The sequence below is a fragment of the Rubrivivax gelatinosus IL144 genome, assembly GCF_000284255.1.
GTDB lineage: Bacteria > Pseudomonadota > Gammaproteobacteria > Burkholderiales > Burkholderiaceae_C > Rubrivivax > Rubrivivax gelatinosus_A.
The window spans coordinates 55,750-110,357 of record NC_017075.1; the positions used below are offsets into that span (position 1 = coordinate 55,750).

General features: G+C 71.3%; 53 protein-coding genes (2 of these 53 only partly in view). 27 read left to right on the forward strand and 26 right to left on the reverse strand.

Features of this window, described 5'->3' with window-relative positions; genetic code table 11:
* On the forward strand, positions 1–317 hold the final stretch of the coding sequence (locus tag RGE_RS00245; RefSeq protein WP_014426288.1) for an ABC transporter permease. Its footprint begins 859 nt before the window's first position; the window shows 317 of its 1,176 coding nt (coding positions 860–1,176); its start codon lies off the left edge, out of view; its stop codon occupies positions 315–317.
* On the opposite strand, the gene RGE_RS00250 is transcribed toward RGE_RS00245, so the two are convergent.
* The 3 genes from RGE_RS00250 to RGE_RS00260 form a co-directional block, all read right to left on the reverse strand.
* Entirely contained in the window at positions 318–509 is a 192-nt protein-coding gene (locus tag RGE_RS00250) for a YgaP family membrane protein (protein ID WP_014426289.1), read from the reverse strand.
* Between the two features lie 82 nt (positions 510–591).
* Positions 592–1,284 carry a Crp/Fnr family transcriptional regulator gene (locus tag RGE_RS00255; RefSeq protein WP_014426290.1) on the reverse strand — a complete coding sequence of 231 codons (693 nt, stop codon included), beginning with the start codon at positions 1,282–1,284 and terminating at the stop codon, positions 592–594.
* Complete coding sequence (locus RGE_RS00260; RefSeq protein WP_014426291.1) at positions 1,281–1,544, reverse strand: YkgJ family cysteine cluster protein; 264 nt, start codon at positions 1,542–1,544, stop codon at positions 1,281–1,283. The genes RGE_RS00255 and RGE_RS00260 overlap by 4 nt, the downstream gene beginning before the upstream one ends.
* 91 nt (positions 1,545–1,635) lie before the next feature.
* Here RGE_RS00260 and RGE_RS00265 point away from each other — a divergent pair, with 91 nt between their 5' ends.
* The 5 genes from RGE_RS00265 to RGE_RS00285 all read left to right on the forward strand — a co-directional run bounded on the left by RGE_RS00265 (position 1,636) and on the right by RGE_RS00285 (position 6,062).
* Positions 1,636–1,830: a DUF2061 domain-containing protein gene (locus RGE_RS00265; RefSeq protein ID WP_014426292.1), complete on the forward strand. Its 195-nt coding sequence runs from the start codon at positions 1,636–1,638 to the stop codon at positions 1,828–1,830.
* A gap of 13 nt (positions 1,831–1,843) precedes the next feature.
* Entirely contained in the window at positions 1,844–3,796 is a 1,953-nt protein-coding gene (gene mnmG, locus RGE_RS00270) for a tRNA uridine-5-carboxymethylaminomethyl(34) synthesis enzyme MnmG (protein WP_014426293.1), read from the forward strand.
* On the forward strand, positions 3,793–4,416 hold the full coding sequence (gene rsmG / locus RGE_RS00275) for a 16S rRNA (guanine(527)-N(7))-methyltransferase RsmG (protein WP_014426294.1): 624 nt from the start codon (positions 3,793–3,795) through the stop codon (positions 4,414–4,416). The genes mnmG and rsmG overlap by 4 nt, the downstream gene beginning before the upstream one ends.
* 112 nt (positions 4,417–4,528) lie before the next feature.
* A complete protein-coding gene (locus RGE_RS00280; RefSeq protein ID WP_014426295.1) occupies positions 4,529–5,293 on the forward strand; it encodes a ParA family protein in 765 nt (254 codons plus the stop codon).
* On the forward strand, positions 5,286–6,062 hold the full coding sequence (locus RGE_RS00285; RefSeq protein ID WP_014426296.1) for a GNAT family N-acetyltransferase: 777 nt from the start codon (positions 5,286–5,288) through the stop codon (positions 6,060–6,062). The genes RGE_RS00280 and RGE_RS00285 overlap by 8 nt, the downstream gene beginning before the upstream one ends.
* Before the next feature lie 48 nt (positions 6,063–6,110).
* Here RGE_RS00285 and argC read toward each other — a convergent pair whose 3' ends face one another.
* A complete protein-coding gene (gene argC, locus RGE_RS00290; RefSeq protein ID WP_014426297.1) occupies positions 6,111–7,049 on the reverse strand; it encodes an N-acetyl-gamma-glutamyl-phosphate reductase in 939 nt (312 codons plus the stop codon).
* Positions 7,050–7,103: 54 nt separating this feature from the next.
* Here argC and RGE_RS00295 point away from each other — a divergent pair, with 54 nt between their 5' ends.
* From RGE_RS00295 to RGE_RS00315, 5 genes are all read left to right on the forward strand, one after another.
* A complete protein-coding gene (locus RGE_RS00295; protein ID WP_014426298.1) occupies positions 7,104–7,655 on the forward strand; it encodes an RBBP9/YdeN family alpha/beta hydrolase in 552 nt (183 codons plus the stop codon).
* 11 nt (positions 7,656–7,666) lie between these two features.
* The gene (locus RGE_RS00300) at positions 7,667–8,551 is read left to right on the forward strand and encodes a ParB/RepB/Spo0J family partition protein (RefSeq protein WP_014426299.1); all 885 of its coding nucleotides are present in this window, start codon (positions 7,667–7,669) and stop codon (positions 8,549–8,551) included.
* A 453-nt stretch (positions 8,552–9,004) separates the two neighbouring features.
* Positions 9,005–10,927, forward strand: a complete 1,923-nt coding sequence (locus RGE_RS00305) for a PrkA family serine protein kinase (protein ID WP_014426300.1) — start codon at positions 9,005–9,007, stop codon at positions 10,925–10,927.
* Positions 10,928–11,038: 111 nt separating this feature from the next.
* Entirely contained in the window at positions 11,039–12,325 is a 1,287-nt protein-coding gene (locus tag RGE_RS00310; RefSeq protein ID WP_014426301.1) for a YeaH/YhbH family protein, read from the forward strand.
* Complete coding sequence (locus RGE_RS00315; RefSeq protein WP_014426302.1) at positions 12,322–13,884, forward strand: SpoVR family protein; 1,563 nt, start codon at positions 12,322–12,324, stop codon at positions 13,882–13,884. The genes RGE_RS00310 and RGE_RS00315 overlap by 4 nt, the downstream gene beginning before the upstream one ends.
* Before the next feature lie 6 nt (positions 13,885–13,890).
* On the opposite strand, the gene RGE_RS00320 is transcribed toward RGE_RS00315, so the two are convergent.
* The 5 genes from RGE_RS00320 to tldD form a co-directional block, all read right to left on the reverse strand.
* On the reverse strand, positions 13,891–15,300 hold the full coding sequence (locus tag RGE_RS00320; RefSeq protein ID WP_014426303.1) for an FAD-binding oxidoreductase: 1,410 nt from the start codon (positions 15,298–15,300) through the stop codon (positions 13,891–13,893).
* A 66-nt stretch (positions 15,301–15,366) separates the two neighbouring features.
* Positions 15,367–15,651, reverse strand: coding sequence for an EF-hand domain-containing protein (locus tag RGE_RS00325; RefSeq protein WP_014426304.1), 285 nt, complete (start codon positions 15,649–15,651; stop codon positions 15,367–15,369).
* A gap of 54 nt (positions 15,652–15,705) precedes the next feature.
* The gene (locus tag RGE_RS00330) at positions 15,706–16,842 is read right to left on the reverse strand and encodes a 3-deoxy-7-phosphoheptulonate synthase (protein WP_014426305.1); all 1,137 of its coding nucleotides are present in this window, start codon (positions 16,840–16,842) and stop codon (positions 15,706–15,708) included.
* Positions 16,843–17,044: 202 nt separating this feature from the next.
* Complete coding sequence (locus tag RGE_RS00335; protein WP_014426306.1) at positions 17,045–18,247, reverse strand: threonine ammonia-lyase; 1,203 nt, start codon at positions 18,245–18,247, stop codon at positions 17,045–17,047.
* On the reverse strand, positions 18,247–19,710 hold the full coding sequence (tldD, locus tag RGE_RS00340; protein WP_014426307.1) for a metalloprotease TldD: 1,464 nt from the start codon (positions 19,708–19,710) through the stop codon (positions 18,247–18,249). Before tldD ends, RGE_RS00335 begins: the two co-directional genes overlap by 1 nt.
* Before the next feature lie 182 nt (positions 19,711–19,892).
* Here tldD and RGE_RS00345 point away from each other — a divergent pair, with 182 nt between their 5' ends.
* Positions 19,893–20,138 carry a hypothetical protein gene (locus RGE_RS00345; RefSeq protein WP_014426308.1) on the forward strand — a complete coding sequence of 82 codons (246 nt, stop codon included), beginning with the start codon at positions 19,893–19,895 and terminating at the stop codon, positions 20,136–20,138.
* 6 nt (positions 20,139–20,144) lie between these two features.
* On the opposite strand, the gene rsmI is transcribed toward RGE_RS00345, so the two are convergent.
* The gene (gene rsmI / locus RGE_RS00350) at positions 20,145–21,044 is read right to left on the reverse strand and encodes a 16S rRNA (cytidine(1402)-2'-O)-methyltransferase (RefSeq protein WP_014426309.1); all 900 of its coding nucleotides are present in this window, start codon (positions 21,042–21,044) and stop codon (positions 20,145–20,147) included.
* Here rsmI and RGE_RS00355 point away from each other — a divergent pair.
* Genes RGE_RS00355 through RGE_RS00365 form a run of 3 tightly spaced genes read left to right on the forward strand, consistent with a single transcriptional unit; the run spans position 21,037 to position 22,679 of the window.
* Positions 21,037–21,423, forward strand: a complete 387-nt coding sequence (locus RGE_RS00355; RefSeq protein ID WP_014426310.1) for a YraN family protein — start codon at positions 21,037–21,039, stop codon at positions 21,421–21,423. The two genes, rsmI and RGE_RS00355, sit on opposite strands and share 8 nt — an antisense overlap.
* A gap of 51 nt (positions 21,424–21,474) precedes the next feature.
* Positions 21,475–22,032, forward strand: a complete 558-nt coding sequence (locus tag RGE_RS00360; RefSeq protein WP_014426311.1) for an SIS domain-containing protein — start codon at positions 21,475–21,477, stop codon at positions 22,030–22,032.
* Between the two features lie 14 nt (positions 22,033–22,046).
* Positions 22,047–22,679: a BON domain-containing protein gene (locus RGE_RS00365; protein ID WP_043783641.1), complete on the forward strand. Its 633-nt coding sequence runs from the start codon at positions 22,047–22,049 to the stop codon at positions 22,677–22,679.
* Between the two features lie 34 nt (positions 22,680–22,713).
* On the opposite strand, the gene RGE_RS00370 is transcribed toward RGE_RS00365, so the two are convergent.
* The 4 genes from RGE_RS00370 to RGE_RS00385 form a co-directional block, all read right to left on the reverse strand.
* Positions 22,714–23,604 carry an NAD(P)-dependent oxidoreductase gene (locus RGE_RS00370; RefSeq protein ID WP_014426313.1) on the reverse strand — a complete coding sequence of 297 codons (891 nt, stop codon included), beginning with the start codon at positions 23,602–23,604 and terminating at the stop codon, positions 22,714–22,716.
* Between the two features lie 48 nt (positions 23,605–23,652).
* The gene (locus RGE_RS00375) at positions 23,653–24,789 is read right to left on the reverse strand and encodes a PilT/PilU family type 4a pilus ATPase (protein ID WP_014426314.1); all 1,137 of its coding nucleotides are present in this window, start codon (positions 24,787–24,789) and stop codon (positions 23,653–23,655) included.
* A 19-nt stretch (positions 24,790–24,808) separates the two neighbouring features.
* A complete protein-coding gene (locus RGE_RS00380; RefSeq protein ID WP_148280091.1) occupies positions 24,809–25,330 on the reverse strand; it encodes a cyclic nucleotide-binding domain-containing protein in 522 nt (173 codons plus the stop codon).
* A gap of 142 nt (positions 25,331–25,472) precedes the next feature.
* The gene (locus RGE_RS00385) at positions 25,473–26,516 is read right to left on the reverse strand and encodes a type IV pilus twitching motility protein PilT (protein ID WP_014426316.1); all 1,044 of its coding nucleotides are present in this window, start codon (positions 26,514–26,516) and stop codon (positions 25,473–25,475) included.
* 43 nt (positions 26,517–26,559) lie between these two features.
* Here RGE_RS00385 and RGE_RS00390 point away from each other — a divergent pair, with 43 nt between their 5' ends.
* Positions 26,560–27,252: a YggS family pyridoxal phosphate-dependent enzyme gene (locus RGE_RS00390; RefSeq protein ID WP_014426317.1), complete on the forward strand. Its 693-nt coding sequence runs from the start codon at positions 26,560–26,562 to the stop codon at positions 27,250–27,252.
* Between the two features lie 10 nt (positions 27,253–27,262).
* On the opposite strand, the gene RGE_RS00395 is transcribed toward RGE_RS00390, so the two are convergent.
* Together RGE_RS00395 and RGE_RS00400 are read right to left on the reverse strand one after the other, a co-directional pair.
* Positions 27,263–27,472, reverse strand: a complete 210-nt coding sequence (locus RGE_RS00395; protein WP_014426318.1) for a hypothetical protein — start codon at positions 27,470–27,472, stop codon at positions 27,263–27,265.
* A 139-nt stretch (positions 27,473–27,611) separates the two neighbouring features.
* Positions 27,612–28,112: an Lrp/AsnC ligand binding domain-containing protein gene (locus RGE_RS00400; protein WP_014426319.1), complete on the reverse strand. Its 501-nt coding sequence runs from the start codon at positions 28,110–28,112 to the stop codon at positions 27,612–27,614.
* Between the two features lie 93 nt (positions 28,113–28,205).
* Between RGE_RS00400 and RGE_RS00405 the strand changes: the two genes are divergently transcribed.
* The gene (locus RGE_RS00405; RefSeq protein WP_014426320.1) at positions 28,206–31,205 is read left to right on the forward strand and encodes an L-glutamate gamma-semialdehyde dehydrogenase; all 3,000 of its coding nucleotides are present in this window, start codon (positions 28,206–28,208) and stop codon (positions 31,203–31,205) included.
* 33 nt (positions 31,206–31,238) lie between these two features.
* On the opposite strand, the gene RGE_RS00410 is transcribed toward RGE_RS00405, so the two are convergent.
* Both RGE_RS00410 and RGE_RS00415 read right to left on the reverse strand, forming a co-directional pair.
* Positions 31,239–32,015, reverse strand: a complete 777-nt coding sequence (locus RGE_RS00410; RefSeq protein WP_014426321.1) for a tetratricopeptide repeat protein — start codon at positions 32,013–32,015, stop codon at positions 31,239–31,241.
* Positions 32,016–32,038: 23 nt separating this feature from the next.
* On the reverse strand, positions 32,039–33,007 hold the full coding sequence (locus tag RGE_RS00415) for a Bug family tripartite tricarboxylate transporter substrate binding protein (RefSeq protein WP_014426322.1): 969 nt from the start codon (positions 33,005–33,007) through the stop codon (positions 32,039–32,041).
* Between the two features lie 120 nt (positions 33,008–33,127).
* On the opposite strand from RGE_RS00415, the gene RGE_RS00420 reads away from it, so the two are divergent.
* Positions 33,128–33,787 (forward strand): OmpA family protein, encoded by a 660-nt coding sequence (locus tag RGE_RS00420; protein ID WP_014426323.1) that lies wholly within the window; start codon positions 33,128–33,130, stop codon positions 33,785–33,787.
* 190 nt (positions 33,788–33,977) lie between these two features.
* Here the strand turns inward: RGE_RS00420 and RGE_RS00425 are convergent, their stop codons facing one another.
* Positions 33,978–35,252, reverse strand: a complete 1,275-nt coding sequence (locus tag RGE_RS00425; RefSeq protein WP_014426324.1) for a Glu/Leu/Phe/Val family dehydrogenase — start codon at positions 35,250–35,252, stop codon at positions 33,978–33,980.
* A gap of 176 nt (positions 35,253–35,428) precedes the next feature.
* Between RGE_RS00425 and RGE_RS00430 the strand changes: the two genes are divergently transcribed.
* From RGE_RS00430 to RGE_RS00445, 4 genes are all read left to right on the forward strand, one after another.
* Entirely contained in the window at positions 35,429–36,352 is a 924-nt protein-coding gene (locus RGE_RS00430; RefSeq protein ID WP_014426325.1) for a LysR substrate-binding domain-containing protein, read from the forward strand.
* A 180-nt stretch (positions 36,353–36,532) separates the two neighbouring features.
* On the forward strand, positions 36,533–38,074 hold the full coding sequence (locus tag RGE_RS00435; RefSeq protein ID WP_014426326.1) for a methyl-accepting chemotaxis protein: 1,542 nt from the start codon (positions 36,533–36,535) through the stop codon (positions 38,072–38,074).
* Between the two features lie 290 nt (positions 38,075–38,364).
* Positions 38,365–38,868 carry a Dps family protein gene (locus RGE_RS00440; protein WP_014426328.1) on the forward strand — a complete coding sequence of 168 codons (504 nt, stop codon included), beginning with the start codon at positions 38,365–38,367 and terminating at the stop codon, positions 38,866–38,868.
* Positions 38,869–38,994: 126 nt separating this feature from the next.
* Entirely contained in the window at positions 38,995–40,635 is a 1,641-nt protein-coding gene (locus RGE_RS00445; RefSeq protein WP_014426329.1) for a peptide chain release factor 3, read from the forward strand.
* Here RGE_RS00445 and RGE_RS00450 read toward each other — a convergent pair whose 3' ends face one another.
* From RGE_RS00450 to RGE_RS00460, 3 genes are read right to left on the reverse strand one after another with little or no spacing between them, the layout of a single operon-like run.
* Positions 40,636–41,238, reverse strand: a complete 603-nt coding sequence (locus RGE_RS00450; RefSeq protein ID WP_014426330.1) for an alpha-ketoglutarate-dependent dioxygenase AlkB — start codon at positions 41,236–41,238, stop codon at positions 40,636–40,638. It lies immediately after the preceding gene.
* The gene (locus RGE_RS00455; RefSeq protein WP_014426331.1) at positions 41,235–42,704 is read right to left on the reverse strand and encodes a UdgX family uracil-DNA binding protein; all 1,470 of its coding nucleotides are present in this window, start codon (positions 42,702–42,704) and stop codon (positions 41,235–41,237) included. Before RGE_RS00455 ends, RGE_RS00450 begins: the two co-directional genes overlap by 4 nt.
* A complete protein-coding gene (locus RGE_RS00460; RefSeq protein ID WP_014426332.1) occupies positions 42,701–43,963 on the reverse strand; it encodes a putative DNA modification/repair radical SAM protein in 1,263 nt (420 codons plus the stop codon). The genes RGE_RS00455 and RGE_RS00460 overlap by 4 nt, the downstream gene beginning before the upstream one ends.
* Before the next feature lie 209 nt (positions 43,964–44,172).
* Between RGE_RS00460 and ubiA the strand changes: the two genes are divergently transcribed.
* Positions 44,173–45,057 carry a 4-hydroxybenzoate octaprenyltransferase gene (gene ubiA, locus RGE_RS00465; RefSeq protein WP_014426333.1) on the forward strand — a complete coding sequence of 295 codons (885 nt, stop codon included), beginning with the start codon at positions 44,173–44,175 and terminating at the stop codon, positions 45,055–45,057.
* Between the two features lie 3 nt (positions 45,058–45,060).
* On the opposite strand, the gene proC is transcribed toward ubiA, so the two are convergent.
* Together proC and recG are read right to left on the reverse strand one after the other, a co-directional pair.
* A complete protein-coding gene (gene proC / locus RGE_RS00470; protein ID WP_081528187.1) occupies positions 45,061–45,876 on the reverse strand; it encodes a pyrroline-5-carboxylate reductase in 816 nt (271 codons plus the stop codon).
* Between the two features lie 14 nt (positions 45,877–45,890).
* The gene (gene recG, locus RGE_RS00475; protein WP_014426335.1) at positions 45,891–47,930 is read right to left on the reverse strand and encodes an ATP-dependent DNA helicase RecG; all 2,040 of its coding nucleotides are present in this window, start codon (positions 47,928–47,930) and stop codon (positions 45,891–45,893) included.
* A 74-nt stretch (positions 47,931–48,004) separates the two neighbouring features.
* Between recG and queA the strand changes: the two genes are divergently transcribed.
* Positions 48,005–49,039, forward strand: coding sequence for a tRNA preQ1(34) S-adenosylmethionine ribosyltransferase-isomerase QueA (gene queA / locus RGE_RS00480; protein ID WP_014426336.1), 1,035 nt, complete (start codon positions 48,005–48,007; stop codon positions 49,037–49,039).
* A gap of 14 nt (positions 49,040–49,053) precedes the next feature.
* Positions 49,054–50,184 carry a tRNA guanosine(34) transglycosylase Tgt gene (gene tgt / locus RGE_RS00485; protein WP_014426337.1) on the forward strand — a complete coding sequence of 377 codons (1,131 nt, stop codon included), beginning with the start codon at positions 49,054–49,056 and terminating at the stop codon, positions 50,182–50,184.
* Between the two features lie 20 nt (positions 50,185–50,204).
* Here tgt and RGE_RS00490 read toward each other — a convergent pair whose 3' ends face one another.
* The gene (locus RGE_RS00490) at positions 50,205–51,644 is read right to left on the reverse strand and encodes a hypothetical protein (RefSeq protein ID WP_014426338.1); all 1,440 of its coding nucleotides are present in this window, start codon (positions 51,642–51,644) and stop codon (positions 50,205–50,207) included.
* An 11-nt stretch (positions 51,645–51,655) separates the two neighbouring features.
* A complete protein-coding gene (locus RGE_RS00495) occupies positions 51,656–52,510 on the reverse strand; it encodes a 23S rRNA (adenine(2030)-N(6))-methyltransferase RlmJ (RefSeq protein ID WP_014426339.1) in 855 nt (284 codons plus the stop codon).
* Between the two features lie 61 nt (positions 52,511–52,571).
* Between RGE_RS00495 and RGE_RS00500 the strand changes: the two genes are divergently transcribed.
* Positions 52,572–53,672, forward strand: coding sequence for an alkene reductase (locus RGE_RS00500; protein WP_014426340.1), 1,101 nt, complete (start codon positions 52,572–52,574; stop codon positions 53,670–53,672).
* A protein-coding gene (locus tag RGE_RS00505) for an AbrB family transcriptional regulator (RefSeq protein ID WP_014426341.1) crosses the window boundary here: on the forward strand, positions 53,656–54,608 show its 5' portion. 118 nt of this gene lie beyond the right edge of the window; only the first 953 of its 1,071 coding nucleotides appear in the window; it begins with the start codon at positions 53,656–53,658; its stop codon lies beyond the right edge, outside the window. Before RGE_RS00500 ends, RGE_RS00505 begins: the two co-directional genes overlap by 17 nt.

Here is a 54,608-nt window from a genome sequence, read left to right on the forward strand (position 1 = left end):
TGGCGGCGGCGGTGGCGGCGGTGCTGATGGCGGTGGCCATCCGCTGCCGCAGCTTCAAGGAAGCGCAGGCGAACTCGACGGTCGTCGTGCTCGCCGTGTCGCTGGCGCCGCTGGTCTCGCTGTTCAACCAGGAAGGCGACGCACCCTGGTTCACCTGGGTGCCGGCGCTGGGCCAGGTGACGCTGATGAACCGCGTGCTGCGTGGTGAGACGCTGGACGCGGTGGCGCTGCTGTCGCCGGTGCTGGTCTGCGCCGTGCTCAGCGCCGTGGCGCTGGCCTACGTGGCGCGCACGCTGCGCAGCGCGGCGCTGAAGTGATCAGCGCTTCACCGGGCAGCTGCTGAAGCCGATCAGCGGGTACAGCGGGCAGAAGCCGATGGCGCCGGTGAGCAGCGGCACGACGCCGATCCAGCCCCAGACGCCGATGAAACCGGCGAGCGTCATGGCGATCAGCGCCAGGCCGAGCACGATGCGGAGAATGCGGTCGATGCCGCCGACGTTGGCTTTCATGGGAACCTCCTGACGGGTCAACGGCGGGGATGCCGTGCCGGGAAGTGTGCGAATTCTGGGCTGCCGGCGTCGGTGACCGCGGTCACACGGGGCGGGGCGTGTCGCCCGAGGCCAGAGCGCGCAGCGCGGCGCTGTCGAGCACGTCGATGCGCTCGCGGCCGACGGCGATCCAGCCCTGGCGCTCGAAACGTTTGAGCAGACGGCTGACGATCTCGCGCACCGTGCCCAGCTCGTCGGCCAGGCTCTGGTGCGTGGCGCGCAGCACCGCGCCGCGGCCCAGCAGCGCGGCGGCCAGGCGCTGGTCCAGGCGCTGGAAGGCCACGGCCTCGGCCAGCGCCATCAGGTCGGCCAGGCGGTCGGCGAAGATGCCGAAGACGTACTGGCGGAACGGCGCATGCGCGCACCAGCGCTCGAAGCCGGCGGGGTTCAGCAGCACCAGCTCGCTGTCTTCGGCGGCGACGCCGTGAGCGCTCATCGCCGCGTGGCCGAACAGGCAGGACGCCGAGACGACGCACAACTCGCCCGGCGTCACGCGGTACAGCTCCAGCGAGCGCCCGCCCGGCGAGCCGCGGGCGACGCGCACCGCGCCGCCCAGCACCATCGGGAAGCCGCCGCAGGGCGCGCCTTCGTCGAACAGCAGCATGCCGGCCGGGGCCTTCAGGGACATCGCGTCGCGCGCGAGCACGGCCTTGGCTTCGCCCTCGGGCAGCGCGGCGAGCATCGGGTAGTGCGCGAGCAGGCGCTCGTGCAGCGTGGGGTCGGCAGCGGAGCTCACTTCGGGGCGGTCGTGGTTTCGAGGTAGCCCAGCCAGACCAGCGCCTGTTCGCGCGAGTCGCCGCACATCTCTTCCGAGGGTTCCAGCCCGCCGCAGACGGCCGGGCGTTCGGGCCGGCCGAAGAGGCGGCAGCGGTCGGCCTCGTCGAGCTGGATGCAGCGCACCCCGGCGGGTTTGCCGTCGGGCATGCCGGGGATCGCGCTGCTGATCGATGGCGCGATGCAGCAGGCGGCACAGCGTTCGCGGCAGGGCAGGGGCATGGGGCGCATGCTATCGCGGTGATGCCGACATCCGATTCCGGCCGGACCCTGGCACCGAGAAAATGCGAGTCATTCTCAACTGGAGCCGCCCATGGCCAAGTCCGCAGCCTTCGGCGTGATGCACGTCGGCATTTCGTTCACGATCGGTTATGCGCTGACCGGCAACGTCGCTGTCGCCGGCGCGATGACGCTGATCGAGCCGGTGGCCAACACGATCGCGCACTACTTCTTCGATCGCTGGTGGGATCGCCGCTACGAGGCGGCCCGGGTGACCGTGCCCTCGTAAAATCCTCGGCCTCATGCTGCATCCCCAAGCGTTCGACGTCATCGTCGTCGGCGGCGGTCACGCCGGAACGGAAGCCGCGCTCGCCGCCGCCCGCATGGGCTGCGCGACGCTGCTCTTGACCCACAACATCGAGACGCTGGGGCAGATGAGCTGCAACCCGTCGATCGGTGGCATCGGCAAAGGCCACCTCGTCAAGGAAGTCGACGCGCTCGGCGGCGCGATGGCCGAGGCCACCGACGAGTCGGGCATCCAGTTCCGCATCTTGAACGGCAGCAAGGGCCCGGCGGTGCGCGCCACCCGCGCCCAGGCCGACCGCGTGCTCTACAAGGCCGCGATCCGCCGCCGGCTGGAGAACCAGCCGAACCTGTGGCTGTTCCAGCAGGCCTGCGACGACCTGATCGTCGAAGGCGACCGCGTCACCGGCGTCGTCACCCAGATCGGCCTGCGCTTCAACGCGCGGGCCGTCGTCCTGACCGCCGGCACCTTTCTCGACGGGCGTGTGCACGTCGGGCTGGAGAACTACCGCGCCGGCCGCGCCGGCGACCCGGCGGCGACGACGCTGTCGGGCCGGCTGAAGGAGCTGAAGCTGCCGCAAGGCCGGCTGAAGACCGGCACCCCGCCGCGCATCGACGGCCGCTCGATCGACTTCTCGCGCCTGGAAGAGCAGCCCGGCGACCTGGACCCGGTGCCGGTGTTCGGTTTCCTCGGCACGCCCGAGATGCACCCACGCCAGCTGCCGTGCTGGATCACGCACACCAACGAGCGCACGCACGAGATCATCCGCAGCGGTTTCGACCGCAGCCCGATGTTCACCGGCATCATCGAAGGCGTCGGCCCGCGCTACTGCCCGAGCATCGAAGACAAGATCAACCGCTTCGCCGACAAGAGCTCGCACCAGATCTTCCTCGAACCCGAGGGCCTGACGACGAACGAGTTCTATCCGAACGGCGTCTCGACCTCGCTGCCTTTCGACGTCCAGCTCGGCGCGATCCGCACGATGCCTGGGCTGGAGAACGCGCACATCCTGCGCCCGGGCTACGCCATCGAGTACGACTACTTCGACCCGCGCGAGCTCAAGCCCAGCTTCGAGACCAAGGCGATCGGCGGGCTGTTCTTCGCCGGCCAGATCAACGGCACGACCGGCTACGAGGAAGCGGCGGCGCAAGGCCTGTTCGCCGGCGCCAACGCCGCGCTGCAGGCCCAGGGCCGCGAGCCCTGGACGCCGCGGCGCGACCAGGCCTATCTGGGTGTGCTCGTCGACGACCTGGTCACCAAGGGCATCACCGAGCCCTACCGCATGTTCACCAGCCGCGCCGAGTACCGGCTGCAGCTGCGCGAAGACAACGCCGATTTGCGGCTGACGGCGATCGGCCGCGAGCTGGGCTTGGTTGGCGATGCACGCTGGGACGCCTTCTGCCGCAAGCGTGAACGCCTGGAGCGCGAGCAGCAGCGCTTGAAGAGCACCTGGGTGCGCCCGGCGACGCTGGCGGCCGCCGACGCCGAGCGCTTCATCGGCAAGGCGCTGGAACACGAATACAACCTGGCCGACCTGCTGCGCCGGCCAGGCGTCGATTTCGATGCGGTCTGGGCCGCGGCCGCCGCGGCCGGCGTGCCCGAGGTTGTTTCACGTGGAACATTGCAGGCCGAGTACGGCGCGCGCGAAGCCGACGCGGTGATCGAGCAAGCCGAGATCGCGATCAAGTACGCCGGCTACATCGACAAGCAGGTCGACGAGGTGCAGCGTGCCGCGCACTACGAGCAGATGAAGCTGCCCGAGGATCTGGACTACGCGCAGGTCACCGCGCTGTCCTTCGAGGTGCGCCAGAAGCTGGCGCGCCATCGGCCCGAAACGCTGGGCCAGGCCTCGCGCATTTCCGGCGTCACGCCGGCGGCGATCTCGCTGCTGCTGGTGCACCTGAAGAAGGGCCGCTTCAAGGGCTTCACTCAGGACGAGGCCGCGGCATGACGGCCGCCACACCGGCCGCGATCTGCGCGGCGCTGGGGCTGGATGTGACGCCGGCCCAGGTCGAAGCGCTGGAACGTTATCTCGCGCTGCTGCAGCGCTGGAACAGCACCTACAACCTGACGGCGGTGCGCGACCCGGCGCAGATGCTGACCCAGCACCTGGCCGACTGCCTGGCCGTCGTGAAGCCGCTGGCGGCACGGCTGCCAGCCGGGCGTGTGCTCGACGTCGGCAGCGGCGGCGGCCTTCCTGGTGTCGTGCTGGCGATCCTGGGCTGGGACGTCACCTGCGTCGACACCGTCGGCAAGAAGGCGGCCTTCATCCGCCAGGCCGCGGCCGAGCTGCGCCTGCCGCGGCTGCAGGCGGCGCACGCCCGGGTCGAGCAGCTGAAGGTGGCGCCTTTCGACGTCGTCACCTCGCGCGCGTTCTCGTCGCTGGCCGACTTCGTCACGCTGAGCAGCTCGCTGCTGAAACCCGGTGGCTGCTGGATGGCGATGAAGGGCAGGGTGCCCGACGACGAGATCGCCGCGCTGCCGGCCGGCGTCGAGGTGTTCCACGTGGAACAACTTGCCGTGCCGGGCCTGGACGCGCAGCGCTGCCTGGTGTGGATGCGACAAGCCTGACGGCCTGCGGCGCCGCAGCGCCGAATCTGCGCTACGCTCGGCCGCCCTCTGCGGTCGCCACCGGCGGCCGCGACCGCGCGAACTCCTTCCCCGAATCCCGCGCCGCGGCGCGATGAGCATGCGCATCTTCTGTATCGCCAACCAGAAAGGCGGCGTCGGCAAGACGACGACCACCGTCAACCTCGCCGCGGGCCTGGCCCAGGTCGGCCAGCGGGTGCTGGTCGTCGACCTCGACCCGCAGGGCAACGCGACGATGGGCTCCGGCGTCGACAAACGTTCGCTGCCGCTGTCGGTCTACGACGTGCTGCTGGAGAGCGCGACGGTGGCCGAGGCGCGCCAGCGCAGCGTCGCCGGTTACGACGTGCTGGGGGCGAACCGTGAGCTGGCCGGCGCCGAAGTCGAACTCGTCGAGCTCGAGCGCCGAGAGCGCCGCCTGAAGCAGGCGCTGGCCGCGGCCGAAGCCGACTACGACTTCGTGCTGATGGACTGCCCGCCGTCGCTGAGCCTGCTGACGCTGAACGGCTTGTGCGCCGCGCACGGCGTCGTCGTGCCGATGCAGTGCGAGTACTTCGCGCTCGAAGGCCTGTCGGACCTGGTCAACACGATCAAGCAGGTGCACGCCAACCTGAACCCCGAGCTGAAGCTGATCGGCTTGCTGCGCGTGATGTTCGACCCGCGCATCACGCTGCAGCAGCAGGTCGCCGAGCAGCTGAAGGCGCACTTCGGCGACAAGGTATTCAACACGGTGATCCCCCGCAACGTGCGCCTGGCCGAGGCGCCCAGCTACGGCCAGCCGGGCGTCACCTTCGACCCGTCCAGCAAGGGCGCCCAGGCCTTCGTCGAGTTCGCTCGCGAGATGGTGGCCCGGCTTGCTTGAGACGCTGGCGGCACGCGCCGAAGATGCCGGGCTGAACGCCGCCGCGCCGCGCGAGCAGCGCTGGATCGACGGCTGGCTGGTGCGCTACTCGCCCGGCAAGGCCAAGCGCGCCCGCTGCATCAACGCGGTGGCCGACGGCCGCTTGCCGCTGGACGAACGCCTGGCGCTGGCCGCGGCGGTGTACCGCGACGCCGGGCTGCCGATGTTCGTGCGAATCACGCCGTTCACGCGGCCGGCGACGCTGGACGCCGAACTCGCGGCGCGCGGCTGGGCGCGCATCGACGACACGCGCGTGATGGTCGCGCCGGAACTGGACCCGGCATGGCGTACGGACGCGGCGGCAGCGGCGCCCGAGGGTTTCACGTGGAACATCCTCGACAGCGCAGCCTTCGCCGCGACCGTCGGCGCCTTGCGCGCGTCGCCGATGGAGCAGCGTGAGGCGCACGCGAAGCGCCTGGCCGGTGCGCCGGTGCCGCACACGGCGCTGGCGCTGCTGCGCGAGGTCGACGGCGCGGTGCTTGCCTGCGGCCAGGTCGCTGTCGAAGCCGGGTTCGCCGGGCTGTACGACGTCTTCACCGCGCCCGAGGCCCGCGGCCAGGGCCACGCGGCGCGGCTGTGCCGGCGGCTGCTCGGGCTGGCGATGGGACAGGGCGCCACGGTCGGCTATCTGCAGGTCGAAGCCGACAACACGCCGGCGCGCACGATCTACGGACGGCTTGGCTTCGCCGACGCCTTCGCCTACCACTACCGCCAGGCGCCCGAGGCCTGAAAAGAAAAACGGCGCCCCGCGGGCGCCGTTGTCATCGGTGCCGGAGCCTCAGAGCCCCAGACCCTCGTCCAGCCCCAGGTGCAGGTTCATCGTCTGCACCGCGGCGCCGCTGGCGCCCTTGCCGAGGTTGTCCAGGCGCGCGACGAGCAGCACTTGGCTGTCGTTCGCGAAGACGAAGACGTCGATGCGGTTCGTGTCGTTGGCCGCCTGCACGTCGAGGAAGCCGTGCTCCAGCGTCGCCGCATCGCGCAGCGGCATCACGTTGATGAATCGCTCGCCGGCGTAGTGCGCCGTGTAGGCGGCGTGGATCGCTTCGGCCGTCACGCCGGGCAGCTGCGCCAGGTGCAGCGGCACCGACACCGCCAGGCCCTTGTAGAACGGGCCGACGACTGGCACGAACAGCGGCGCGGTGGCCAGACCGGTGTGCGCCGCCATCTCGGGAAGGTGCTTGTGCGCCAGGCTCAGCGCATAAGGCCGCGGTGCATCCAGCTCCGGGTTCCCGCCGGCCAGGTACTGCTCGATCATCTTCTTGCCGCCACCGGAGTAACCGGTGATCGAGCTGGCGCTGAGCGGCAGCGTCGCCGGCACCAGCCCGGCGTCGACCAGCGGGCGCAGCAGCGCGACGAAAGCCGTCGCGTGGCAGCCCGGGTTGCTGATGCGCTTGGCGGCGCGCAGCGCGTCGCGTTGGCCACGCGCCAGCTCGGGGAAGCCGTAGGCCCAGCCCGGTGCGGTGCGGTGCGCGGTGCTGGCGTCGATCAGACAGGTCTTCGGGTTCGTCACCAGTGCCGCCGCCTCGCGTGCCGCGGCGTCGGGCAGGCAGAGGAAGGCGACGTCGGCGGCGTTGAGCAGGCGCGCGCGTTCGGCGGCGTCCTTGCGCAGGTCCGGGGCGATCTTCAGCAGCTCGATGTCGGGGCGGCCGGCCAGATACTCGTGGATGCGCAGGCCCGTCGTGCCTTCCTGTCCGTCGACGTAGACCGTGTAGTTCATCGCTGCCTCTCGCGCACAATTCGTTGGGTGAACGGTCGAGGATAAGGCAAGGCGATGACCTTGGAGGAACGCGTGCTGGTGCTGCCCGGCTGGCTGGGCTCGGGCCCGGAGCACTGGCAAAGCCGCTGGGAGGCGCTGCACGGCTTCCAGCGCGTGCAACAGTCGGACTGGCAATGGCCGCTGCGCGGCGACTGGATGGCGCAGCTCGAAGAGGCTGTGCTGGCCGCGCCGGGCCGCGTGCGGTTGGCTGCGCACAGCCTGGGCTGCCACCTCGCCGCCGCCTGGGCGGCGCACTCCTCGCACACCGACCGGGTCGCCGGCGCGCTGCTGGTCGCGCCGCCGGACCTGGAGCAGCCCGACACGCCGCCGCCGGTCGCCCGCTGGCGCCCCGTCGTGCGTCGGGCGCTGCCGTTCGCCGCGCTCGTGCTCTACAGCGAGGACGATCCCTTCGCCTCGCCGGCGGCGTCTCAGGCGCTTGCCGCCGACTGGGGCGTGCCGGCCGAGAGCCTGGGCCCACGCGGTCATCTGAATGCCGAATCGGGCCTTGGCGACTGGCCCGAAGGCGTCGCGCGGCTCGCGGCGCTGGCCCCGGTCGCTGCTCGGTGACAATCACGACCATGGCGACCAAAAAACCGAAGGGGCTGGGCCTGGGCCTCGAAGCGCTGCTGGGCCCCAAAGTCTCCGAAACGCCGGCCGGCGACGGCCAGCCGACGACGCTGCGCCTGGAGCAGCTCGAGCCGGGCCGTTACCAGCCGCGCACGCGCATGGACGAGGGCTCGCTGTACGAGCTGGCCGAGAGCATCAAGGGCCAGGGCGTGATGCAGCCCATCCTCGTGCGCCCGGTGGCCGAAGGCCGCTGGGAGATCATCGCCGGCGAGCGCCGCTTCCGCGCCGCCAAGATCGCCGGCCTCGACCGCGTGCCGGTGCTCGTCAAGCCGGTGCCCGACGAGGCCGCGGCGGTGATGGCGCTGATCGAGAACATCCAGCGCGAAGACCTGAACCCGCTGGAAGAAGCCCAGGGCCTGCGCCGTCTGGTGCAAGAGTTTGGGCTCACTCACGAGCAGGCCGCGCAGGCCGTCGGCCGCTCGCGCAGCGCCGCGAGCAACCTGCTGCGCCTGCTGAACCTGGCCGAGCCGGTGCAGCAGATGCTGCTCGCCGGTGACCTGGACATGGGCCACGCCCGCGCGCTGCTGGCGCTGGAGGCCGCGCCGCAGATCATGGCGGCGCACGAGATCGCCTCGCGCAAGCTGAGCGTGCGTGAAGCCGAGAAGCTGGTGCAACGCCAGTCGCGGCCCGAACCGACGCCGCGCGAGAAGGCCGCCGCCACCAAGTCGGGCGACGTGCTGCGACTGGAGGAGCGCCTGGCCGACACGCTGGGCGCCGGGGTCGAGATCCGCCTGCGCGGCCGCGGGAAGACGCAGTCCGGCGAGATCGTCATCTCATTCGGCTCGCTCGACGAGCTCAACGGCCTGCTCGAGCGCCTGGGCGCGACCGACGAGTAAAGCGCGCACCGCCAAGGTGCGCCTGCGGGCACCGCAACTGCCAGGGAGACACCAGCACCGGCGGCCTTGAAGGCCAAGGTGTCGGCAGGCTTTTCGCCGCCGTCGCATGATGTCGGCGCAGGCGGTCACCGCGTGATATCCGTCACGTAGCGCCGCCCGCGGGACGGAAAGCGGCGCAGGGGGTGGCCGGCAGGGCACACCTCTTGCAAAGCGAGGGTGAGGCGTATTCCTCGGATCAGGCGGTCGATGACAGGCCAAACCCGGTGGAAAACGCCGCCCGCCAAGGGCAGGATTGATCTGCCTGCCGAGGCAAGCGGCCATGCCGCTGGCGAGACGGAAAGCTCTGATGGAGCCTGGGCCCGTACAGCCGGGACTCCATCAGAACTTCCCCAGGCGAGGAAGTCGGAGCCGGTGCGGCTCCGGGGTCCTCGCCGTCTTCGACCAGGAGCTCGCATGGACGTGATCGGCAACCTGAAGGCGCGGTACGAACGCCTCAGTGCGGAGGAGATGTCGCTCGAGGACTACCTCGCCGAGTGCAAGCGCAACCCGCTGGCGTACGCCACCGCGGCCGAACGCATGCTCAAGGCCATCGGTGAGCCGACGAGCATCGACACGCGCAACGACCCGCGGATGTCGCGGATCTTCGCCAACAAGATCATCAAGGTCTACCCGGCCTTCGCCGAGTTCTACGGCATGGAAGACGCGATCGAGCAGGTCGTGTCCTACTTCCGGCACGCGGCGCAGGGGCTGGAGGAGAAGAAGCAGATCCTGTATCTGCTGGGCCCCGTCGGCGGTGGCAAGAGCTCGATCGCCGAGCGCCTGAAGCAGCTGATGCAGGAGGTGCCGTTCTACGCGATCAAGGACTCGCCGGTGAACGAGTCGCCGCTGGGCCTGTTCGACCCGGTGGAAGACGGCCCGATCCTCGAAACCGAGTTCGGCATTCCGCGGCGCTACCTCAACCGCATCATGAGCCCCTGGGCGGTGAAGCGGCTGGAGGAGTTCGGCGGTGACATCCGGCGCTTCAAGGTCGTCAAGCGCTACCCGTCGATCCTGCGCCAGATCGGCATCAGCAAGACCGAGCCGGGCGACGAGAACAACCAGGACATCAGCTCGCTGGTCGGCAAGGTCGACATCCGCCGCCTGGAGAGCTACGCCCAGGACGACCCCGACGCCTACAGCTACTCCGGCGGCCTGTGCCTGGCCAACCAGGGCCTGCTCGAGTTTGTCGAGATGTTCAAGGCGCCGATAAAGGTGCTGCACCCGCTGCTGACGGCCACCCAGGAAGGCAACTTCAAGGGCACCGAGGGCTTCGGCGCGATCCCCTTCGACGGCGTCGTGCTCGCGCACAGCAACGAGAGCGAGTGGAAGGCCTTCCGCAACAACAAGAACAACGAGGCCTTCCTCGACCGCATCTACATCGTCAAGGTGCCGTACTGCCTGCGCGTCAGCGAGGAGGTGAAGATCTACGAGAAGCTGCTGCGCAACTCGTCACTGGCCCAGGCCACCTGCGCGCCGGGCACGCTGAAGATGATGAGCCAGTTCGCGATCCTCACGCGGCTCAAGGAACCGGAGAACTCGTCGCTGTTCAGCAAGATGCTGGTCTACGACGGCGAGAACCTGAAGGACACCGACCCGCGCGCCAAGAGCTACCAGGAGTACCGCGACTACGCCGGCGTCGACGAGGGCATGAACGGCATCTCGACTCGCTTCGCGTACAAGATCCTGTCCAAGGTCTTCAACTTCGACAGCACCGAAGTCGCCGCCAACCCGGTGCACCTGATGTACGTGCTGGAGCAGCAGATCGAGCGCGAGCAGTTCCCGGCAGAGCTCGAGCAGAAGTACATCGGCTTCATCAAGGAGCTGCTGGCGCCGCGTTATGCCGAGTTCATCGGCAAGGAGATCCAGACCGCGTACCTGGAGAGTTATTCCGAGTACGGGCAGAACATCTTCGACCGCTACGTCACCTACGCCGACTACTGGATCCAGGACCACGAGTACCGCGACACCGACACCGGCGAGGTCTTCGACCGTGCGGCGCTCAACGCCGAGCTGGAGAAGATCGAGAAGCCGGCGGGCATCGCCAACCCGAAGGACTTCCGCAACGAGATCGTCAACTTCGTGCTGCGTGCGCGTGCCAACAACCAGGGCAAGAACCCGGTCTGGACCAGCTACGAGAAGCTGCGCACGGTGATCGAGAAGAAGATGTTCTCCAACACCGAGGAGCTGCTGCCGGTCATCAGCTTCAACGCCAAGGCCAGCGCCGACGAGGCCAAGAAGCACGAGGACTTCGTCACCCGCATGGTCGACAAGGGCTACACGCCCAAGCAGGTGCGCCTGCTGTGCGAGTGGTACCTGCGCGTCAGAAAGAGTAGCTGATGAACCGCGACCGAAGCGCGTCAAGCGACCGCCGCGGAACCGGCTTCGCCGGGCCGCTGGCGGTGCCCCCCTGGGGGGGAGCGCCGAAGGCGCTACGGGGGGGAACCTAGGATGCAGCAAATCATTGACCGCAGGCTCGCGGGCAAGAACAAGTCGATCGGCAACCGCGAGCGTTTCCTGCGCCGGCACAAGGAGCAGATCCGTGAAGCGGTCAAACGTGCGATCGACGGCCGCGGCATCCGCGACATCGAGCGCGGCGAGGAGATCCACATCCCGAAGAAGGACCTGTCCGAGCCGGTGTTCGGCCACGGCCAGGGCGGGGTGCGCGAGATCGTGCATCCGGGCAACCAGGAGTACATCCGCGGCGACCGCATCGAGCGCCCCAAGGGTGGTGGCGGTGGTGGCAGCGGCAGCGGGCAGGCCAGCGACCAGGGCGAGGGCGAGGACGATTTCGCCTTCGCGCTGAGCAAGGAAGAGTTCATGCAGGTCTTCTTCGAGGACCTGGCTCTGCCGCACCTGGTGCGCACCCAGCTCGCCGAGGTGCCCGAGTGGAAGACCCACCGCGCCGGCTTCAGCAGCGACGGCACGCCCAACAACCTGCACGTCGTGCGCTCGATGCGCGGCGCGATCGGCCGCCGGATCGCCATCGGCGCCGGTTCGCGGCGCGAACTGCGCGAGCTGGAGGACCGCCTGGCCGTGCTGAAAGCCGAGGTCCAGCCCGGCGACGCCGTCGGCGAGAGCGAGATCGAGGCGCTGGAAGAAGAGATCGCCCGGCTGCGCGCGCGTGTCGAGCGCATCCCTTACTTGGACCCGATCGACCTGCGTTTCCGCAACCGGGTGCGCGTGCCGGTGCCGACCAGCAAGGCGGTGATGTTCTGCCTGATGGACGTCTCGGGCTCGATGGACGAGGCGCGCAAGGAGCTGTCCAAGCGCTTCTTCATCCTGCTGTACCTGTTCCTGACCAAGCACTACGAGCGCATCGAACTGGTCTTCATCCGCCACCACACGCAGGCGCAGGAGGTCGACGAGCACGACTTCTTCCACGCCCGCGAGACCGGCGGCACCGTCGTCTCCAGCGCGCTGGTGCTGATGGAGGAGATCATCCGCGCGCGCTACAGCCCCAGCGAGTGGAACATCTACGGCGCCCAGGCCAGCGACGGCGACAACTGGCACCACGACAGCGGCCGTTGCCGCGAGCTGCTGGGCGACAAGCTGCTGCCGCTGGTGCGCTACTACGCCTACGTGCAGGTCGCCGAGGAAGAGCAGAACCTCTGGGAGGAGTACACCCAGCTGCAGGCCGGGCACCGCCACTTCGCGATGCGCAAGGCCACCAGCGCCGACCAGATCTATCCGGTCTTCCGCGACCTGTTCAAGAAGGAAGGGAAGCAGGCGGCATGAAACACGGCACCGCGCGCACGCTGCTCACCGAGCCGATCCCGCCCGGCGAGCGGCCAGGGGAACCTCTTCCCGGTCCGAGCGACTGGTCGTTCGAGCTGATCGACAAGTACCACGCGATCATCCGCGCGACCGCCGAACGTTTCGGCCTGGACACCTATCCGAACCAGCTCGAGATCATCACCGCCGAGCAGATGATGGACGCCTACGCATCTGTCGGCATGCCAGTGAACTACCGCCACTGGAGCTACGGCAAGGAGTTCATCGCCACCGAGAAGAACTACAAGCGCGGCCACATGGGGCTGGCCTACGAGATCGTCATCAACAGCAACCCCTGCATCAGCTACCTGATGGAGGAGAACACGATGGCGATGCAGGCGCTGGTCATCGCCCACGCCGCCTACGGCCACAACAGCTTCTTCAAGGGCAACTACCTGTTCCGGATGTGGACCGACGCGTCGTCGATCATCGACTACCTGGTCTACGCCAAGGACTACGTCGCCAAGTGCGAGGAGAAGCACGGCCTGGACGCCGTCGAAGCCTTCCTCGACAGCTGCCACGCGCTGGCCAACCACGGCGTCGACCGCTACCGCCGGCCCAGCCGCAAGTCGCTGGCGCAGGAGTTGTCCGAGCGCCTGGACCGCGAGGCCTACGCCCAGCAGCAGGTCAACGACCTCTGGCGCACGCTGCCGCGGCGCGCCGAGAAGGACTCGCCGGCCGCCGAGAGCAAACGTTTCCCCGAGGAGCCGCAGGAGAACCTGCTGTACTTCATCGAGAAGAACGCGCCGCTGCTCGAGCCCTGGCAGCGCGAGATCGTGCGCATCGTGCGCAAGATCTCCCAGTACTTCTATCCGCAGCGCCAGACCCAGGTGATGAACGAAGGCTGGGCCACCTTCTGGCACTACAAGCTGCTGAACACGATGTACGACGACGGTTTCCTGACCGACGGCGTGATGATCGAGTGGCTGAAGTCGCACACCAACGTCGTCTACCAGCCGCCGGTGGGCCACCGCGCCTACAGCGGCCTGAACCCCTACGCGCTGGGCTTCGCGATGTACAACGACATCCAGCGCATCTGCGAGAAGCCGACCGACGAGGACCGCCAGTGGTTCCCCGAGATCGCCGGCACGCCCTGGCTGCCGGCGCTGGACCAGGCGATGCGCAACTTCAAGGACGAGAGCTTCGTCGGCCAGTACCTGAGCCCCAAGCTGATGCGCGAGCTGCGCCTGTTCGCGATCGTCGACGACGAGAAGCAGAGCGAACTCGAAGTCAGCGCGATCCACGACGAGGCCGGCTACCGCCGCGTGCGCGAGGCGCTGTCGCACCAGTACGACCTGGGCTCGCGCGAGCCCAACATCCAGGTCTGGAACGTCAACCTGCGCGGCGACCGCTCGCTGACGCTGCGCCACTTCCAGCACAACGACCGGCCGCTGCACGACAACGCGCAGGAGGTGCTCAAGCACGTCGCGCGGCTCTGGGGCTTCGCCGTGCACCTGGAGAGCGTCAACGCGCGCAACGACGTCACCAAGCGCTGGAGCGTGCCAGCGCCGCCGCAGGCCTGACGGGGTTCAGGCGCGGAAGATCTTTCCCGGGTTCAGGATCCCCAGCGGATCCAGCGCCTGCTTGACCGCCCGCATCAGCGCGATGCCGCCGGCGCCGGCTTCCTCTTCCAGGAAGCCCATCTTGTGTAGCCCGACGCCGTGTTCGCCGCTGCAGGTGCCTTCCATCGCGATCGCGCGGCGCACCATGCGTTCGCTCATCGCTTCGGCCGTCGCGCGCTGGGCGGCGTCGCCTTCGCGCACCAGGTAGGCGAGGTGGAAGTTGCCGTCGCCGACGTGGCCGACGATGTAATAGGGCAGGCCGCTGGCTTCGGCATCGGCCACGGAGGCTTCGACGATCTCGGCCAGGCGCGAGATCGGCACGCAGGTGTCGGTGGTCACCGAGCGGGTGCCCGGGTGCTGCTGCATGCCGGCGAAGTAGGCGCGGTGGCGGGCGGCCCAGAGCCGGCTGCGTTCTTCGGGCGTGTCGGCCCATTCGAAGTCCTCGCCGCCCAGCTCGGCGGCGATCGCCTGCACCGTCTCGGCCTGCTCCTGCACGCCCGCCGGGCTGCCGTGGAACTCCATCAGCAGCATCGGCGCCTCGCGCAGGCCCAGCCCCGACTGGCGGTTCACCGCACGCACCGCGTTGACGTCCAGCAACTCGCAGCGTGCGATCGGCACGCCGAGCTGGATGGTCTGGATGGTCGTGCGCACCGCCGAGGCGACGTCGGGGAAGTGGCAGACCGCGGCGCTGACCGCCTCGGGCAGCGGATACAGCCGCACCGTCAGCTCGGTCATCACGCCCAGCGTGCCCTCGCTGCCGACGAAGAGCCGCGTCAGGTCGTAGCCGGCGGCCGACTTGCGTGCGCGCGTGCCGGTGCGCACGACTTCGCCTGTGCCGGTGACGACGGTCAGCGCCAGCACGTTCTCGCGCATCGTGCCGTAGCGCACCGCGTTCGTGCCGCTGGCGCGCGTGGCGGCCATGCCGCCGATCGACGCGTTGGCGCCCGGGTCGACCGGGAAGAACAGGCCCAGCTCGGCGTTGAGCTGTTCGCGCGTGACGCCGGCCTCGACGGTGGCCGTCAGGTCGTCGGCGTCGATGCGCAGCACGCGCGTCAAACGCGAGACGTCGACGCTGAGGCCGCCCTGCACGGCGAGCAGATGGCCTTCGAGCGACGAGCCGGTGCCGTAGGGGATCAGCGGCACGCGGTGTTCGCCGGCCAGGCGAACGACGAAGGCGACCTCCTCGCTGCTCTCGCAGAAGACGACGGCGTCCGGCGGCGTGACGGGGAAGGGCGACTCGTCGCGGCCGTGCTGCAGGCGCACCGCCTCGGCGGTGCTGCAGCGTTCGCCGAAACGCGTGCGCAGCGCGGCCAGCAGCGTCTCGGGCAGCGGGCGGCGCGGCGCCTCGGTGGCGGCATCGTGGGGGACAGCGCTCACGATCGATTCGACTCCTCGCGCGCGGCGCGCCGCGGCGTCATCCTGGGGCAGGCATTCTAGGAGTCGTCAAGCGCCGGCCGTCGTGCCCGCCGGCGCCACCGGGAAGCCGGTGCGGTACTCCTCGAAGCTCAGGTAGCCGTCGCGGTTCTCGTCGTACTGCTCGAACTTCGGCCCGACAGTCGGCAGCTTGGCGGCTTCGGCGCGCGACAGGCGGCCGTCGTGGTCGGTGTCGGCACGGTCGAAGGCGGCGCGCACCGGGTCGACCGGGGCGTCGGGCGCCGTCTGCGCCATCAGCGGCGGCGCCAGCATCAGCGCGGCGAGCGTGCGAACGAGTCGGGGCGGGCGGTTCACGGCGTCTCCTGGGCGGGAGGCCGCGCCCGGGCAAACCGGGCGCCCGCCGGCTCGTCAGGCGGCCTGCCGGCGTTGTTCGCGGCGCGCACGCACGGCGGCCGCCAGGCCGTCGAGCACGCCGACCGAGTCGTCCCAGCCGATGCAGGCGTCGGTGATGCTGACGCCGTACTCCAGGCGCGAGGCCGGGTCCTTGCCGGCGCTGAACTTCTGCGCGCCGGGCTTGAGGTGGCTCTCGACCATCACGCCGAAGATGCAGCGGTTGCCGGCGGCGATCTGGCCGCCGACGTCGCGCATGACGTCGATCTGGCGCTGGTGCTGCTTGCTGCTGTTGGCGTGGCTGGCGTCGATCATCAGCCGGCACGGCAGCTTGGTCGCCTCGATCTCGGCGCAGGCCGCGGCGACGCTGGCGGCGTCGTAGTTCGGCGTCTTGCCGCCGCGCAGGATGACGTGGCAGTCCTTGTTGCCGCGCGTCTCGACGATCGCCACCTGGCCGTTCTTGTGCACCGACAGGAAGTGGTGCGGGCGCGCGGCGGCCTGGATCGCGTCGGTCGCGATCTTGATGTTGCCGTCGGTGCCGTTCTTGAATCCCACCGGCGCCGACAGTCCGGAGGCCAGCTCGCGGTGCACCTGGCTCTCCGTCGTGCGTGCGCCGATCGCGCCCCAGGCGATCAGGTCGCCGATGTACTGCGGCGAGATGACGTCGAGGAACTCGCTGGCCGCCGGCACGCCTTCGCGGTTGATGTCGACGAGCAGCTGGCGCGCGATGCGCAGGCCTTCGTCGATGCGGTAGCTCTGGTCGAGGTAGGGGTCGTTGATCAGGCCCTTCCAGCCGACCGTGGTGCGCGGCTTCTCGAAATACACGCGCATCACGATCTCGAGGTCGGCGGCGTGGCGCTCGCGTTCGGCGTGCAGGCGGCGGGCGTACTCCACGGCCGCGGCCGGGTCGTGGATCGAGCACGGGCCGATGATGACCAGCAAGCGATCGTCCTCGCCGTGCATGATCTGGCGGATCTTCTGCCGTGTGCCCGACACCAGCGTCTCGACCGGCGTGCCGGCGATGGGGAAGAAGCGGATCAGGTGGTCCGGCGGCGGCAGCGGCGTGACGTCGCGGATGCGCTGGTCGTCGGTCTGGCTGGTCTTCTCGCTCAGCGCGTAGCGGCTCTCGGTCGCTGCGGCGGATTTCGGGCTCATGACGGGGCTTCCTGTGGTCGGGGACGGGCGAAAAAAAACCGCCGGGGGTTCCGGCGGTCTTTCTGGGTTCGGGTGCGTTCGTCTACGCGTTTGCCTCTCCAGCCGCCGGACGGGGCGAGAACCAAAAGAAGGCAAAGAAATAGGCGGCGGGACGCATCGGGGTCGAATGTAGCACGCTCGAACGGACGCCAGGCTGACGCGATCAGTAGGCCTGGGCGCCGAAACCGGCGGCCTGCAGCGCCTGCACGACGTCGGCGACGTGGCGCGGGTTGCGCGTCTGCAGCACCAGTTCGACCTCGACGTTCTGCGCCGACAGCGTCGAGAACGCCCGCTGGTGGTGGACCTCGTCGATGTTGGCGCCGGCCTGCGCCACCACCGTCGTGATGCGCGCCAGCACGCCGGGCGTGTCGCGTGCGCCGACGCGGATGCGCGCCAGCCGCCCGGCGCGCACCATGCCGCGGCCGATGATCGCCGACAGCAGCATCGGGTCGATGTTGCCGCCGCAGAGCACGAGGCCGACCTTGCGCCCGGCGTAGCGCTCGGGTTCCTTCAGCAGCGCCGCCAGGCCGGCCGCGCCGGCGCCTTCGACCAGCGTCTTCTCGATCTCGAGCAGCATCACGATGGCCTGCTCGATGTCGCCTTCGTCGACCAGCACCAGGTCGTCGACACGCTCGGTGATCAGCGCGCGCGTGATCTCGCCCGGCTGGCCGACGGCGATGCCTTCGGCGATCGTCGTCAGCCCCTGCGGGTGCTGGGTGCCCTTGACGGCGTTGACCATCGCCGGGAAACGCGCCGTCTGCACGCCGACGATGCGGATGTCCGGGCGCACCGCGCGCACCGCGGTGGCGATGCCGCTGATCAGCCCGCCGCCGCCGACGGCGATGACCAGCGTGTCCAGCTCGGGCTGGGCGCGCAGCATCTCCAGGCCGATCGTGCCCTGGCCGGCGATGACCAGCGGGTCGTCGAAGGGGTGCACGAACTCCAGGCGCTGCTCGGCGGCGATCTCGAGCGCCCGGTCGCGCGCCTCGTCGAAGGTCTCGCCGTGCAGCACGACTTCCGCGCCGAAGCCGCGCGTGCGCTCGACCTTCACCGTCGGCGTGTGCACCGGCATCACGATGACCGCGCGCAGCCCCAGACGCTGGGCGTGGTGGGCGACGCCCTGGGCGTGGTTGCCGGCCGAGGCGGCGACGACGCCGGCCACGCCTTGCTGCACCAGCGCGCAGAGCTTGTTCAGCGCGCCGCGCTCCTTGAACGAGGCCGTGAACTGCAGGTTCTCGAACTTCAGGAAGACCTGGGCGCCGAGGATCTGGCCGATGGTGCGGCTCTCGACGCAGGGCGTGTCCAGCACGTGGCCGGCCAGGCGGCCGGCGGCGGCCTCGATGTCGGCGTATTCGACGGCGGCCATCAGGCGGTTCCTCCGACGGTCAGGCGCTCGATGCGCAGCGTCGGCTGGCCGACGCCCACCGGCACGCTCTGGCCTTCCTTGCCGCAGGTGCCGACGCCGGTGTCGAGCTCCAGGTCGTTGCCGATCATGCTGACGCGCTTGAGCGCATCCGGGCCGCTGCCGATGATCGTCGCGCCCTTGACCGGGTACTGGATCTTGCCCTTCTCGACCCAGAAGGCCTCGCTGGCCGAGAACACGAACTTGCCGCTCGTGATGTCGACCTGGCCGCCGCCGAAGTTGGTGGCGTAGAGGCCGCGCTTCATCGACGCGACGATCTCCTCGCGCGGCTTGTCGCCGGCGAGCATGTAGGTGTTGGTCATGCGCGGCATCGGCAGGTGGGCGTAGCTTTCGCGCCGGCCGTTGCCGGTGGGCTTCACGCCCATCAGGCGCGCGTTCAGGCTGTCCTGGATGTAGCCGACGAGGATGCCGTCCTCGATCAGCACGTTGCGCTTCGATGCCACGCCTTCGTCGTCGACGTTCAGCGAGCCGCGGCGGTCGGGCAGGGTGCCGTCGTCGAGCACGGTGACGCCCGGGGCGGCGACACGCTGGCCCAGGCGGCCGGAGAAGGCGCTGGAGCCCTTGCGGTTGAAGTCGCCTTCGAGCCCGTGGCCGACGGCCTCGTGCAGCAGCACGCCGGGCCAGCCGGGGCCGAGCACGACGGTCATCTCGCCGGCCGGCACCGGCCGGCTCTCGAGGTTGGTCAGCGCCGCGTCGACGGCCTGGCGCACGTAGCCTTCGATGACCGCGTCCTGGAAGTAGCCGAGGCCGAAACGCCCGCCGCCGCCGCCGGTGCCGACCTCGCGGCGGCCGTCCTGCTCGGCGATCACGGTGACCGACAGCCGCACCAGCGGCCGCACGTCGGCGGCCCGCGTGCCGTCGGCGCGCGCGACGAAGACGACGTCGTATTCGGCGGCCAGCCCGGCCATCACCTGGACGATGCGCGGGTCCTTGGCGCGGGCGAGCTTCTCGACACGTTCGAGCAGCGCCACCTTCTGCGTGCTGTCCAGCGTCGCGATCGGGTCCATCGGCGCGTACAGCGCGCGGCTGGCGGCGATGCGCGGCGCGCGCGCCAGCTTGACGCGCTTGTTCTGGCCGGCGGCGGCGATCGTGCGCACGGTGCGCGCGGCGTCCAGCAGCGCGGCTTCGGACAGGTCGTCGCTGTAGGCGAAGGCGGTCTTCTCGCCGGCGACGGCACGCACGCCGACGCCCTGGTCGATGCTGAAGCTGCCGCCCTTGACGATGCCTTCCTCCAGGCTCCAGCCTTCGTGGCGCGTGCTCTGGAAGTACAGGTCGGCGTCGTCGACGCGGTGCTCGGCGATCGTCGCCAGCGCCCGCGCGAGTTGCGCCTCGCCGATGCCGGCGGGTTCGAGCAGCGACGACTGCGCGATCGCCAGGCGTTCGAGGGTGGGTTCGCGGGTGATCATCGGCACCTCCGGGTGGGGCGCAGATTGTAGGAGTCGCCTCCGAGCCCCCGCCGGCGTGATGGCGCTTCACGCTTCTTTACCGGGCGTTGACATTCGTGATGTGCGCAGCTTTCGTGCGCCCCGCGTTGTCTGGAGGCGGGGGTCATGGTGACCCACCGCCAAACCCCGAAGGAAATATCCGAATGACCTCGATTCGCACCCTGATCGCTGCTGCCGGTCTGACGCTCGCCGCCGCCGGTGCGTTCGCCCAGCCGGCCACGCCGGCCGCTGCTCCCGCCGCTCCGGCCGACACCGCCGCGACGGCGCCCGCCAAGCACGCCGTGAAGCACAAGGCCAAGCACAAGGCGAAGAAGGCCGCCCCGGCTGCCGCCGCGACGCCCGCCACGCCGGCGACCCCGGCTGCCCCCGCCGCCCCGGCCGGCAAGTAAGCGCCGTCAGCCGCGCCGCGCCAAGGCCTCTTGGTACAGCGCGTTGCGCGGCGCGCCGCTGATCTCGGCGGCCAGCGCGACGGCCTGCTTCAACGGCAGCTCGCGCAACAACACCTCCAGCGTCTGCAGCGCCGACGGCGCCAGCCCTTCGGCCACGACGGCCGGCAGGGCGTGCAGCACCAGCACGAACTCCCCGCGCACCCGGTTCGCATCGGCGGCCAGCCAGCCTGGTAGCTCGGCGGCGGCCATCGTCGCCACGGTCTCGAACTGCTTGGTCAGCTCGCGGCACAGCGTCACGCGGCGCTCGGGCGCGCCCTCGGCCAGCGCCGCAGCCAGCGCCTCGATGCGGTGCGGGGCCTCAAACAGCACCTGCGTCGAACGCTCGCCCAGGCAGGCGGCGAGCGCGTCGCGGCGTTCGCCGCCGCGCGAAGGCAGGAAACCGACGAAACGGAAGCCCGCGCCGACGGTGTCGCCGGCTACGCTGAGCGCGGTGACGGCGCTGCTCGCGCCGGGCACCGGGATCACCCGATGGCCGGCAGCCGCGGCCTGCGCCACCAGCACCGCGCCGGGGTCGCTGACCGCCGGCGTGCCGGCGTCGCTGACGTAGGCCACCGACTCGCCCGCCGCCAGCCGCGCCAGCACCGTCGCGCTGGCGCCTTGTTCGTTGTGGGCGTGCAGCGCGACCAGCGGCTTGTCCAGCCCCAGGTGGCGCAGCAGCTGGGCGCCGACGCGCGTGTCCTCGCAGGCGACGGCGTCGGCACGGGCGAGCACGTGCACCGCCCGCAGCGTGATGTCGGCGAGATTGCCGATCGGCGTCGCGACGACGTAGAGTGCGCCGGGCGGGAACTGCTGGCCGCCGGCGGCGGCATCGGCTGCGGCGAGCAGCGCGGAGGGCGTGATGTTCAAGGGCGCGTCGGAGCAGGGGACGAAGGCGCTCGGCGATGCCGCCGAGTCTCGGGCGCTGGCCTGGCTGCAAGCGCGCGGCCTGACGCTGCTGGAGCGCAATTATCGGGTCGCCCGCGGCCCGCACGCGCGCGGCGGCGAAGTCGATCTGATCCTGCGCGACGGCGACGGCACGCTGGTCTTCGTCGAGGTGCGTTCAAGGCGCAGCCGCGGCTTCGGCGGCGCCGCGGCCAGCATCGGCGCGAGCAAGCGCGCGCGCATCGTCTATGCGGCGCAGCACTACCTGCTGCGCTGGCGCGTGCTGCCGCCGTGCCGCTTCGATGTCGTCTGTATTGACGATGGGCGCGTTGAATGGCTTCAGGCGGCGTTCGATGCCGCTTGAGCCCGCCGATGGCGGGGTCGTGAAAAACCCGGGCCTTATCATCCCGCGCCTATGCTCGAGCAGCGGATCCAGCAGCAATTCTTCGACAGCGCCGACCTGAAGTACCAGACCGCCGAGGCGCTGTCGCGCCCGATCGCCGAGGCCTGCGGCGCTCTGGTCGGGGCCATCACCTCCGGCGGCAAGCTGATGATCGGCGGCGGCGGCGCCGCTTCCGCGCTGGCGCTGCACTTCGCGCAGCGTCTGGTCGCCGGCTACGAACGTGAACGCCCGCCGCTGCCGGCGATGGTGCTGGGCGCCGACGCCGAACAGCTGATCCTCGCGCTGGGCCACCCCGGCGACGTGCTGTTCTGGATCGAGCCGGCCGACGGCGACGGCCGCATGGCGCGTGCGGCGATCGCCGCGGCGCACGACAAGGACATGACGGTGGCGGGCCTGAGCGCCGGCACCGGAGCGGCGGCCGCGGCCGTCGCGGCGCAGCTCGCCGAAACCGACGTCAAGGTCGCGCTCCCGCACGCCCGCGGTGGCCGCGCACTCGAGCTGCAACTGCTCGTGCTGCACTGCCTGTGCGACGCGATCGACCTCCAACTGATGGGAGAACAGGAACCGTGAACACCCGACTCGTGATGCGCCCGCTGGCGCTGGCCCTGGCTGCGGCGGCTGCCGCGACGACGCTGTCGGCCTGCGCACCGCTGATCGTCGGCGGCGCGATGGTCGGCGGCAGCATGATGGTCATCGACCGCCGCACCTCGGGTGCGCAGGTCGAGGACGAAGGCATCGAGCTCAAGGCCGGCAACGCCGTGCGCGAGCTGGCGACGCTGGGCCACGTCAGCATCACCAGCTACAACCGCCAGGTGCTGCTGACCGGCGAGGTGCCGACCGAGGACGACCGCCAGCGTGTCGAGCGCGCCGTGCGCCGCGTCGAGAACGTGCGCAGCGTCGCCAACGAGCTGGCGGTGGCCGGCAACAGCTCGCTGAGCTCGCGTTCCAATGACCTCATCCTCACCAGCAAGGTGAAGGCGACCTTCGTCGACGCCAAGGACCTGCAGGCGCCGGCGATCAAGGTCGTCACCGAACGCGCGACGGTCTACCTGATGGGCCGCGTCACCGAACGCGAGGCGACGCGCGCCTCCGACCTGGCGCGCTCGGTCTCGGGCGTGCAGCGCGTCGTGCGCGTCTTCGAGGTGATCTCCGAAGCCGAGCTCGCCAACCTGCAGAAGGCCACCCAGCCTTCGGAGCCGGCCTCCGGCAACCGCTGAACGAGCGGGCGGGCCGCCGGCCCGCCGCCCGTCTTCAGCGCAGGCGCTGGATCAGGCTGGACGTGTCCCAGCGCTGTCCGCCCAGCGCCTGCACCTCGGCGTAGAACTGGTCGACGAGCGCCGTCACCGGCACGCGCGCGCCGTTGCGGCGCGCCTCGTCGAGCACCAGGCCGAGGTCCTTGCGCATCCAGTCGACGGCGAAGCCGAAGTCGAACTTGCCTTCGACCATCGTCTTGCCGCGGTTGTCCATCTGCCAGCTCTGCGCCGCGCCCTTGCCGATGACGTCGAGCACCAGCGGCATGTCCAGCCCGGCGTGCTGGCCGAAGGCGATGGCTTCGGCCAGGCCCTGCACCAGGCCGGCGATGGCGATCTGGTTGACCATCTTCGCCAGCTGGCCGGCACCGCTGTCGCCGATGCGCGTGACGGCGCGTGCGAAGGCCAGCGCCACCGGCTTCATGGACTCGAACGCGGCCTCGTCGCCGCCGCACATCACGGTCAGCACGCCGTTGACGGCACCGGCCTGGCCGCCGGAGACCGGGGCGTCGACGAACTGCAGGCCACGCCCTTCGGCGGTGGCCTGTAGTTCGCGAGCCACTTCGGCCGAGGCCGTCGTGTGGTCGACGAAGACCGCGCCCGGCGCCATGCCGGCGAAGGCGCCGGTCTCGCCCAGCGTCACGGCGCGCAGGTCGTCGTCGTTGCCGACGCAGCAGAAGACGAACTCGGCGCCGGCCGCGGCTTCGGCCGGGGTCGGCTGGCTGGCGCCGCCGTACTCGGCGACCCAGGCCTGGGCCTTGGCGGCGCTGCGGTTGTAGACGGTGACGCGGTGGCCGGCGCGGGCGAGGTGCCCGGCCATCGGGTAGCCCATGACGCCCAGGCCGATGAAGGCGACGGAGCGGGCGGGAACGGGGTCGTAGGTCTTGCTCATCGGCGGGCGGTGTCTGGCGGTGGGGACCGCCGATTCTGCCGCCCGGCCTTAGATGACGCGCATGTTCTCCGTGCCGGCGGAGAGGTCGCGGCTGCGCGCGCGCTGGCTGTTGAGCTTGATCTGCAGGCGCAGGTCGTTGACCGAGTCGGCGTTGCGCAGCGCGTCCTCGTAGGTGATCGCGTTGGCTTCGTAGAGGTCGAACAGCGACTGGTCGAAGGTCTGCATGCCGAGCTCGCGCGAGCGCTTCATCAGCTCCTTGATCTCGCCGATCTCGCCCTTGAAGATCATGTCCGACACGAGCGGCGTGTTGAGCATGATCTCGACGGCCGCGACGCGCCCGCGGCCTTCCTGGCGCGGCATCAGGCGCTGGCTGACCAGGGCCTTGAGGTTCAGCGACAGGTCCATCAGCAGCTGGCCGCGGCGCTCCTCGGGGAAGAAGTTGATGATGCGGTCCAGCGCCTGGTTGGCGCTGTTGGCGTGCAGCGTGGCCATGCACAGGTGACCGGTCTCGGCGAAGGCCACCGCGTGCTCCATCGTCTCGCGGTCGCGGACCTCGCCCATCAGGATCACGTCGGGCGCCTGGCGCAGCGTGTTCTTCAGCGCCTGCTCCCAGCCGTCGGTGTCGACGCCGACCTCGCGCTGCGTGACGATGCAGTTCTTGTGCGGGTGCACGAACTCGATCGGGTCCTCGACGGTGATGATGTGGCCGTAGGAGTGCTCGTTGCGCCAGTCGACCATCGCCGCCAGCGAGGTGCTCTTGCCCGAGCCGGTGGCGCCGACGAAGATGACCAGGCCGCGCTTGGTCATCGCGATGTCCTTGAGCACGCCCGGCAGGCCCAGCGTGTCGATCGTCGGCAGCGTCTGCGGGATCGTGCGCAGCACCAGGCCGACCTGGCCCTGCTGCATGAAGGCGTTGACGCGGAAGCGCCCCACGCCCTGCGGGCTGATCGCGAAGTTGCACTCCTTGGTGCGCTCGAACTCGGCGGCCTGCTTGTCGTTCATCACCGCGCGCGCCAGCTGCAGCGTGTGCTGGCCGGTCAGCGGCTGCGGCGAGACCTTGGTCACCTTGCCGTCGACCTTGATCGCCGGCGGGAAGTCGGCGGTGAGAAAGAGGTCCGAGCCGCTGCGCGTGATCATCAGCCGCAGCAGATCGTTGACGAATTTCGAGGCCTGGTCGCGTTCCATCTGGTGTTCTCCCTTGCGCTCAGGCGTCGCCGAGCAGCGCCGACAGCCGCGTGCTGGTCTGCCGCAGCCGCAGCGACAGCCGCCGGGCCAGCGCCGCCAGCAGCATCAGCGCGAGTTGTGCGTCGGCGTTCATCAGCGCCAGCAGCTTGCTCGTCTCGAGCACCGCGAGCACGCAGGGCTCGGTGCTGCGGCAGTCCGACAGCCGCGGCCCGGCGTCGAGCAGCGACATCTCGCCGAGCACGTCGCCCGGGCGGATCTCGGCCAGCCGCGCCGTCGTCGTCGCGCCCTGGTGTTCGACGACCACCGTGCCCTCGAGCACGACGACCATGAACTCGCCCGGCTCGTCCTGGACGATCAGCCGCTTGCCGGCGGCGACCCGCACGAAGACGAGGTAAGGCGCCAGCCGCGCCATCGACGCCTCGTCGAACGGCCGCCGCCCGCCCGCCCACAGCGCTGCCAGCCGCCGCAGGCCTTCATCGGCGTCGAAGGCCTGCGCCCCGACCTGCGCCGCACGCTGCGCCCAAGAAGCGGCGTCGCTCATGCGCGTTCCCGGCCCAGCGCAGGCGTGCAGAGGGTGGCGAACCGACGGCCTATCAAGCAGACGCCGCGGACGGGCTTTGCCCGGCCGCTGGCGTCGCACCCCTGGGGGGGAGCGCCGAAGGCGCTACGGGGGGGGGCCATCGTCACCCGGGGAAGTTCTCAGGAATCTTCGCCTTCGCGCGCGCCTCGGCGGGCGTGATGACGTTGCGGCGCACCAGGTCGGCGAGGTTCTGGTCCAGCGTCTGCATGCCCAGGCTCTGGCCGGTCTGGATGGCCGAGTACATCTGGGCGATCTTGTTCTCGCGGATCAGGTTCTTGATCGCCGAGGTGGCGATCATGATCTCGTGCGCGGCGACGCGGCCCGAGCCGTCCTTGAGCTTGCACAGCGTCTGCGAGATGACGGCGACCAGCGACTCGGACAGCATCGCGCGCACCATCTCCTTCTCGGCCGCGGGGAAGACGTCGACGACGCGGTCGATGGTCTTGGCGGCGCTGGAGGTGTGCAGCGTGCCGAAGACCAGGTGGCCGGTTTCGGCGGCGGTCAGCGCCAGGCGGATCGTCTCCAGGTCGCGCATTTCGCCGACCAGGATCGCGTCCGGGTCCTCGCGCAGCGCCGAGCGCAGCGCGTTGGCGAAGGAGAGCGTGTGCGGGCCGACCTCGCGCTGGTTGACGAGGCACTTCTTGCTCTCGTGCACGAACTCGATCGGGTCCTCGACGGTGAGCACATGGCCGTACTCGTTCTCGTTGAGGTGGTTGATCATCGCCGCCAGCGTAGTGCTCTTGCCCGAGCCGGTGGGGCCGGTGACGAGCACCAGGCCGCGCGGCTTGAGCGCCAGCTCGGAGAAGACCTTGGGCGTGCCCAGCTGCTCCAGCGTCAGGATCTTGCTCGGGATCGTGCGGAACACCGCGCCGGCGCCGCGGTTCTGGTTGAACGCGTTGACGCGGAAACGTGCGAGGCCCTGGATCTCGAAGCTGAAGTCGCACTCCAGCGTGTCCTCGTAGTGCTTGCGCTGGGCGTCGTTCATGATGTCGTAGACCATCGCGTGGACCATCTTGTGGTCCAGCGGTTCGACATTGATGCGACGCACGTCCCCGTGCACGCGGATCATCGGCGGCAGCCCGGCCGACAGGTGCAGGTCGGACGCCTTGTTCTTGACCGAAAATGCGAGCAGCTGGGTGATGTCCATGACAGGAGCGCGAGGGCGCCTTTCGCCCAGTGTTCAAACGATTATGGGCAGCATCTCAAGCAACCTGCAAGAAGTGAAGCGGCGTATCGCCGCGGCCGCGAATGCGACCGGCCGTGACGCGGAAAGCGTCACGCTGCTCGCCGTCTCCAAGACATTTCCCGCTGCCGATGTGCGCGCCGCGCACGCCGCGGGCCAGCGCGCCTTCGGCGAGAACTACGTGCAGGAGGCGCTGGCCAAGATCGCCGAACTCGTCGACCTGCGGCCCGAGCTCGAATGGCATCTGATCGGCCCGCTGCAGAGCAACAAGACGCGCCCGGTGGCCGAGGCCTTCGACTGGGTGCATTCGGTGGACCGGCTGAAGATCGCCCAGCGCCTGGCCGAGCAGCGCCCGGCCTGGCTGCCGCCGCTGCAGCTGTGCCTGCAGGTCAACGTCAGCGGCGAGGACTCCAAGAGCGGCTGCGCGCCCGAGGACCTGCCGGCGCTGGCGCGGGCCGTCGCCGCCTTGCCGGCCGAACGCGTGCGGCTGCGCGGGCTGATGGCCATCCCCGAGCCCAGCGAGGACCCGGCGGCGCAGCGCCTGCCGCTGGCGCGGCTGCGCACGATGCTCGAGGCGCTCAACGCCGAGGGGCTGGCGCTGGACACCTTGTCGATGGGCATGAGCGCCGACCTCGAGGCCGCCGTCGCCGAGGGCGCGACGCTGGTGCGCATCGGCACCGCGATCTTCGGCCGGCGCTGATGCGCAGGCGCTAGTACAGCCCCAGCGCGACTCCCAGTTCGAGGGCCAGCGCGGCGATCAGCGCGGTGATCGCTGCGCCTTCGATCAGCAGCAGGTGGCGGCGCTCGGCGCCGTCGGCGCGCCGCGGCGGCGGCTCGGCGAGCGGCAGCTCACCCAGGCCCGAAGGCGCGAAGCTCGTCGTCGGGCCGATCAGGCCCGTGGGGTCGGGTTTCGAGAACATCTTTGACTCCCTGTCGTTCCCGATGTCGTCGTGCCGCACGCGCGGCCGGCGCCGATCAAATCATCGTTTTTGGTGAATCGGCAGAGGGTCCGCCCGCCTGCAGGCCGGGCGGCGTGGCGTGGTGCGCGAAAACGTGCGTTCAGACCGGGATGCGGGTGCTGTTCTTCACTTCTTCCATCACCGCGTAGGTGCGCGTCTCGCGCACGCCGGGCAGGGTCCAGATGACGCTGCCGATGAACTCGCGGTAGGCCGCCATGTCGGCGACCCGCGTCTTCAGCAGGTAGTCGAAGCCGCCGGCCACGAGGTGGGCCTCGAGGATCTCGGGCCGCACCTGCACCGCAGCCTTGAAGGTGTCCATCACGTCGTGCACCGTGCGGTCGAGCAGGATCTCGACGAAGACCAGCAGCCCGGCACCGAGCTTGCTCGGGTCCAGCCGCGCTTCGTAGCCGACGATGTAGCCGTCGCGCGTGAGGCGCTTGACGCGTTCGAGCACCGCGGTCGGCGACAAGTGCACTTCCTCGGCCAGCTTGAGGTTGCTGATGCGTCCGTCGGCCTGCAGCACGCGCAGGATGCGGCGGTCGATCTTGTCCAGCTCGCGCGGGCCTGAGCGCTGACCCTGCTCGGTTGTGGCGTCTTCCATCCGTGGGATTCTCGGTCAAACGGGCCTCATTCCGAATCGGATGCGGTGCGTCGCCCCCCACACTGCGCCCGTTTGTCGCCCAGGAGAGTGCCCATGCCCGTCCCGCCGCCGCGTGAACGCCTGCCGTTCCCGTACCGCCCCGAGTCCGAGGCCATCGCCGCCGCGTTGGCGTCGCTGCAAGGCGCGCTCGACTGGCCGCGTGTGATCGAGACCGCCACGCCCTGGGTCGAGCAGGTGCGCGCCAACCCGGCACCGTTCTGGGCGATGGAGTCGCTGCTGCGCGAGTACCCGATCTCCAGCGCCGAAGGCCTGGCGCTGATGCGCCTGGCCGAAGCCCTGCTGCGCGTGCCCGACGCCGAGACCGCCGTCGCGCTGACCGCCGACCAGCTCGGCCGCGCCGACTTCGACGGCAGCGGCGACGAAGGCCCGCACAAGATGCTGGCCAGCCTGTCGGCGAGCGCCATCGCGCTGTCGAAGAAGTTCCTGCCCGGCGCCGAGCAGCCCGCCGGCCTGCTGCAGCGCCTGGGCGCGCGCACCGTCGTCGCCGCCACCGTGCGTGCGATCCAGCTGCTGGGCCGCCAGTTCGTGCTCGGCCGCAGCATCGACGAGGCGATGAAGGAAGCCGCGGCGCAGCGCAAGGCGCAGCCGATGCTGCGCTTCAGCTACGACATGCTGGGCGAGGGCGCGCGCACCGAAGACGACGCCGAGCGTTATCTCGCCAGCTACGAGAACGCGATCGCCGCCATCGCCTCGGGCCGCGCCGAACGCGGGCCGCTGCCGCCGATGGAAGGCGACGGCATCTCGATCAAGCTGTCGGCGCTGTTCTCGCGCTACGAGGACGCGCAGCGCGAGCGCGTCTTCGAGACCCTGCTGCCGCGCGTCTGGACGCTGGTCGAACGCGCCGCCGCCGCCAACCTGAACCTGACGATCGACGCCGAGGAGGTCGACCGCCTGGAGCTCTCGCTGGACGTCTTCGACGCCATCGCCGACCGCATCGCCGCCGCCTTCCCGCAGTGGCAGGGCTTCGGCCTGGCCATGCAGGCCTACCAGACGCGCGCGCTGGCGGTCATCGACGAGGTCGCCGCGATCGCCCGCCGCCACGGCCTGCGCTTCATGGTCCGCCTGGTCAAGGGCGCCTACTGGGACGGCGAGGCCAAACGCGCCCAGGAGCTGGGTCTGCCGGCCTACCCGGTGTTCACGCACAAGCACCACACCGACGTCTCCTACCTGGCCTGCGCGCGCGCGATGCTGGGCCACGCCGACGTGCTGTACCCGCAGTTCGCCTCGCACAACGCCGGCACCATCGCCGCGATCCTGCAGATGGCGCGTGCCGCCGGCGTGCCCTTCGAGATGCAGCGCCTGCACGGCATGGGCGAGGGCGTGTACCGCGAGGTGCTCAAGGACGGCAGCATCGCCTGCCGCGTCTACGCCCCGGTCGGCGAGCACCGCGACCTGCTGGCCTACCTGGTGCGCCGGCTGCTGGAGAACGGCGCCAATTCGTCCTTCGTGCACCAGCTCGCCGACCCGGCGGTGGCGCCCGCGGAGCTGCTGGCCTCGCCGCTGGCGCCCACGGCGGAGTCCGGCCTGCCGCTGCCGGCGGCGCTGTACGGCCCGACGCGGCCCAACTCCGCTGGTGCCGATCTGGCCTGCGAGGCGATGCGTGCGCCGCTGCTGGCCGCCGTCGCCGCGACGCGCGTGCCTGCCGTCGCCGAGGCCCGCCCCGAGGACAGCGCTGCCGCGATGGCGCGGCTGGCCGCCGGCTTCGGCGCCTGGAGCGCGCGCCCGCTGGCCGAGCGTGCCGGCGCGCTGCGCCGCGCCGCCGACCTGCTCGAAGCGCGCCTGCCCGAGTACTGCGGCCTGCTCGTCAAGGAAGCGCACAAGACGCTGGGCGACGCCGTCTCCGAGGTGCGCGAGGCCGCCGACTTCTGCCGCTACTACGCCGAGCAGGCCGAGGCGCGCCTGGGCGAGCAGCTGCTGCCCGGCCCGACCGGCGAGCGCAACACGCTGCGCCTGCACGGCCGCGGCGTCTTCGTCTGCATCAGCCCGTGGAACTTCCCGCTGGCGATCTTCGCCGGCCAGGTGGTGGCGGCGCTGGTCGCCGGCAACCCCGTCGCCGCCAAGCCGGCCGAGCAGACGCCGGCGGTGGCCGCACGTTTCGTCGCCCTGCTGCACGAGGCCGGCGTGCCCGAGGACGCGCTGGCGCTGCTGCACGGCCCCGGCGAGACCGTCGGCGCCGCGCTGGTGGCCGACGCGCGCACCGCGGGCGTCTGCTTCACCGGCAGCACCCAGGTCGCGCGGCTCATCAACCGCACGCTGGCGGCCAAGGACGGCGCGATCGTGCCGCTGATCGCCGAGACCGGCGGCCTCAACGCGATGATCGTCGACAGCACCGCGCTGCCCGAGCAGGTGGTCGACGCGGTCGTGCAGAGCGCCTTCCGCTCGGCCGGCCAGCGCTGCTCGGCGCTGCGCCTGCTGGCGGTGCACGAGAGCGTCGCCGACGGCGTGTTCACGATGCTCGCCGGGGCGATGAAGGAACTCTCGCTGGGCGACCCGGCGCTGCTGTCCACCGACGTCGGCCCGGTCATCGACGACGAGGCGTTCGCGAATCTGGAGCGCCACGTCGCCCGTCTGCGCGCCGAAGCGCGCCTCGTCGGCGAGACGCCGGCGCCGGCGGCGCCGGCCGTGCCGCGCCTGGTGGCGCCGGTGGCTTTCGAGATCGGCGCCGTCGAGGACCTGCGCGAGGAGATCTTCGGCCCGGTGCTGCATCTGCTGCGCTGGAGCGGCGACGTCGAGCAGCTCGTCGCGCGCATCAACGCGCTGGGCTACGGGCTGACGCTGGGCGTGCAGACGCGCATCGACAGCCGCGCCGAGCGCATCGCGCAGCTGGCGCGCATCGGCAACGTCTACGTCAACCGCAACATCATCGGCGCGGTCGTCGGCGTGCAGCCTTTCGGTGGCGAAGGGATGTCGGGCACCGGCCCCAAGGCCGGCGGCCCGCACTACCTGTACCGCTTCTGCGCCGAGCAGACGCTGACGGTGAACACCGCCGCCGCCGGCGGCAACGCCGAGCTGCTGGCCGGGCTGGGCCACTGAGCGCGAGAGGCCTCGCGGCCTCTTGCGCGCGCCTCAGTTGAGGTACATCCCGAGGTAGCGCCGGCCGTGGCTGACGACCTCGGGATCGGGGCAGACCTCGAACCACTCGACCATCTGCACACGCGCCTTCTCGCGCCACTCGGCCTTGTCGCGCAGCACGATGTCCAGCAGCTGCTCGAAGGCGGCGGCGAAGTCGCCGCGGTGGGCGTGCAGCGCGGCCAGCGCGAAACGCGCGTCGAAGTCCTTCGGGTTGGCGGCGATGCGCGCCGCCAGCGCCGCCGGGTCGCCTGCGGGCGCCTGTGAGGCCAGCGCCAGGCGCTTGAGCAGCTTGGCGTGGCGCTCGTCGCGCTCGGCTTCGGGGATCGCCTCCAGCAGCGCCTGGGCTTCGGCCAGCGCGCCTTCGCCGAGCAGGGCCTCGGCTTCGTCGAGCGGGCCCCATTGCGGCTCTTGCTCGGGCTGCTCGTCGGCCGGGCCGAGGTGGCGGTCGAGGAAGGCGCGGATCTGGCCTTCGGGCAGCGCGCCCATGAACTGGTCGACCGGCCGGCCGCCCGCGAACAGCGTCACCTGCGGAATGCTGCGGATGCCCATCGCCTGCGCGACCTGCGGCGACTCGTCGGTGTTCAGCTTGGCCAGCACGAAGCGGCCGCCGTAGGCCTGCACCAGCTTCTCGAGGATGGGGCCGAGCGAGCGGCAGGGGCCGCACCACGGCGCCCAGCAGTCCAGCAGCACCGGCACGTCGAGCGAGCGGTCGAGGACGGCGGTTTCGAAGTCGGCGTCGGAGACGTCGTAGGACAGCGTCGGGGTCGTCATGGCGATCGGATTTGTGCGTTCTGCTAGTCGAGCCGGACGCCCAGGCGCGTGATCACCGGGCCCCAGCGCTTGATTTCGGCGTCGATCGTACGACGGAAGTCGGCGCCGCTGCCGCCCACCGGCGCGAGGCCTTGCGCGTCGAGCGCCTGACGCACGGCGGGCTCGCGCAGCACGGCGTTGACGTCGGCGGCGACGCGCGCGATCACCGCCTCGGGCGTGCCCGCCGGCGCCAGCAGGCCGTTCCAGGCCAGCGACTGCACGGCCGGGTAACCGGCCTCGGCCATCGTCGGCAGCTCGGGCAGCGAGTGCAGACGTTCGGCACCGGTGACGGCCAGCAGACGCACGCGTCTGGCGCGTGCATGCGGCAGCAGCGCCGGCGCGACCATGAAGCTGGCGTCGGCCTCGCCCTGGGCCACGGCCAGCGCTGCCGGCGGCGAGCCGTTGTAGGGCACGTGCACGCCGGCGAGGCGGGCCTCGTGCAGGAACAGTTCCATCGTCAGGTGCGCCGAGCTGCCGTTGCCCAGCGACGAGTAGGCGATGCCGTCGCGGCGCGTGCGCGCCCAGGCGACGAACTCGGCCACCGTGCGTGCCGGCACGCGCTCGGCGTTGACGGCCAGCACGTTGGGCTGCGAGGTCGTCATCACGATCGGCACCAGGTCGTGTGCCGGGTCGTAAGGCAGGCGGCGGTAGAGGAAGGGCGCGAAGGCCAGCGGGCCGTTGAAGCCGAGCACGAAGCTGTGGCCGTCGCGCGCCTTGGCCGCAGCGTCGACGCCGATCACGCCGCCGGCCCCCGGCTTGTCGTCGACGACGACCGGCTGGCCCCAGCGTGCCGCCAGGCGTTCGGCGAGCGCGCGTGCGATCAGGTCCAGCGAGCTGCCGGGGCCGCTGGGCACGATCAGGTGCACCGGGCGGGTGGGCCAGGCCTCGGCGGCGCGGGCGCCGAACGAGGCGGCCCAGGCGCCCAGGCCGAGCAGGGCGGAGCGGCGTTTCATCGCGGTATACCGTTGCTTACCGGGGTCTCGGATCGGAACCTAAGATCCTACGGAACCCGGGCCCGCCGCGGCATCCGCCGCGTGCCGGCCCGGTCGTGACGCAAGACAAGGAGAAGACGAATGACCCCACGAGGCACGCTGCGCATCGCCGCCGTCGTCGCCGCCGTCGCCGTGCTGGCCGGTTGCGAGAACATGGACGAACGTTCCAAGGGCACGGCCACCGGTGCCGCCATCGGCGCGCTCGGCGGTGCGGTGCTGAGCAAGGCCACCGGCGGCAAGGCCGGCACGGGCGCCGTCATCGGCGGCGTCGTCGGCGCCGTCGGCGGCAATCTGTGGTCCAAGCGCATGGAAGACAAACGCCGGGCGATGGAGCAGGCCACCGCCGGCACCGGCATCGACGTCGCGCGCACGCCGGACAACCAGCTGAAGGTCAACGTGCCCAGCGACCTGTCCTTCGCTGTCGGCCGCTCGGACCTGCAGCCCTCGCTGCGCCCGGTGCTGGACCAGTTCGCCAAGGGCCTGGACCAGACGATGCACGTGCGCATCGTCGGCCACACCGACAGCACCGGCAGCGACGCGATCAACGACCCGCTGTCGCTGGCCCGCGCCCGCACCGTGCGCGACTACCTCGAAGACCGGGGCGTGCCCTCGTCCCGCCTGGAGATCGCCGGCCGCGGCTCGCGCGAGCCGGTGGCCGACAACGGCAGCGACGCCGGCCGCGCCAAGAACCGCCGCGTCGAGATCTTCCTGAGAGAACCTGAGAGCCCCCAAGCTCGCTGACGCTCGCTACCCCCCCAAGGGGGCCGAGCTTGGACGAGAACGGTCCTGTCGGACGGTTCTCGCCTTGCGAGGAGCCGGGCCACTGGCCCGGCGCGGCCTGCAAGGCCGTCCGCCGACGGCCCGGCAGAGCCGGGCCGTGGCGGGAAGCTTGATCGCCGGTGGCGGGGAGCTTCTCCGGCGCTCGCTGACCTCAGGGATACAGGCCGCGTTCTTCGCGGGCCATCAGGATGCGCTCGCACGCCACCGCGAAGGTGGCGGTGCGCAGCGTGATCTGGTGGCGGTCGGCGGTGTCCCAGATGCGCTTCAAGGCGCCGATCATGATCTTCTCGAGGCGCACGTTGATCTCGTCTTCGGTCCAGAAGAACGAACTGAAGTCCTGCACCCACTCGAAGTAGCTGACGGTCACGCCGCCGGCGTTGCAGATCACGTCGGGCACGACCAGCACACCGCGCTCGGCGAGGATGTCGTCGGCGTCGGGCAGCGTCGGGCCGTTGGCGCCTTCCAGCACGATGCGCGCCTTCAGGCGCTGCGCGCGCGCCGCGGTGATCTGGCCTTCCAGCGCCGCCGGCACGAGGATGTCGCAGGCCACGTCCCAGAAGCTCTCGCCGTCGGCCGCTTCGCCGCCGCGGAAGCCGCCGACGCCGCCGGTGGCCTTCACGTGCGCCGTCAGGTCGGCGATGTCCAGGCCCTTGTCGTTGACGATGGTGCCGGTGTGGTCCTGGGCCGCGACGATGCGTCCGCCGGCCTGGGCGAAGAGCTCCGCCGCCGACGAGCCGACGTTGCCGAAGCCCTGCACCGCGACGCGTGCGCCGTTCAGGTCCAGCCCGAGGCGGCGCGCCGCCTCGCGCCCGGTGACGAAGACGCCGCGGCCGGTGGCCTTCACGCGGCCCAGCGAGCCGCCGAGGTGGATCGGCTTGCCGGTGACGACGCCGGTCGCGGTGGCGCCGACGTTCATCGAGTACGTGTCCATCATCCACGCCATGATCTGCGGGTTGGTGTTCACGTCCGGCGCCGGGATGTCCTGCTGCGGGCCGATGATCAGACCGATCTCGCTGGTGTAGCGCCGCGTCATGCGCTCCAGCTCCTTGTGCGTCAGCTGCTTGGGGTCGACGCGCACGCCGCCCTTGGCGCCGCCGTAGGGCAGGTTGACGGCGGCGTTCTTGATGCTCATCCACGCCGACAGCGCCATCACTTCCTCGAGCGTGACGTCGGGGTGGTAGCGCACGCCGCCCTTGCCCGGGCCGCGCGACATGTTGTGCTGCACGCGGTAGCCCTCGAAGTGCTCGATGCGGCCGTCGTCCATCTCGATCGGGATGTCGACGATCAGCGCGCGTTTCGGGCGCTTGAGCGTCTCGGCCCAGCGGGCGAGGTGGCCGAGATAGGGCACGACCCGGTCGACCTGGGCGAGGTAGGTGCCCCAGGGGCTGTGCGGCGTCGGGTGGACGAAGGAAAGCGGTTGCGGCATCGGAATCTTCCTGGTGGGAGGGTGTCGCGCGGGGCGGCCGTCTCGTGGACGGCTCCCCGGGCGCGCTGGGGGCGACTGTAGGACGCCGTCCGCATCGTGGGATTCGCGCTGACCCTGGTTTTGCATGCAAATTTCGCATGTCCTCAGGCCTGGGCGCGGCCGGCGACAATCGCACCATGACCCTCACCGAGCTCAAGTACATCGTCGCGGTGGCGCGCGAACGGCACTTCGGCCGCGCCGCCGAGGCCTGCTTCGTGTCGCAGCCGACGCTCAGCGTCGCGATCAAGAAGCTGGAGGAGGAACTCGACGTCAAGCTCTTCGAGCGCGGCGCCAGCGAGGTCAGCGTCACGCCGCTGGGCGAGGAGATCGTGCGCCAGGCGCAGCAGGTCATCGAGCAGGCGCAGGCCATCCGCGAGATCGCCAAGCGCGGCAAGGACCCGGTCTCCGGCCCGCTGCGCATGGGCGTCATCTACACGATCGGGCCCTACCTGCTGCCCGACCTGGTGCGCAGCGCGATCGAGCTCGTGCCGCAGATGCCGCTGATGATCCAGGAGAACTTCACGGTCAAGCTGCTGGAGTCGCTGCGCACCGGCGAGCTCGACTGCGCGATCATGGCCGAGCCCTTCCCGGACACCGGCATGGCGGTGGCGCCGCTGTACGACGAGCCCTTTCTCGCCGCGGTGCCGCGCAGCCACCCGCTGGCCGGGCGCGAGAGCGTCAGCGCCGAGGAGCTGAAGACCGAGACCATGCTGCTGCTGGGCACCGGCCACTGCTTCCGTGACCACGTGCTCGAGGTCTGCCCCGAGTACGCACGCTTCTCCAGCGATGCCGAGGGCATCCGCAAGAGCTTCGAGGGCTCGTCGCTGGAGACGATCAAGTACATGGTCGCCGCCGGCATGGGCGTCACCGTCGTGCCGCAGCTGTCGCTGCCGGCCGAGCCCGACAAGCACGTCGCCTACATCCCGTTCACCGAACCGGTGCCGACGCGGCGCGTGGTGCTGGTCTGGCGCCGCACCTTCACGCGCTACGAAGCGATCGCCGCGCTGCGCAACGCGATCTATGCCTGCGCCTTGCCCGGGGTCAAGCGGCTGACCGCCTGAGCCGCCGCGCGAGCCTTGCCGCGCCGCGCTTTGCGTGAATTTGGACGATTTGCCGCGCCGTCGCGTCCCTTTTGACACGACGGCGGCACGGCCACGCTCCTACAGTCCTCGAGAAAACCGACGCCTCGCGGCGGCGTATCAGCCGCGTCCGTCCCAGAACATCAGAGAGGACCGTCCGCCATGCGCGTCAACCTGCCCGTCACGCAGAAGGAATACGACTATCCGGCCGATGCGTTGATCGTCTCGACGACCGACCCCCAGGGCCGCATCACGCACTGCAACAGCAGCTTCGTCGAAGTCAGCGGCTACGCCTACGACGAGCTGATGGGTCAGCCGCACAACCTGATCCGCCACCCCGACGTGCCGCCCGAGGCCTTCAAGGACCTCTGGCAGACGATAGGCCGCGGCCGGCCCTGGACCGGCATCGTCAAGAACCGGCGCCGCAACGGCGACCACTACTGGGTGCGCGCCAACGTCACCCCGGTGATGCACGACGGCAAGCCGGTGGCCTATCTCTCGGTGCGGCTGAAGCCCACGCGCGAGGAAGTCCAGGCCGCCGAGGCGCTGTACGCCAGGATTGCCGCCGAACGCGAATCGGGCCGCGCCACCTTCCGTCTGCACGCCGGGCGCGTGCGCTGGGTCGGCTGGCGCGACCTGCCCGGGCGCGTGCACCGCATGTCGCTGGCCACGCGCCTGGCCACCGTGATGACGGCGCAGCTCGCGCTGGCGCTGGGCGTCGCCACCGTCGCGCCGCTGCCGGTGGCCGCGGCGGTCGGCATCGCGGCCGTCGCCGTCTCGGCCTACGGTTTTCGCCGCCACATCCAGCGCCGCCTCGACGAGGCCGAACGTTTCGCCCAGGAGCTGGCCGGCTGCGACCTGACGACCTCGATCGAACACGTGCACCCGCACCCGCTGAGCGGGCTGACGCGCGCGCTGACGCAGATCCAGCTGAACCTGCGCGCGGCGATCAGCGACGCGCGCCAGGAAGTCGCCGGCACCGCCAGCGCCACCGCCGGCATCGCGCGCGGCAGCGAGGACCTGTCCAAGCGCACCGAGGCCCAGCACGACGCGCTGCAGAAGACCGCCGCGTCGATGGAGCAGATCGCCGGCACCGTGCGCCACGCCGCGGCCACCGCCGGCGAGGTGCTGCGCCAGAGCGAGCAGACGGCGACCGTCGCCACCGACGGCGGCCAGGCGATGGAGCGCGTCGGCGCGACGATGCAGGCCGTCGAGGCCTCGTCGCGGCGCGTCACCGAGATCGTCCAGATCATCGAAGGCATAGCCTTCCAGACCAATCTGCTGGCGCTGAACGCCGCCGTCGAGGCGGCCCGCGCGGGCGAGCAGGGCCGCGGCTTCGCCGTCGTCGCCGCCGAGGTGCGGGCACTGGCGCAGCGCAGCGCCAACGCGGCGCAGGACGTGCGCGGCCTGATCATGGCCTCGGTCGAGCAGGTGGCCGACGGCGCGCGCCAGATGGGCGAGGCCAACGAGACGATCGGCCGCACCGTCGGCGAGGTGCAGCGCGTCGGCGAGATGATTCAGGCGATCACGCGCGCCGCCGAGGAGCAGTCCTCGGGCATCGAGCAGGTCAACGGCGCGGTCAGCGAGCTCGGCCGCATGACCGAGGCCAATGCCGAACTCGTGCAGCAGACCGCCACGGCGGTGCAGGCGCTGTACCAGCGCACCGAGACGCTCAAACGTTCCGTGCAGCTGTTCCGGCTGTAGCGGCGCCCGGCGGCGCTATCGCCGCCTTCGAGACGATCAACTGGCCCGCGGCGGCCGCCGCTCGTACGCTGAAGCCGTCTCCGGTTTTCCGGACCTGGCAAGGAGTACGAGATGAACACGACGCTGAAGCGGCTGCGCAAGGGCCTGGGTGGCGCGATCGTCGCCTTCGGGCTGGCGGTGCTGGCCAGCGGGCGCTGGCCCATTGCCTGAGTCTTGATCGGGCCGAACCGACACCGTCACGCGGCTTCGGTAGAGTCCGCAGGGAAACCGTCCCCTTCAGGAGAGAGCGAATGGCGAAGAAGAAAGCCGCCGGCGGCGCGCCGGCGATCAACATCGGCATCAGCGACAAGGACCGCGGCGCGATCGCCGGTGGCCTCAGCAAGCTGCTGGCCGACACCTACACGCTGTACCTGACCACGCACAACTTCCACTGGAACGTCACGGGGCCGATGTTCAACACGCTCCACACGATGTTCATGACCCAGTACACGGAGCTGTGGAACGCGGTCGACCCGATCGCCGAGCGCATCCGCTCGCTGGGCCACCCGGCGCCGGGCTCGTACGCCCAGTTCGGCGCGCTGGCCACGGTGCCCGACGTGCCGGCCACGCCGCCCAGGGCGCTGGAGATGGTCAAGATCCTCGTCGAAGGCCACGAAGCCGTGGCGCGCACCGCGCGCAGCATCTTCCCGCTGGCCGACGCCGCCGGCGACGAGCCGACCGCCGACCTGCTGACGCAGCGCCTGACGGTGCACGAGCAGACCGCCTGGATGCTGCGCTCGCTGCTCGAAGAGTGAGCCCGCGGCCCGCTGAGGGCCGCCCCACCGCGAACGAGGCCCCGCCGGGGCCGGCCCAGGCCGGCTTCGGGCGGGGCTTTTTCGTCCGCGCCGACGATAATTCGCGGTTCGCCTGAAAGCCCGCCCATGTCCGCCGAGACCCAGACCCGCATCGAACACGAAGTGCGCCGCCGCCGCACCTTCGCGATCATCAGCCACCCCGACGCGGGCAAGACCACGCTGACCGAGAAGCTGCTGCTGTTCTCCGGCGCGATCCAGATCGCCGGTTCGGTGAAGGCGCGCAAGGCCAGCCGCCACGCCACGTCCGACTGGATGGAGATCGAGAAGCAGCGCGGCATCTCGGTGGCCTCGTCGGTGATGCAGATGGAGTACCGCGACTGCGTCATCAACCTGCTCGACACCCCGGGCCACCAGGACTTCTCCGAAGACACCTACCGCGTGCTGACCGCGGTCGACGCGGCGCTGATGGTCATCGACGCGGCCAACGGCGTCGAGCCGCAGACGCGCCGCCTGCTGCAGGTCTGCCGCGCGCGCAACACGCCGATCCTCACCTTCGTCAACAAGATGGACCGCGAGGTCCGGCAGCCGCTGGACCTGATGGACGAGATCGAGCGCGAGCTCGGCATGAGCGTCGTGCCCTTCACCTGGCCGGTGGGCATGGGCAAGTTCTTCGGCGGCGTGCTCGACCTCGGCAAGGACCAGATGCGTGTCTTCTCGCCCGGCGAGGAGCGTGCGACGAACGACGACGAGATCATCGAGGGCCTGGCCAACCCGGTGCTCGAGGAGCGCTTCGGCAGCCCCTACATGGAGGCCGCGAGCGAGGTCGAGCTGGTGCGCGAGGCGGCGCCGGGCTTCGACGAGGCCGAGTTCCTGGCCGGCCGCCAGACGCCGATGTTCTTCGGCTCGGCGATCAACAACTTCGGCGTGCGCGAGGTGCTGGACGCGCTCGTCGACATGGCGCCGGCCCCGGGCTCGCGCCCGGCGCTGCAGCGCGAGGTGCAGCCCGGCGAGCCCAAGTTCACCGGCGTGGTCTTCAAGATCCAGGCCAACATGGACCCGGCGCACCGCGACCGCATCGCCTTCCTGCGTGTGGCCAGCGGCCACTTCGAGCGCGGCATGCGGCTGAAGGTCGTGCGCTCGGGCAAGGAGCTGCGGCCGAACACGGTGGTGAGCTTCCTGTCGCAGCGCCGCGAGCTGCTCGAAGAGGCCTTCGGCGGCGACATCATCGGCATCCCGAACCACGGCGTGCTGCAGCTCGGCGACACGCTGACCGAAGGCGAGAGCCTGCAGTTCACCGGCCTGCCTTTCTTCGCGCCGGAAATGTTCCGCGCCGTCGAAGTGGCCGACCCGCTGCGCACCAAGCAGCTGCGCGCCGGCCTCACCCAGCTCGGCGAGGAAGGCGCGATCCAGGTCTTCCGCCCGGTCGCCGGCAGCGTGCTGCTGCTGGGCGCCGTCGGCCAGCTGCAGTTCGAAGTCGTCGCCCACCGCCTGGAGCACGAGTACGGCGTGAAGGCGCGCATCATGCCGGCGCGCTACAACGTCGCGCGCTGGGTCACCTGCGACGAGGCCGACGGCGGCGAGCGTGAACTGAAGCGCTTCATCGACGGCAACTCGCACCGCGTCGCGCTCGACGCCGTCGACGCGCCCTGCGTGCTGCTCGAATACGCCGGCGAACTGCGGGCGATGCAGGAGAACTGGCCGAAGATCAAGTTCCACGCGCTGCGCGAGCACGCGGGCCTGGTCTTCCAGAAGCAGCTCGAAGGCTGATCAGCGCCGCGCGCTGCGCATCGTCACCGACCAGCGTTGCGCCGGCACCGGCGGCAGCCCGTGCTGCCAGCCCCAGCGCGCCGGGCCGCTCATGCGGTAGGCCGAACGTGGCGCCAGGTCCAGGCTGATGACCTCGTTGCGGTCGCCGCTCTCCGGTGGCCAGGGCCGCAAGCGCAACCGCGCCGGCCCGCCCAGCGAGACGCCGGCGATCAGCTCGTACTGCGGCGCGTCGCGGTGCCAGCCAAGCGGCGTGCCGGGGCGGTACTCGGACATCAGCACCTGCACGATCTCGTCGGCCGCCAGGCCGGCCCAGGTGCCCAGCCGCGTGCGCAACGCCTGCAGCAGCGGCGGCAGCGCCTGCAGCGGCTGACGCTTGGGCTCGTCGCCGGTGATCGCGTGCCGGGCCGAGCCCCAGGCGACGACGCGCCGGCGCGCCGTGTACTGGTGATAGCGCGCCTCGGCGAAGGGCAGCGTCGCGGCCAGCGCGATCAGCGCCGCCTCCTCGGCCGGCGTCACGAAGCCGGGCGTGAAGACGAAACCCGGCGGCAGCACGTCGGCGCTGCCGAACAGGTCCGGCTGCGCGGTCGACAGCGGCGTGTTCATGGCGGCGCTTCGCCGCGGGCGACCGCGTCGGCGGCGCGCAGATCGTCCAGCCAGGCGGCCCAGGCGCTCTCGCGTTCGGCCGGGTCGCCGCGCAGCAGCGCCGACGGGTGCAGCGTCACCAGCACCGCCAGGCCGTCGTCGCGCCGGAGCCAGCGGCCGCGCTCCTGCATCACGGCGACCTGGCGGCCGAGCAGCTGGCGCGCCGCAGTTGCGCCGAGCGCGATCGCGGCTTTCGGCCGCACCAGCGTGATCTCGGCTTCGAGCCAGTGCCGGCAGGCGTCGGCTTCGCGCTGCGCCGGCGTCTTGTGCATGCGGCGCTTGCCACGCGGTTCGTACTTGAAGTGCTTGACGGCATTGGTGACGTAGGCCACCGAACGGTCCCAGCCGAGCGCGACGAGTGCACGGTCGAGCAGCTGCCCCGACGGGCCGACGAAAGGCCGGCCCTGGCGGTCTTCCTGGTCGCCCGGCTGTTCGCCGACCAGCATCAGCGGCGCGTCGAGCGGGCCTTCGCCGAAGACGGTCTGCGTGGCCAGCGCGCCCAGCGGGCATTCGCGGCAGACCGAGGCGGCGTCGCGCTGCGCTTCGAGCGCGATGCGGCGCGCCGGCCGCCCGGCCGCCGGCGGCGCGGGTTCGGGTCGCGGCGCCATGGGCGAAATCGGCAAGCGCCGTGCCGCGGCGGTGGGCGGGCATGCCAGCATCGCCTGGGTGCGTGCGCCGGCCTCGGCCGTCAGCGCCGGAATCAGCGCCGCTTCGGGCAGGTGCTCGCGATAGCGGCGCGGCAGGTGCTGGTCGAGCGCACGCGTGTTCAGCCGCGCCGGGTTGAAGGTGCTGGCGTAGTAGGTGAGCCAGAGCGACTCGCCGGCGTCGGCGCCGGGCGCGTCTTCGCGGCGGGCGCCGGGGCCGAAAGCGAGGCGCTCGCCGTCCCAGCGCGCGCTGCGCCGCGGCGTCAGCAGGCTCCAGCGCAGCGTCGCGAAGCGGCGGGCGAAGAAGGGCGCGACGGCGTCGACGACGTGGTGCGCCGGCTCGTACCAGGCCATCTGCCAGGGCTCGCCGTCGGCGCCCGGGGCGCTGCGAAAGCGCACGAAGGCTTCCATGTGGTGCTGCTCGCGGCGCACGGCCTGGGCCATCGCGGCGGCGCGGTGGCGGTCGGCGTCCAGCGGGTCGCGGCGCAGCGCCGGCTCGCGCTGCAGCCGCCACAGCAGCCGGTACAGCAGCGTGAAACGCGCCGGGTCGGCGTGCTGCACGACGAGCTCGGCCAGCGCGACGAAGGCCGCCGGCACGGCCAGGGGCGGTGCGTCGGCCGCCATGAACGCGGGCGCGGGCTCGGCGACGAAGAGATCGGCGTCGGCGCCTCCGGCGACCTGCCAGCTCACCGCCTCGGGCGGCGTGCCGGCGGCCAGCAGCGCGCGCGCGGCGCTGCGGAAGCCGTCGAAGTCGGCTTCGTGCGCCAGTTCGATGCGCGTCATGCCGGCGCGGCGTCGAACAGCCCGAGCTGCTGCGCCGCGCGCGGCGCCGTGGCCGCCTCCAGCGCCTTGCCGGGCCGGTGGTCGGCGAGCACGACGAAGGGCAGGGCCTTGGCCAGCGGCACGCGCAGCGCCTTCAGGTCGGCGTGGCGCAGGCGGCGGCCCTGGCGCGCCAGCAGCAGGCGCTCGACGGTGCGCACGCCCAGCCCGGGCACGCGCAGCAGCAGTTCGCGCGGCGCGGTGTTCAGGTCGACCGGGAAACGCTCGCGGTGCGCCAGCGCCCAGGCGAGCTTGGGGTCGTGTTCGAGCGCCAGCATGCCGTCGCCGCCGGTGACGATCTCGTCGTGGCCGAAGCCGTAGAAGCGCACCAGCCAGTCGGCCTGGTACAGCCGGTGCTCGCGCACCAGCGGCGGCGCCACCGGCGGCAGCGACCGTGCGGCGTCGGGGATCGGACTGAAGGCCGAGTAGTAGACGCGGCGCAGCCGGTAGTCGCGGTACAGCGTCGCGGCGGTGGTGATGATCGTGCGGTCGTCGCTGGCGTCGGCGCCGACGATCATCTGCGTGCTCTGGCCACCGGGTGCGAAACGCGGCGGCGCCGCCCGCCGCGCCGGGGCGCCGGGCAGCGAGACCGGGGCACGTTCGCGCGCGGCGTCCTTCGCGGCCTCGATGCGGCGGTGCAGCCGGCCCATCGCGCCGCGGATCGCCAGCGCGTCCTTCTGCGGCGCCAGCGTCGCCAGGCCTTGCGGCGTCGGCAGCTCGACGTTCAGGCTCAGCCGGTCGGCGTGGCGGCCGGCGGCGGCCAGCAGTTCGGGGCTGGCGTCGGGGATGGTCTTCAGATGGATGTAGCCGCGGAAGTCGTGGTCCTCGCGCAGCCGGCGCGCCACCTCGACGAGCTGCTCCATCGTGTAGTCGGGGCTGCGCACGATGCCCGAGCTGAGGAACAGGCCCTCGATGCAGTTGCGGCGGTAGAAGTCCAGCGTCAGCGCGACGATCTCGTCGATGCGAAAACGCGCGCGCGGCACGTTGCTCGTGACCCGGTTGACGCAGTAAAGGCAGTCGTAGACGCAGTAGTTGGTCAGCAGCACCTTCAGCAGCGACACGCAGCGGCCGTCGGGTGTGTAGCTGTGGCAGATGCCCATCGGTGCCGTCGAGCCGATGCCGCGGCCGCCGCGCGAGTCGCGCGGGGCGGCTCCGCTGCTGGTGCAGGACGCGTCGTACTTGGCGGCGTCGGCGAGGATCGCGAGCTTCTTCGATAGCTCCATGACTGTATGAATATACAGCACCCCCGGCCGCCTGGCGGCCGCCCCCCGAGGGGGCTACCGACGCCGACCGGGAGACCCGGATCGGCGTCGGCGCGCATGCCATCGCCGCTCCCCTGACCGCCTTCGGCGGTCTGTCCCCAGGGTTGCGCTGGCGAGCCGCCCTCATCGCCGTCGCGGGCAGGCACGCGGCTCGCCGGATAATCGCCGTCGTGATCGCCGCGCGCCGCTTCAATCTCTACCTGGACCTGATCCGCTGGGACCGCCCGGCCGGCTGGCTGTTGTTGCTGTGGCCGACGCTGGCCGCGCTGTGGATCGCCGCCGACGGCTTCCCCGGTCTGCACCTGATCGCCGTCTTCACGCTGGGCACGGTGCTGATGCGCAGCGCCGGCTGCTGCATCAACGACGTCGCCGACCGCGAGTTCGACCGCCACGTCAAACGCACCTCGCAGCGCCCGGTGACCAGCGGCGCGCTGGGCGTGCCCGACGCGCTGGGCGTCGGCGCGGCGCTGGCCTTCGTCTCCTTCCTGCTGGTGCTGACGACCAACCCGCCGACGATCCTGCTGTCCTTCTTCGGCCTGGCGGTGACGCTGGTCTATCCGTACGCCAAACGTTTCGTCTCGATGCCGCAGGCGGTGCTGGGCGTGGCCTTCAGCTTCGGCATCCCGATGGCCTTCGCCGCCGCGCAGGGCGGCCAGGAATGGACCTTCGGCGCCGTGCCGTCGCATGCCTGGTGGCTGCTGCTCGGCAACCTGTTCTGGGTGCTGGCCTACGACACCGAGTACGCGATGGTCGACCGCGACGACGACCTGAAGATCGGCATCAAGACCTCGGCGATCACGCTCGGCCGTTTCGACGTCTCCGGCGTGATGGCCTTCTACGGCCTGTTCCTCGCGATCTGGGCCGTCGTCGGGCGCTCGCTGGGCCTGGGCGAGTGGTTCCTGCTCGGCATCGCCGTGGCCGCGGCGCAGGCGCTGTGGCACTGGTCGATGATCCGCGAGCGCAGCCGCGAAGGCTGCTTCCGCGCCTTCCGCGTCAACCACTGGGTGGGCTTCGCGGTCTTCGCCGGGGTCGTCGTCGACCTGGCGATGCGCTGAGCCTCAGCCGCCGAACTCGTCGCCCAGTTCCCGCGCGCGTTCCCGCGCCCGGGCTATCGCCCGCACGACGGCCGGGCCGACGCCGTCGGCTTCCATCGAGGTGATCGCCGCGTAGGTCGTACCGCCCTTGGACGTGACCTGGGCGCGCAGCTCGGCCGGTGGCAGCGGCGAGGCTTCGGCCAGCGCCGTCGCGCCGTCGAAGGTGGCCAGCGCCAGCGCGCGTGCCTGGGCTTCGGGCAGGCCCATCTCGACGCCGGCTTTCATCATCGCCTCGAGCACGTAGAAGACGTAGGCCGGGCCCGAGCCCGACAGCGCGGTCACCGCGTCGAGGTCGGCTTCGCGTTCGACCCAGACCGTGCGCCCGGTCGGCGCCAGCAGCGCCTCGACGGCGCCGCGTTCGTCCGGCGTCACCGCGTCGCGCGCGTAGAGCCCGGCGACGCCGCGGCCGATCAGCGCCGGCGTGTTCGGCATCGCGCGCACGACGCGCTGGCTGCCGCTGGCGCGGGCGATCGCGTCGCTGCGCACGCCGGCCATCACGCTCAGCTGCAGCGCGCCGCCGACGTGCGCCGCGCAGGGCGCCGCCGCGTCGCGGAACAGCTGCGGCTTGACCGCCCAGACGACGATGCCGGCCGAGGCCAGCGCCGGGCCGGCTTCGGCCAGCGGCGCCAGGCCGAACTCGCGCTGCAGCCGCTCGCGTTGCGCCGCGAAGGGCTCGACGACGAGGATGGACGCCGGCGCACGGCCGCTCTTCAGCAGCCCGCCGATCAAGGCGCCGGCCATGTTGCCGCCGCCGATGAAGGCGATGTTCGAGGGGTTCATGCGGGGCAGTGTAGTCATGCCTTGAGGAACTCCGCCTTGCCGCCCAGCCAGCGCTGCACGTGCGCACGCGCCGCCGCCGGCTGCTCGCGCAGCAGCTTCGGCGCGAGTTCGCGGGCGCGCTCCAGCAGCGCGTCGTCTTCGGCCAGGTCGGCGAAACGCAGCAGCGCGTCGCCGCTCTGGCGCGAGCCCATGAACTCGCCGGGGCCGCGGATGTCGAGGTCGCGGCGCGCGATCTCGAAGCCGTCGGTGGTCTCGGCCATCGCGCGCAGCCGCGCCTTGCCGGTGGCCGACAGCGGCGCGGTGTAGAGCAGCACGCAGACGCTGGCCACCGCGCCGCGGCCGACGCGCCCGCGCAGCTGGTGCAGCTGGGCCAGGCCGAAACGTTCGGCGTGCTCGATGACCATCAGGCTGGCGTTGGGCACGTCGACACCGACCTCGATGACCGTCGTCGCCACCAGCAGCTGCATGCGCCCGGCCGAGAACTCGGCCATGGTCGCAGCCTTGTCGGCGGCGGCCATGCGTCCGTGCAGCAGGCCGACCGACACGCCCGGCAGCGCCTCGCTCAGCTGGGCATGCGTCGCGGTCGCGTTCTGCAGGTCGATGTGCTCGCTCTCGTCGACCAGCGGGCAGACCCAGTAGACCTGGCGCCCGCGCGCGACCTCGTCGCGGATCTTCTCCACCACCTGCTCGCGCTTGTCGTCGGCGAAGACCTTGGTGACGACCGGCGTGCGCCCGGGCGGCAGCTCGTCGATCGTGCTGACCGCCAGGTCGGCGAAGTAGGTCATCGCCAGAGTGCGCGGGATCGGCGTGGCGCTCATCATCAAGAGGTGCGGCTCCAGTGCCTGCAGCTCCAGCTTGCGCCGCAGCGCCAGACGCTGGGCGACGCCGAAGCGGTGCTGCTCGTCGACGACGGCCAGCCCGAGGCGCGCGAAGACCACGTCCTCCTGGATCACCGCGTGCGTGCCGACGACCAGCGCCGCCTGGCCCGAGGCGATCTTCGCCAGCATCGCCTGGCGCTGCTTGCCCTTGCGGCTGCCGGTCAGCCAGGCGACCTCCAGCCCGAGCGGCAGCAGCCAGTCGACGAGCTTCTTGAAGTGCTGCTCGGCGAGGATCTCGGTCGGCGCCATCAGCGCGCACTGCCAGCCCGAGCCGATCGCGGTGGCCGCGGCCAGCGCCGCGACGACGGTCTTGCCCGAGCCGACGTCGCCCTGCAGCAGCCGGTGCATCGGCTGCGCCAGCGCCAGGTCGGCGTCGATTTCGGCGACGACACGCTCCTGCGCCGCGGTCAGCGTGAACGGCAGCACCGTGCGCAGGCGCGCCGGCAGCGTGCTGTCGCGCAGCGCCGGCGCGGCCAGGCGCGAACGCTCCAGGCGTGCCTGCAGCTGCGACAGCTGCTGCGCCAGCAGCTCGTCGAACTTCAGCCGCTGCCAGGCCGGGTGGCTGTGGTCTTCGAGCGCGCCCATCGCGATGCCCGGCGGCGGGTGGTGCAGCAGGCGCAGCGCCTCGCGCAGCGGCGGCAGCCCGCTCGGCACGACGCCGGGCGGCAGCACTTCGTCCAGCGGCGCACGCGACAGGCCGGCGGCCACGGCCTTGCGCAGATAGGCCTGCGGCAGCTGCGCGCTGGCCGGGTAGACCGGCGTCAGCGAGGCTGCCAGCGGCGTGTGCTCGTCGACGCGCTTGACCGTCGGATGCACCATCTCGCGGCCGAGGAAGCCGACGCGGACCTCGCCACGCACGCGCACCCGGCTGCCGACCGCCAGCTGCTTCTGCGTCGACGGGTAGAAGTGCAGGAAACGCAGCGTCAGCTCGCCGCTGTCGTCGGCCAGGCGCACGACGAGCTGGCGGCGCGAGCGGATCTCGACCTGGCAATGGCGCACGACGCCCTCGACCTGCGCCGTGTCGCCGTCGTGCAGTGCGGCGACGGGCTCGATGCGCGTCTCGTCCTCGTAGCGCATCGGCAGGTGCAGCGCGAGGTCGATGTCGCGCAGCAGGCCCAGGCGCTCCATCGCCCGCTGCGGGGCCGATTTCGTGCTCTGGCGTGCGGTTTCCGACATGGCCCGGGATTGTCGCTGCCGAGGGCATGGAACAATCGACCCCGTCGCGACTCCAGGCCGGTACAGCCTGCACGATGACTTCCTACTCCCTCTCCGATTTCGACTTCCCGCTCCCGCCCGAGCTGATCGCCCAGCACCCGGCCCCCGAACGCAGCGCCTCGCGCCTGCTCGACGGCCGCGGCGCGCTGCCGGTGGACCGCGTGTTCCGCGAACTGCCGCAGCTGCTGGCCCCGGGCGACCTGCTGGTCTTCAACGACACCCGCGTCATCAAGGCCCGGCTGCACGGCGAAAAGCCCACCGGCGGCAGCGTCGAGGCGCTGGTCGAACGCGTGCTCGGCGGCCACGAGGTGCTGGCCCACCTGCGCGCCAGCAAGTCGCCGCGCCCGGGCACGACGGTGCGTTTCGCCGACGCCTTCGACGCCGAGGTGCTGGGCCGCGACGGCGTCGACGGCTCGCTGTTCCACCTGCGCTTCCCCGACGACCCCTTCGTGCTGCTGGAGCGCCACGGCCACGTGCCGCTGCCGCCGTACATCACGCACGAGGACGCGGCCGAGGACGTCGAGCGCTACCAGACGGTGTTCGCCGCGCGCCCCGGCGCGGTGGCCGCGCCGACCGCGTCGCTGCACTTCGACGCCGGCGTGCTGGCGGCGCTGGACGCGCGCGGCGTGAAGCGCGCCGCGGTGACGCTGCACGTCGGCGCCGGCACCTTCCAGCCGGTGCGTGCCGAGAACCTCGACGAGCACCGCATGCACCGCGAGCGCTGGGAGGTCGACGCCGCCACCGTCGAGGCGATCCGCGAGACGCGTGCGCGCGGCGGGCGCATCGTCGCCGCCGGTACGACGACGCTGCGGGCGCTGGAGTCGGCGGCGATCGGCGGCGCGCTCGAAGCCGGCGCGGGCGACACCGACCTCTTCATCCGCCCGGGCTTCGAGTTCCGCGTCGTCGACCTGCTGGTCACCAACTTCCACCTGCCCAAGAGCACGCTGCTGATGCTGGTCAGCGCGTTCACGGGCTTCGAGCACATGCACGCGCTGTACCGCCATGCCGTCGAAGCGCGCTATCGCTTCTTCAGCTACGGCGACGCGATGCTGCTCGAGCGCCGCGCCTGACCTTTCCCCATCCCATGCTGCGATACGAACTGCTGAAGACCGAGGGCCACGCGCGCCGCGGTCGCTTGACGCTGAACCACGGCGTCGTCGAGACGCCGATCTTCATGCCGGTGGGCACCTACGGCACCGTCAAGGGCGTGCTGCCGCGCTCGCTGGAGGAAGCCGGCGCCCAGATCATCCTCGGCAACACCTTCCACCTGTGGATGCGCCCGGGGCTCGACGTGCTGCAGAGCTTCGGCGGCCTGCACCGCTTCGAAGGCTGGGACAAGCCCATCCTCACCGACAGCGGCGGCTTCCAGGTCTGGAGCCTGGGCGAGATGCGCAAGATCAGCGAGGAGGGCGTCAAGTTCGCCTCGCCGGTCAACGGCGACAAGCTGTTCCTGACGCCCGAAGTCAGCATGCAGATCCAGACGGTGCTGAACTCCGACATCGTCATGCAGTTCGACGAGTGCACGCCCTACGAGACCAAGGGCCGCATCACGACCGAAGCCGAGGCGCGCGCGTCGATGGAGCTGAGCCGGCGCTGGGCGAAACGCTGCATCGCCGAGTTCGCGCGGCTGGAGAACCCGAACGCGCTGTTCGGCATCGTCCAGGGCGGCATGTTCGAGCACCTGCGCCAGGAGTCGCTGGAGGCGCTGGTCGAGATGGACCTGCCGGGCTACGCGATCGGCGGCGTCAGCGTCGGCGAGCCCAAGGACGAGATGCTGCGCATCATGGCGCACACGCCGCACCGGCTGCCGGCACACAAGCCGCGCTACCTGATGGGTGTCGGCACGCCCGAGGACCTGGTCGAGGGCGTGGCCTGCGGCGTCGACATGTTCGACTGCGTGATGCCGACGCGCAATGCGCGCAACGGCCACCTGTTCACGCGTTTCGGCGACCTGAAGATCCGCAACGCCAAACATCGCGCGTCCGACCGTCCGGTCGACGAGACCTGCAGCTGCTACTGCTGCCGCAACTTCAGCCGCGCCTACCTGCACCACCTCGACCGCTGCGGCGAGATGCTGGGCCCGATGCTGGCCAGCATCCACAACCTGCACTACTACCTGAACCTGATGCGCGAGGTTCGCGAAGCGCTGGACGAAGGCCGTTTCGAGGCCTTTCGCCAGCAGTTCCGCGCCGACCGCGCGCGCGGCGTCGGCTGACGCCGCGCTCCGGCCGGCTCTCAGGGCCGGCCGAGTGCCACGCCCCAGCTCAGCTCGACCAGCGGCGCCGACAGATCGCCGCGCAGCGAGCGGATGTAGCCGGCGCCGAGCTGCAGCCGGCCGTGGCGGCCGAAGTCGGTGCCGACCCAGACCTTGGGCTGCACGATCGCGCCGCCCTGGCTGTCGACGCCGCCGCCCCCGGCCGCACCGGCCAGCGCTTCGGCGCCGACGCGCCAGCCGGGCGACACCGGCCAGCGTGCGCCCAGCCCGACCAGGCCGACCGAGTAGGCACCGGCACCGCCGGTCACCGCGCCGTAGGCCTGGCCGGTGACGTACCAGCGTTCGTCGATCGCGCGGCTGATCTTCAGGCCGGTCGTTTCCAGCCGCCGGCGGCTGCCGTCGCGGCGCTGCGCGTCGTAGCTCTGGGCGGCCAGCGCGAACTCGGTCTCGACCGCCGGCGCGCCGCCATCGGGCGCGCCGAAGCTGCGGCCCAGCGACAGCATCGCGTAGTTGCTGTCCAGGTCGCCGCCGCTGAAGGCGTGCACGCGCCCGCCTTCGAGTTCCAGGCTCCAGGGCCCGGCGACCTGCCAGCGCGCCAGCAGCGCGGCCTTGCCGATGATGCCGCCACCGGTCGGCACGGCGCCGCCGCCGCCCAGGCCCAGCATCGCGCGGCCGCCGACGCGCAGGCCGGGCAGCGGCGTCGGCCACAGCGCCGCGAGGCCGGCGCCGAACTCGGCATAACCGTCGCCATCGCCCTGCACCGCGGCGCCGGCTTCGGCGGTCGCGATCCAGACCGGCCCGAGGTCGTGTTCGGCGCGCAGGCTGATGATGCCCAGCGAGTCGGCACCCGGCGCCTGTTCGGCATAGCGGCCGCCGCCGAGCACGAGGCGGTCCACGCGCAGCCAGGAGGCGTCGCTGCCGCGCCAGGCGAGGCCCGGCGTGCCGTGTTCGAAGCGTTCGTCGACGCTCAGCACCAGCCCGAGCTGCGAGCTGCGGATGTCGCCGTTCGGGAAGCGCACCTGCGAGGCCGAGACTCCCAGCGCCCAGCCGTCGAAGCCGTAGAGCAGGTCGGCATGCGGGCGCAGCATCAGGCCGCCGCCGACCGGCGCGTTGCCGCCGCCACCGCCGCCGACGTACAGGCCACCGACGGCCTGCCAGCGCTCGCCGAAGCGCCAGAGCTTCTGCGCCTCGGCGCCCCAGGTGAACAGGCCGCCGCGGTGGCCTGTTGCGGCGCCGTACAGCGCCGGGCCGGCGCGCCAGCCCGGCGCGAACTCCACGAGGTAGGCGATCTGCGCCAGCCCCATGTGCTCGCCGCCGGGCAGCTCGGTGCGCTCGAAGCCGGCGATCACCGCCGCCGGCGTCGTCTGCGTCGTCGGCGCGGTCTGCGCCTGGGCCATCGAAGCCGCCAGCGCGAGCGCACCGGCGGCGGCGCCGATGCGCCTCCTCCCCGTCGTCTTCATCCTCGTGGTTCCTATGCGTGGGTCGATTTTTCGAGCGCGTGCTGGCCGTGGCCTTCGCCCAGCGTGCGTGCCAGCAGCGGCAGGCACGGCGCCAGCTGCTCGTGCAGCGTGTGCGGCGGGTTGGCGACGAAGACGCTGGAGCCCAGCATGCCGAAGCCGCGCGCGTCGGCCTGGGCCACCGTCAGGCGGGCGTTCAGCCAGCCCTTCTTGGCGTGCTTGTCGGCGGTGGCCTTCAGCCGCTGCGGCAGCTGGCGCGACTCCAGCAGCTGCAGCTGCGGCAGCCAGATGACGACGACGGCGTCGGCGAAACGCTCCAGCGCCTCGCGCAGCGCGGCCAGCGTGCGCGTGTAGTCGGTCTTGATCTCGTACGGCGGGTCGATCAGCACGACGCCGCGGCGCGTGGTCGGCGGCAGCTGCGACTTGAGCGACTCGAAGCCGTCCTTCATCGCCACCTGCACGTTCGGCGCGTCGGCCATGAACGAAGCCAGGATGCGGTGGTCGGTCGGGTGCAGCTCGAACAGGCGCAGCTGGTCCTGCGGCCGCAGCAGCATGCGCGCGATCGCCGGCGATCCCGGGTACTGCTTCAACGCGCCGTCGCCGTTGAAGGCGCGCACCTGGGCGACGTAGTCGGCCAGTGCCGGCGGCAGGTCGGCGGCGTCGTAGAGGCGTTCGATGCCGGCGGCGTATTCGGCCTTCTGGCGCGCGTAGCGCCCTTCGAGCGAATAACCGCCGGCGCCGGCGTGCGTGTCGACGACGCGGAAGCCTTTTTCCTTTTGCGCCATGTGGCGCAGCACCGCGACGAGAACGAGGTGCTTGAGTACGTCGGCATGGTTGCCGGCGTGGAACGCGTGTCGGTAGGCGAGCATGGGGCCGGACTGTGCCATGCCCGGCCTGCAAGGAATGCTGCGCCGCAGTAATCTTGCCGGCATGAGCACCCTCTTCGACCCTATCCGCTACGGCGACATCGATGCCGGCTCGCGCATCGTCATGGCCCCGCTGACCCGCAACCGCGCCAGCGCCGGCCAGGTTCCCAACGACCTGATGGTCGAGTACTACCGCCAGCGTGCGAACCCGGCCACCGGCGCCGGCCTGATCGTCACCGAGGCGGCGCAGATCTGCCCCGAAGGCCAGGGCTACCTGGACACGCCGGGGATCTACTCGCCCGAGCAGGTCGCCGCCTGGCGCCGCATCGCCGAGGCGATCCACGCCGAAGGCGGCCGCGCCGTGATCCAGCTCTGGCACGTCGGCCGCATCTCGCACGTCTCGCTGCAGCCCGGCGGCGTGGCGCCGGTGTCGTCCACGGCACGCCCGGCCAAGTCCAAGACCTTCACCGCCGACGGCTTCGTCGACTGCTCGGCGCCGCGTGCGCTGCGCACCGACGAGATCCCGGGCATCGTCGCCGCCTACGTGCACGCCGCACGCTGCGCCGTCGAGGCCGGCTTCGACGGCGTCGAGGTGCATGCCGCCAACGGCTACCTGATCGAGCAGTTTCTGCGCGACAGCATCAACGACCGCACCGACGCCTACGGCGGCTCGCCCGAGAACCGCGTGCGCCTGTTCGTCGAGGTGCTGACGGCGGTGGCCGGCGCCATCGGCGGCGGCCGCACCGGCGTGCGCATTTCGCCGGTGACGCCGGTCAACGACGCCGCGCAGGACAGCGACGCGCAGTCGCTGTACGCGCTGGCGCTGGACAAGGTCGCCCACCTGGGCCTGGCCTTCGTGCACGTCGTCGAAGGCCAGACCGGCGGCGCGCGCGACGTCGCGCCCTTCGACTACGCCGCGCTGCGCCGCCACTTCGCCGGCGCGTGGATCGTCAACAACGGCTACGACCGGGAGATGGCGCTGCAAGCCGTGGCCTCGGGCGCGGCCGACGCGGTGGCCTTCGGCCGGCCGTTCATCGCCAACCCCGACCTCGGCCTGCGCCTCAAGCGCGGCGCGGCGCTGAATGCGCTGAACGTGCCCAAGCTCTACGGCGGCGGGGCCGAGGGCTACACCGACTACCCGACGCTGGATGCCGCCAGCGCCTGAGGGCGCTGATTCCACGGCGCGGGCGCGGCGCATCGCCGCCACGCTCGCGCTGGCGGTGCTGGCCGCGCTCGGCGCCCAGGCCGTCGGGCTGCCGCTGCCGTGGATGCTGGGGCCGCTGCTGGCGACCGCCGCCTTCGGCGTCGCCGGCCGCCCGGTGGCGGCGTCGCAGCGGCTGCGCAATCTCGGGCTGGCGCTGCTGGGCGTCGCGCTCGGGCTGTATTTCACGCCGCCGGTCGTCGCCCTGATCGGCCGGCTGGCGCCGGCCATCGCCGCCGGCGTCGTCTGGGCGCTGGCGCTGGGCTACGTCTTCTACCGCGTGCTGCTGGCGCGCCACGGCGGCGAGCGCGCGACCTGCTTCTACGCCGCGGCGATCGGCGGCGCCTCGGAGATGGCGCTGCTGGCCGAACGCGCCGGCGGCCGTGTCGACCAGGTCGCCGCGGCGCATTCGCTGCGCGTGCTGCTGGTCGTGACCATCGTGCCGGTGGCGCTGAAGCTGCTGGGCGTTCATGGCCTGGACGCGGCGAGCACGGCCTCGGCCACGGTGCGCCCGCTGGGCCTGCTGATGCTGGCTGCGGGCGCCGCCGTGGCGGTCTGGATCCTGTGTCGGCTGAAGGCGCCGAACCCCTGGGTGCTGGGGCCGCTGCTCGCGACCGCCTTGCCGACGGCGCTGGGCGCCGAGCTGTCGGCGCTGCCGCCGGGCACCAGCGGCTTCGCGCAGCTCGTCATCGGCGTCGCGCTGGGCATCCGCTTCACGCCGGAGTTCGCGCACGCGGCGCCGCGCTGGCTGGCCAGCGTCGCCGCCGGCACGCTGGCGATGCTCGTGGTTTCAGCCGGTTTCGCCGCGCTGCTGGCACGCGCCACCGGCCTGCACCCGGCGACGGCGCTGCTGGCGACGACGCCCGGCGGCATCGCCGAGATGGCGATCACGGCCAAGGT

What these genes read in the sequence shown, in the direction of transcription:
- RGE_RS00250 (WP_014426289.1), bottom strand. Translation starts at nt 509, where the DNA reads ATGAAAGCCAACGTCGGCGGCATCGACCGCATTCTCCGCATCGTGCTC.
- RGE_RS00260 (WP_014426291.1), bottom strand. Translation starts at nt 1,544, where the DNA reads ATGCCCCTGCCCTGCCGCGAACGCTGTGCCGCCTGCTGCATCGCGCCA.
- RGE_RS00265 (WP_014426292.1), top strand. Translation starts at nt 1,636, where the DNA reads ATGGCCAAGTCCGCAGCCTTCGGCGTGATGCACGTCGGCATTTCGTTC.
- mnmG (WP_014426293.1), top strand. Translation starts at nt 1,844, where the DNA reads ATGCTGCATCCCCAAGCGTTCGACGTCATCGTCGTCGGCGGCGGTCAC.
- rsmG (WP_014426294.1), top strand. Translation starts at nt 3,793, where the DNA reads ATGACGGCCGCCACACCGGCCGCGATCTGCGCGGCGCTGGGGCTGGAT.
- RGE_RS00280 (WP_014426295.1), top strand. Translation starts at nt 4,529, where the DNA reads ATGAGCATGCGCATCTTCTGTATCGCCAACCAGAAAGGCGGCGTCGGC.
- argC (WP_014426297.1), bottom strand. Translation starts at nt 7,049, where the DNA reads ATGAACTACACGGTCTACGTCGACGGACAGGAAGGCACGACGGGCCTG.
- RGE_RS00295 (WP_014426298.1), top strand. Translation starts at nt 7,104, where the DNA reads ATGACCTTGGAGGAACGCGTGCTGGTGCTGCCCGGCTGGCTGGGCTCG.
- RGE_RS00300 (WP_014426299.1), top strand. Translation starts at nt 7,667, where the DNA reads ATGGCGACCAAAAAACCGAAGGGGCTGGGCCTGGGCCTCGAAGCGCTG.
- RGE_RS00305 (WP_014426300.1), top strand. Translation starts at nt 9,005, where the DNA reads ATGGACGTGATCGGCAACCTGAAGGCGCGGTACGAACGCCTCAGTGCG.
- RGE_RS00310 (WP_014426301.1), top strand. Translation starts at nt 11,039, where the DNA reads ATGCAGCAAATCATTGACCGCAGGCTCGCGGGCAAGAACAAGTCGATC.
- RGE_RS00315 (WP_014426302.1), top strand. Translation starts at nt 12,322, where the DNA reads ATGAAACACGGCACCGCGCGCACGCTGCTCACCGAGCCGATCCCGCCC.
- RGE_RS00330 (WP_014426305.1), bottom strand. Translation starts at nt 16,842, where the DNA reads ATGAGCCCGAAATCCGCCGCAGCGACCGAGAGCCGCTACGCGCTGAGC.
- RGE_RS00335 (WP_014426306.1), bottom strand. Translation starts at nt 18,247, where the DNA reads ATGGCCGCCGTCGAATACGCCGACATCGAGGCCGCCGCCGGCCGCCTG.
- tldD (WP_014426307.1), bottom strand. Translation starts at nt 19,710, where the DNA reads ATGATCACCCGCGAACCCACCCTCGAACGCCTGGCGATCGCGCAGTCG.
- RGE_RS00345 (WP_014426308.1), top strand. Translation starts at nt 19,893, where the DNA reads ATGACCTCGATTCGCACCCTGATCGCTGCTGCCGGTCTGACGCTCGCC.
- RGE_RS00355 (WP_014426310.1), top strand. Translation starts at nt 21,037, where the DNA reads ATGTTCAAGGGCGCGTCGGAGCAGGGGACGAAGGCGCTCGGCGATGCC.
- RGE_RS00360 (WP_014426311.1), top strand. Translation starts at nt 21,475, where the DNA reads ATGCTCGAGCAGCGGATCCAGCAGCAATTCTTCGACAGCGCCGACCTG.
- RGE_RS00365 (WP_043783641.1), top strand. Translation starts at nt 22,047, where the DNA reads ATGCGCCCGCTGGCGCTGGCCCTGGCTGCGGCGGCTGCCGCGACGACG.
- RGE_RS00370 (WP_014426313.1), bottom strand. Translation starts at nt 23,604, where the DNA reads ATGAGCAAGACCTACGACCCCGTTCCCGCCCGCTCCGTCGCCTTCATC.
- RGE_RS00375 (WP_014426314.1), bottom strand. Translation starts at nt 24,789, where the DNA reads ATGGAACGCGACCAGGCCTCGAAATTCGTCAACGATCTGCTGCGGCTG.
- RGE_RS00380 (WP_148280091.1), bottom strand. Translation starts at nt 25,330, where the DNA reads ATGAGCGACGCCGCTTCTTGGGCGCAGCGTGCGGCGCAGGTCGGGGCG.
- RGE_RS00385 (WP_014426316.1), bottom strand. Translation starts at nt 26,516, where the DNA reads ATGGACATCACCCAGCTGCTCGCATTTTCGGTCAAGAACAAGGCGTCC.
- RGE_RS00390 (WP_014426317.1), top strand. Translation starts at nt 26,560, where the DNA reads ATGGGCAGCATCTCAAGCAACCTGCAAGAAGTGAAGCGGCGTATCGCC.
- RGE_RS00395 (WP_014426318.1), bottom strand. Translation starts at nt 27,472, where the DNA reads ATGTTCTCGAAACCCGACCCCACGGGCCTGATCGGCCCGACGACGAGC.
- RGE_RS00400 (WP_014426319.1), bottom strand. Translation starts at nt 28,112, where the DNA reads ATGGAAGACGCCACAACCGAGCAGGGTCAGCGCTCAGGCCCGCGCGAG.
- RGE_RS00405 (WP_014426320.1), top strand. Translation starts at nt 28,206, where the DNA reads ATGCCCGTCCCGCCGCCGCGTGAACGCCTGCCGTTCCCGTACCGCCCC.
- RGE_RS00410 (WP_014426321.1), bottom strand. Translation starts at nt 32,015, where the DNA reads ATGACGACCCCGACGCTGTCCTACGACGTCTCCGACGCCGACTTCGAA.
- RGE_RS00415 (WP_014426322.1), bottom strand. Translation starts at nt 33,007, where the DNA reads ATGAAACGCCGCTCCGCCCTGCTCGGCCTGGGCGCCTGGGCCGCCTCG.
- RGE_RS00420 (WP_014426323.1), top strand. Translation starts at nt 33,128, where the DNA reads ATGACCCCACGAGGCACGCTGCGCATCGCCGCCGTCGTCGCCGCCGTC.
- RGE_RS00425 (WP_014426324.1), bottom strand. Translation starts at nt 35,252, where the DNA reads ATGCCGCAACCGCTTTCCTTCGTCCACCCGACGCCGCACAGCCCCTGG.
- RGE_RS00430 (WP_014426325.1), top strand. Translation starts at nt 35,429, where the DNA reads ATGACCCTCACCGAGCTCAAGTACATCGTCGCGGTGGCGCGCGAACGG.
- RGE_RS00435 (WP_014426326.1), top strand. Translation starts at nt 36,533, where the DNA reads ATGCGCGTCAACCTGCCCGTCACGCAGAAGGAATACGACTATCCGGCC.
- RGE_RS00440 (WP_014426328.1), top strand. Translation starts at nt 38,365, where the DNA reads ATGGCGAAGAAGAAAGCCGCCGGCGGCGCGCCGGCGATCAACATCGGC.
- RGE_RS00445 (WP_014426329.1), top strand. Translation starts at nt 38,995, where the DNA reads ATGTCCGCCGAGACCCAGACCCGCATCGAACACGAAGTGCGCCGCCGC.
- RGE_RS00450 (WP_014426330.1), bottom strand. Translation starts at nt 41,238, where the DNA reads ATGAACACGCCGCTGTCGACCGCGCAGCCGGACCTGTTCGGCAGCGCC.
- RGE_RS00455 (WP_014426331.1), bottom strand. Translation starts at nt 42,704, where the DNA reads ATGACGCGCATCGAACTGGCGCACGAAGCCGACTTCGACGGCTTCCGC.
- RGE_RS00460 (WP_014426332.1), bottom strand. Translation starts at nt 43,963, where the DNA reads ATGGAGCTATCGAAGAAGCTCGCGATCCTCGCCGACGCCGCCAAGTAC.
- proC (WP_081528187.1), bottom strand. Translation starts at nt 45,876, where the DNA reads ATGAACCCCTCGAACATCGCCTTCATCGGCGGCGGCAACATGGCCGGC.
- recG (WP_014426335.1), bottom strand. Translation starts at nt 47,930, where the DNA reads ATGTCGGAAACCGCACGCCAGAGCACGAAATCGGCCCCGCAGCGGGCG.
- queA (WP_014426336.1), top strand. Translation starts at nt 48,005, where the DNA reads ATGACTTCCTACTCCCTCTCCGATTTCGACTTCCCGCTCCCGCCCGAG.
- tgt (WP_014426337.1), top strand. Translation starts at nt 49,054, where the DNA reads ATGCTGCGATACGAACTGCTGAAGACCGAGGGCCACGCGCGCCGCGGT.
- RGE_RS00490 (WP_014426338.1), bottom strand. Translation starts at nt 51,644, where the DNA reads ATGAAGACGACGGGGAGGAGGCGCATCGGCGCCGCCGCCGGTGCGCTC.
- RGE_RS00495 (WP_014426339.1), bottom strand. Translation starts at nt 52,510, where the DNA reads ATGCTCGCCTACCGACACGCGTTCCACGCCGGCAACCATGCCGACGTA.
- RGE_RS00500 (WP_014426340.1), top strand. Translation starts at nt 52,572, where the DNA reads ATGAGCACCCTCTTCGACCCTATCCGCTACGGCGACATCGATGCCGGC.